This is a genomic window from Caulobacter sp. FG121 (genome assembly GCF_057809815.1).
In genome coordinates this window covers 487,963-542,524 of sequence record NZ_JBMDKR010000001.1, presented here as the reverse complement: position 1 = coordinate 542,524, position 54,562 = coordinate 487,963, and the positions used below count along the sequence as shown (strand labels likewise).

Sequence of the window (54,562 nt, the reverse complement as noted above, 5' to 3'; positions counted from 1 at the left end):
GATGGCGACGGCGCGAAGATCGAGGTCGATCTGGTGCTCGGCAAGACCTTCAGCCTGGGCAGCTGGGACTGGGACGCGGCGGTCATGTACTACGGCTACCCGGACGGATCGAACGTCGACTATCTCGAGATCCCGGTCTCGGCCTCCCGCACGACCGGCGCCTTTACCACCACGCTTGGCGTGTCCTACGCCCCCGCCCAGGACAATCTCGGCGGGGACGACAACCTCTATCTGTCCATCGCCGGCGACTACGCGCCCGAGGCGTGGCCGTTCAGCCTCAACGGCGCGATCGGGCGCGAGGACGGCGCTTTCGCCGACGGCAAGATCGACTGGGCTTTCGGGGTGGCGAAGGATGTCGGACCGGTCAGCCTGACGCTGCAATACACGGACAGCGACGGCCCGGGCGCGGACTCCGCCGTGGTCGGCGGTCTGTCCTTCGGCTTCTGACCCCAATGAAAACGGGCCGGCCTCCGTCAGGAGACCGGCCCGTCAAGCTTTGATGCTGTAAGCCCTTAGGAGGCTTGCAGCTGGCCCGCCGAGGTCTTGCCCGAGCGCTGGTCGCGCTCGAGTTCGTAGCTCAGCTTCTGGCCTTCGTTCAGCGAGCGCATGCCGGCGCGTTCAACGGCCGAGATGTGGACGAAGACGTCAGCGCCGCCGTCGTCCGGCTGGATGAAGCCGTAGCCCTTGGTGGCGTTGAACCACTTCACGGTTCCGGTAGCCATGGATGTAACCTCTTTCAACAGTCTGATTGCGCCCCGAAGAGCGCGGTAGCATCGGTATTTCGGAAGGATCGAGGACAGGTCCGGCGCAAGACTTCAAGACGTGCGGTGGATGGCGACCGAACCAGGCGAAATTTCGACGGCGATTTCGTCGCACTTTTTCGCTGATCAGGCAAGTCGGCGTGAGTCGGCCTAGCCGCGGACGGCGATGGAAACCCGTCCCGCGGCGACCGGGGGCGACCGCAGAAGGTCGACGATCTGCAGCAGGAATTCCTTGCGCCGGGCGAGGGCCCCGGGGACGTCCTGACCGGCGCGGACGAAGCGGACGTCCTCGCGCTCGGCCTCATGGGCCACACGATCGGCGACGGCGGGCAGGTGGCCGTCACCCTTGCGGGCGTCCATCAGCGCCGCGTGCGAGCGGGCCTCGTCAATGCGTTTGCGCACCAGAGCATCTACGTCCGAGCCGCCTTCGGCGCGAGCCGCCAGAGCCGCGAAGTCGTGCGCGTACATCCGCACGAAGCCTTCCTCGATCATGGAGTCTCCAATCTGCCGCCAGAATCGCCGGCGGCCGGCGCGCCATCCGCGCGCGGGTTGACCCTGTATAACACGGATTGGGCGAAAACGGGGACGGAATGTCGCGGGGGCTAGGGCCGCCGTCCTCACACGGTCTGACGTCGCGTCCCGACTTTGCTAGAGTCCCGTCGTCATGGCGCGCATCGTTCCCCTTTGGCGGTCCCCGGAGATCAGCGTTCACCGCTTTGATCATCCCGTGGAGCATGAAGACCAGCCCTACGAGGAAGTGGCCGGCGCCTTCATGGCGAGCTTCGTCGAGGACGGGACGTTCGACCTCCATGTCGGCGACGGCGCCTGGCGGGTGACGCCCGGAGCGGTGATGCTCAGCCATCCGGGCATGCGCTTCCGCGCCGCCTTTCAGGGCAAGGGGTTCAGCGACACCTGTCTGTCGCTGACCTATCTCTCGGCCAACGACGACGGTTTCGATCCCGCCCGCAGCTGGGCGAGGGCGGGCCGGCCCGTCCTGCCCGCGAGCAACCGGCTTCGCTACTTGCGCTGGGGCTTGCGCCGAGCGATCGACGATGGCGCGCCGATGTTCGCCGAATACTGCGCTACCGAGATCTTCCGCGACATGTTGGGCGAGACGCCGGCCCCCCTCTACAGCGATCGGACCTTCGCCTGGTACGCCGAGCGCGTCCACGCGGTCCGGGAGCGTCTGGAGGCCGGGTTCGCGGAGGCCTTCACGGTGTCGGACCTGGCCAGTTCGGTCGGCATGAGCCTGTTCCATTTTTCGCGGGTCTTCACCGCACTGACCGGCGCGCCGCCGCATCGCTACCTGCTGCGCGTCCGGCTCGCGGCGGCCAGGGCCATGTTGCGGGAAGGCCGCGCCGTGACCGAGACCTGCTACGCCTGCGGCTTCGAAAACCTCAGCCATTTCAGCCGCAGCTACGCCCGGCGATATGGCGAACCCCCGTCGCGCACCGCCGCCTGAAAATTGGCAGGAAAGTGCAAGCAGGCCCCTCGGCCGCTGGACTATCCCGGGCCTGTCACCACTGGACAGGACCCGACCCATGGATCTCCGCACGACCCTTCCGCAGCTGTTCGCCGTGGCCCTGGCCGCGTTCGCCGGACCGGCCTCCGCGAGCCCGGACGACGATCGCCGGGCCATCGCCGCGATCGACACCGCCTATCAGGCCGCCGTCGAACGCAACGACGCCGAGGCCATGGCCGCGATCCTTCATGACGACATGATCCTCGTCCTCGGCTCGGGCGCGGTCATGACTGGCGAGGAGATCCTCGACTGGGCGCGGACGGAGGAGTTCATCTACGAGCATCAGGTCGAGGACGAAGGCACCCAGACGGTCCGCCTCTACGGACGCGACACGGCCATCGTCACGGCCCGTCTCTGGCTCAAGGGAACCCGACGCGGCCAGCCGTTCGAACGCCGGCTGTGGTTCAGCGACACCTATGTGCGCACCCCCCAGGGCTGGCGCTACGTCTTCGGCCAGGCCTCGCTGCCCCTGCCGGCGTCCTGATCGCCGCGATGACGGGGAATTGGGGCGGACCGATGCGCGACGCATGCTATGGGGCTGGCCGCAGCCGCACCGGGCGTCCGCGCGCCGGAGCCCTCCCATGGCCGTTCAGACCGTTCACCTCGTCCAGGCCTTCATCGCCGGCCGCGGCAAGGCCCTGAAGTCGGAGCAGGCGGTGGTCTGCAAGACAGCCGACGAGGCCATCCGCCGCGCCGAACGCCTGGCCCCCCTCCGCCTCGGCGTGGTCGCTTTCAGCGCCACCGGCGACATGGAAATGGGCGACTTCGACGAGACCCCGACGATCCTCTTCAAGGCCGGAAGGCTCCCGCCGCCGTTCGAGGATGCGTAAGGGCGACAACCCTTCGATTGGGGATGAGGGTTGCTCCAACAGGAATCTTAGGAAAACCTCAATCGGGCCATAGGCAAGAGATGGTCAACGGAGGGCCTGCTGCCATGCTCGCGACTATTGGATACGAGGGCGCAAAGCTCGAGGATTTTGTTGGTACGCTCCAAGTTGCTGGAGTGCAGATGATTGTGGATATCCGTGATCGTGCTCAGTCGCGCCGTCCCGGGTTTTCGAAAACCGCGTTGAAGGAACGGCTAGAACGCGGCGGAATGGCTTACGTCCATTTCAAGGAGTTGGGCGACCCAAAGGAAGGGCGAGAAGCCGCTCGTTCAGGCGACTATTCTAAGTTCCAACGCATCTATGCTCAAGTTCTGAAAAGCCAATCTGCACGCGATGCGTTGGATGCGATTGTTACCTTAGTTGGTCACCAGAGCATTTGCCTGCTCTGTTATGAACGGGATCATCGGCAGTGCCATCGCAAGATGGTTGCCGACGAAATCGAATCGGTTGTTGGGTTCAAGTCTCGCCACCTAGGAGTGCAGAGCATTGAGCCGACTTGTGAGCGCGCCGGACGAGTGCGTGATCTTGGTGAAGGCGCTGCCGCATAGGAGCAGCAATTACTTCGAGACGGTATGTTGCGCGGGCGTCGGCCACGACATGCGATGGCGGCGTCTATATCCGGTCGCTTTCCGCATCTTGAACGAGGATCAACAATTCAAGCGCTGGCATTGGGTGAGCTATCGTTTCACTCGACCCTCCAATGATCCCCGTGCTGAGAGCCAGAAAGTCGATCACGATACGATCTCGGTCTCGAAGCAACTTCGAGATTCTGAGCGGTCGAGAATTGCACGCCAACTTACACGCGAAAGCACGACTGAAGCCGAATCCCGAGGGGAGAGTCTGACGCTCCTGAGGCCGGATGGGGTGCGTTTCAGCTGGAAAAAGAAGTCACTTACCGAACTGGAAGCGGAAGCGAGAAAGCACGCTGATTTGGCCAATCAGCTCTCGATGTTCAACAAACCCGTCGAACCCCTGAATCCTTGCCCATACGAATTTTCATTCGAGTGGCGGGACAGTGCGGGAGCGAAGAGAAATCACACGTGCGATGACTGGGAGACTTCCACGGCGTTCTTTCGTCGGAGAGAGGCAGACGGTGAGGAGAAAGCACTGCTCTCGCTGAGAAAGACATACGAAGAGGAGTATCCCCAGCGCGGTATGCGCTTCGCGCTGGGAACACATTCTCGCCGGAGCAATCAATGACTACTGGTTGGCGTGCTGCGAGTTGACGAGCATCCCCAAGCTGAACTGCAGTTTTAGTGCACCCGCGCCTTCCCGATCACCAGCCCATCAGCGTCTGCTGACACCTCGATAACACTCCCATCCGCCATCTCGCCGGCCAGCAGTTTGCGCGCGATCGGGTCCATCAGTTCCTTCTGGATGACCCGCTTCAGCGGCCGGGCCCCGTAGACGGGGTTGTAGCCGCGCTCGGCCAGCCAGTGCAGGGCGCCGGCGTCGAGCGCGATGCTCATGCGGCGGTCCGCCAGCAGCTTTTCGACCCGCTGCAGCTGGATGCGGACGATGTTGCCCATCTCGCCCCGGCCCAGCCGCTTGAACAGGATGATCTCGTCCAGGCGGTTGATGAACTCGGGCCGGAACTTCTGACGCACGACGTCCATCACCTGCGGCCGCACGGCCTCGACGTCGTCGCCCTCGTCAAGGTTGGCGAGAAACTCGCTGCCCAGGTTGCTCGTCAGGATGATCACGGTGTTGCGGAAGTCGACCGTGCGGCCCTGGCCGTCGGTCAGGCGGCCGTCGTCGAGCACCTGAAGCAGCACGTTGAACACGTCCGGGTGGGCTTTCTCGACCTCGTCGAACAGCACGACCTGATAGGGGCGGCGGCGCACGGCCTCGGTCAGCGAGCCGCCCTCGTCATAGCCGACATAGCCGGGAGGGGCCCCGATCATCCGGCTGACGCTGTGCTTCTCCATGTATTCGCTCATGTCCATCCGGGTGATGGCGCTCTCGTCGTCGAACATGAAATCGGCCAGGGCCTTGGTCAGCTCGGTCTTCCCCACACCCGTCGGGCCGAGGAACAGGAAGCTGCCGATCGGCTTGCCGGGGTCCTGCAGGCCGGCGCGGGCGCGGCGGACGGCGTCGGAGACGGCCAGCAGGGCCTCCTCCTGGCCAACCACGCGCTCGCGCAGGGCGTCCTCCATCTTGAGCAGCTTCTCGCGCTCGCCCTCGAGCATCTTGTCGACGGGCACGCCAGTCCAGCGGCTGACGACGGCGGCGATCTGCTCGGCGTCGACGACCTCGGGGCTCAGCGGGTTCTCGGCCGCCTTGCCGTCTTCCTCGGCGAGGCGCTTCTCGATCTGCGGGATTTCACCATAGGCGATCTCGGAGGCGCGTTGCAGGTCGCCGCGACGCTGGGCGGCGGCCAGTTCGGCGCGCAGCCGCTCAAGGGCCTCGCGGACCTGGGCGGCGCTGCCGACCTTGTCCTTTTCAGCCTTCCAGCGGGCGGTCATCTCGTCGGACTCGACCTGCAGTTCGTCGATCTCGTCCTCGATGGCCTCCAGGCGCTGCTTGCTGGCGGCGTCGGTTTCCTTCTTCAGGGCCTCGCGCTCGATCTTGAGCATGACCAGGCGCCGGTCGATCTCGTCCAGTTCTTCTGGCTTGGAGTCGACGGCCATCCGCACGCGGCTGGCCGCCTCATCCATCAGGTCGATGGCCTTGTCGGGCAGGAAGCGGTCGGCGATGTAGCGGTTGCTCAGGGTGGCGGCGGCGACGATGGCGCTGTCGCTGATGCGCACCCCGTGGTGCAGCTCGTACTTCTCCTTCAGGCCGCGCAGGATCGAGACGGTGTCCTCGACGGTCGGCTCGCCGACGAACACGGGCTGGAAGCGACGGGCCAGGGCCGCGTCCTTCTCCACATGCTTGCGGTACTCATCCAGCGTGGTGGCGCCGACGCAGTGCAGTTCGCCCCGCGCCAGGGCGGGCTTGAGCAGGTTGGAGGCGTCCATCGCCCCGTCGCTCTTTCCGGCCCCGACCAGGGTGTGCATCTCGTCGATGAACAGGATGATGCTGCCTTCGGCGGCGGTGACCTCGCCGAGCACGGCCTTCAGCCGCTCCTCGAACTCGCCGCGATATTTCGCGCCGGCGATGAGGCTGCCCATGTCCAGCGACAGCAGCTTCTTGTCCTTCAGGCTCTCGGGCACGTCGCCGTTGACGATGCGCAGGGCCAGGCCCTCGACGATGGCGGTCTTGCCGACGCCCGGTTCGCCGATCAGCACGGGGTTGTTCTTGGTCCGGCGAGACAGGACCTGGATGGTGCGACGGATCTCTTCGTCGCGGCCGATCACGGGGTCCAGCTTGTCGTCGCGCGCGGCCTGGGTCAGGTCGCGGGCGTAGCGCTTGAGCGCGTCATAGCCTTCCTCGGCGCTGGCGCTGTCGGCGGTGCGGCCCTTGCGGACATCGGCGGCGGCGGTTTCCAGCGACTTCTCGGTCGCGCCCGCGTCCTTCAACGCCTTGGCGGCGTCGCCACCGTCGGCGGCCAGCGCGATCAGCAAGCGTTCGGTGGTGACGAAGGCGTCGCCGGCCTTCTTGGCGTCCTCCTCGGCCCGGGCGAACACGCGGGCGGACTCGGGCTTCAGATAGAGCTGGCCGGAGCCGCCCTCGACCTTGGGCATCTTGCCCAGCAAGGCCTCCACGGCGGTGTCGACCGTGTCGGGACGGCCGCCGCCGCTCTGGATCAGGGCGCGGCTCAGGCCGTCCTTTTCTTCCAGCAGCACCTTGAGAATGTGCTCGGGCGTCAGGTTCTGGTGGCGGCGCGCGAGCGCCAGCGACTGCGCGGACTGGATCGCCTGTTTGGCGCGGTCGGAATAGAGGTCGATGTTCATGCTGTCCCCGTTACGGCGGAATGCGACCGGTCGCCTTGATCAAGCACAACCGGACCGCCCGGATGTAGGTGTGGCCGTGGGGCCACACAAGGGGGAGGCGGACACTCATCCTCTCCCTGAGGGAGAGGTGGCCCGGCGCAGCCGGGTCGGAGAGGGATGAGCCGCTGATCAGGAGCCATCCCCCGCAACCTGCGCCTCCCTCTCCACCATGCTCCGCATGGTCCCCCTCTCCCTCCGGGAGAGGAGTGGCCGCTTATTTCTTCAGCTCCAGGATCTCCAGCTTCGACTCCTGCTTCGGCCACGGCAGCACCAGCCGCCAGCGGTCGGCGCCGATCCGTTCGAACACCCCGACCTGATCGCGCTCGGCGTTCTGGCCGTAGGCGGGATACGTCGTCTCATCGACGCCCCAGGCCTGGGCGCCGACGAACACCAGCCGCTTGTCGGTGTCGGGATACAGCAGGCCGCGCGTGCGCTGGCTGCCGCCGGTCTTGGTCAGGATCAGGTCGCCGCCCGGGGTCAGCTCGACCGTGCAGGTGAAGTACGGGTAGGCGACATAGGTCAGCCCGCCCTCGATCAGCGACCCGATCTTGATCGTGCGGCAGCGGTACTTGCCGGGCCCCGGCTGCAGGTTGCCGGCCAGCGCGCCGTCCGGCACGGCCAGCAGGCCGAGGGCGTCGAGCTCCGCCCCGTGCATGTGGCCCTTGTTGGCCTCGGCCAGCGCCGTCTTCCAGGCCTCGGCCAGGCGATCGACGCGGCTCTGGTCCTCGGCGTTGGCGACCGTGCGCCACAGGTCGGTCCCGCCCTGTTCCCCGGCGGCCGGCGTCGGCGTCGGGGCAGGGCCGGGGGCCGACACCGGCGGCGGGCTGGCGGCCGGGCCGGAGGTTTCCTTCGCCGGTTCCTGCGAACAGGCGGCGAGCGACAGGGCGACGGTGGCGAGGAGCAGGGCGCGTTTCATAATGGGGTGAGCCTATCTCCCTTCTCCCAGCGGGAGAAGGAGGGGCCCGTCCTGCGAAGCCTTGGCGAAGCAGGATGGGAGGTTGAGGGGTTACAGCGTTCGTCGGTCCCCCCGTAACCCCTCACCCTCCCGTCGCGTTGCGCCGGGCCCCTCCCTCTCCCGTCCGGGAGAGGGAAATCCCCTACTGCCGCGCCATCTCCGCATCGCCGATGCCCTGCCCATCAAGGTCCTGGTCGTCATCCATGGTTACCGTCACCTTCTTCAGCAGGCCGGTGAAGCTGAACGGCGCGGGGTAGTCGGCCACCGGGCTGCCCCGGTCCAGGCCGATGTCGAGCCCCGACCAGCTGATGAAGTTGTAGAAGCCCAGCGGCGTGGTCAGCTCGCCGGCCGGCGCGCCGTCGATCAGCAGCACCACCCGTCGCCCGCCGGGACCCGGCCGCACCGCCACCCCCAGCCGCCGGTGGCCTGGCTCGACCGTCCGGTCTGACGTCAGCGTCACATGCTTGCCGCCGATGTTCATGTCGTGCACCAGCCGCCCGTCGCGGACGAACAGGCTGTAGCCGCAGGTCATGTCGCCGTGGGCGATCAGCACGCCCTCATCACCGGCAGCCAGCCGCGCATCGGCCTCGATGAAGTAGCTGCGGCTGCGGATGTCGGGCGCCACATCGGTCGGCACGTGACCCATGCCGCGGTGGAACACGAACTTCTTGCGCGCGCCGTGGAAGCGCTGGGCGTTGACCGCGAACCGCTCGGCGAAGCGGTCGTCGAGCGGCAGCACCTGGTGCTTCTCCGCCTGGGTCCACCACAGGGCGACCATCTGTTCCAGCTTGTCCGGCTGGCTCGCGGCCAGGTCGTCGGTCTCCGAGAAGTCCCGGTCGAGGTGGTAGAGCTCCCACTGGTCGGCGTCGAACGGCCGGCCCGGCGGGTGGAACGCCACCGCCTTCCAGCCGTCCTTCCAGATCCCCCGGTGGCCGAACATCTCGAAATGCTGCGGCCCGGCCTTGGCCGGCGCGGCGCTGTCGAACAGGGAAGCCCTGAAGCTGGTCCCCTCGAGCGGCGTCTGCGCCACGCCCGCGATCACCGCCGGCGGCGTCAGGCCCAGCAGCTCCAGCAGCGTCGGCGTCACGTCGCTGGCGTGGGTGAACTGCCCGCGCAGCTCGCCCCGCGCCGGCAGCCCGGCCGGCCAGCTGATCACCAGCGGATCGCGGATGCCGCCGCCGTGGGTGTTCTGCTTGTAGCGCCGCAGCGGCGTGTTCGAGGCCATCGCCCAGCCGAGCGGGAAGTTCGAATGGGTGTCCGGCCCGCCGATGTCGTCGATGCGGGCGATCTTCTCGTCCATCGGCTCGGGTTTGCCGTTGTAGGGCCCCATGGCGTTGACCATGCCCAGCGGCCCGCCCTCCTGGCTGGCCCCGTTGTCGGACAGCACCAGGATCAGGGTGTCCTCGCGCAGCCCGGCGTCCTCGAGGAACCCCACCAGCCGCGCCAGATGCTGGTCGGCGTGGTCAAGCATCCCGGCGAACGCCGCCTGCAGCCGGGTGAACAGCCGCTGCTCGTCGGGCGTATGCTCGTCCCAGGGCTTCACCCAGTCGTTGCGCGGCGGCATGTGCGTGTCGGCCGGCACGATTCCCAGCGCCTTCTGCTTCGCCAGCCGCCGCTCGCGCTCGACGTCCCAGCCGCCGGAGAACACGGCGTCATACTTCGCGATGATGTCCTTCGGAACCTGGTGCGGCGCGTGACAGGCGCCCAGCGCCAGCCAGGTCAGCCACGGTGTCTCCGGATCATCGGCCGTGTGGTCGGCGATATAGCGGATCGTCTGGTCAACCAGATCCTCCGTCAGATGATAGCCGGTCTCGAACGTCCGCGGCGCGGCCACCGGCGTGTTGTCGCGCACCAGTTCGGGCGAATACTGGTCGGTCTCGGCGTCGAGGAAGCCGTAGAACCGGTCGAACCCGCGCCCCAGCGGCCAGCCGTCGAACGGCCCGGTCGCCCCGCTCTCGGTCAGCGGCGTCACATGCCATTTGCCGACCATGTAGTTCCGATACCCGCCCGACTTGAGCATCTCGGGCAGCATCCCCGCCTCGCGCGAGATCTTGCCGCGATAGCCGGGAAAGCCGCTGTCGAAGTTGGCCAGGCAGCCCATCCCCACGCTGTGGTGGTTGCGCCCGGTCATCAGCGCCGCCCGCGTGGTCGAGCACATCGCCGTGGTGTGAAACCCCGTATAGCGCAGCCCCTCGGCCGCCAGCCGGTCGATGGTCGGCGTCTCGATCGGCGAGCCGTAACAGCCGAAGTCCGAGAACCCGACATCGTCGAACAGCACCACCAGGATGTTCGGCGTCCCCTTCGGCGGCTTGACCTTCGCCGGCCAGAACGGCGTGGAGTCAGCGATCGTCCGCCCGATCACGGGTCCGGTGGTCATGGCGCGTTTCCTCGTCTGCTTTGTCGGCGAGAATAGGCGGGGGTGGAGAGGCGTACCAGTGGGTAACGGCCGTTACCGCCGCCCTTGCGCGCTCAATAATTCCGTCATCGTCGGACTTGTTCCGACGACCCAAGGCCTTGCTGGAGGCAGGAGATGCGGCGCTTTCGCCGCGATAGCCCCATCGGCGGTGTGCTTGGGTCGTCGGAACAAGTCCGACGATGACGGAGGAGAAGGGGATTGGGTGCGTGCGCAACCAAAGGTATAGTGGTGCGCACCCGGAGCCCCCTCATGCGCTACTGGTGGGTCAATCATCGCCGCACGGCGCGGGCGGAGATCGCCGGCGCCTTCCTCTGGGCGCCGCGCCGCGAGACCGGTCCGCGCAACCTGACCCAGGACAACGTCCGCGCCGCCGCGCCGGGCGACCTGATCCTGTCCTACGCCGGCGGCCAGATCGGCGCGGTCGGCCGCGTCGCGGACCATGCCTTTCCCGCGCCCCGGCCCGCCGGCTTCGGCCATGCCGACGCCCCGCACGGCGAGGATGGCTGGCGCCTGCCCGTCCACTGGGTCCCGGTCGACCCGCCGGTCCGGCCGGCGCCGCTCTACGCCACCGACCTCGCCCCACTGATGCCCGCCCGCCACGCGCCGCTCAACGCGCTCGGCCGCGGCGAGCAGAAGGCCTACCTCAGCGAGATCAGCGCCGCCCTGTTCGCGCGCGTGCTGCAGGGCGCCCGTGTGGACCTCGCCGCCCTCGACGCCGCCGACACGGCCCCGCTGGCCTACGCCGTCCAGCGCGAGGCGGTCGACGACGCCATCGCCGGCGCCATCCTCGCCGACCCGGACCTGACCGCCACGCAGAAGCAGCAGCTGGTCACCGCGCGAAAGGGCCAGGGGATCTTCCGCGAGCGCGTCCTGGCCCAGGGGCCCCGCTGCCGCGTCACCGGCGTGTCCAACCCCTGGCTGCTCATCGCCAGCCACATCAAGCCCTGGCGCAGCTGCGCCACCGCCACTGAGCGCCTCGACGGCGCCAACGGCCTGATGCTCACCCCCGACGTCGACCGCCTGTTCGACCGCGGCCTGATCAGCTTCGGCAACACGGGCGACGTGCGGGTCTCGCCCGCCCTGCCGCAAGCGGACCTCACGGCGATGGGACTGGAAGGGCTGGCCGAGCGGAGCGTGGGCCCGTTCACGCCGGCGCAGGCGGAGTACCTCGACTGGCACCGGCGGTGGGTGTTCGTGGGCGAGCGGTGACTACTCGCCGCGAGCCTCCTCGAAGCCCTTGTAGCCGGGAGGAGCCGGGACCTGCGGGTGGCGAAGGTTCGGCGAATCCCATCCGGGCAGGATGTTGCCGTGCTCGTCATAGACACGGTCGGTCCACCCGCCGGCCAGCATTTCGGCATAGTCGTTGGCCGCGCATTCGGGACCAAAGGTCTCCGCGCGCCAGCGCATGACGGCGCGGGAGAAGATCGCCGGACCATGATACCGGTCGCCCAGCAGCCTCAGCGCGACCTTCTCGATGTACGGAAAGACCCATTCGGCGAAGACGTCGACCTTGGCCGCCATATCGATCGGCGGCCGCTGTGTCGGAACGCCGTCCCGGTCACACCCGTTCGCCGCGCGACCGGAGTCCGGGGCGCCCATCTTGCCGAGCGTCAGGGCCAGCCTGCCCAGCCGCTCCGCCTCCGCCACCCGTCCGGCCGACATCGCCCGGGCCATGTCCTGAAGCGCGCGCTGCTTGAGCGCCTCGGGGTGGATGTCTCCAGGGGGGACCGGCAGGATGTCTCGCGCGCGGAGATCGGCCGCCGCCTCCTCATCTGCCATCGCCTGCGCGTGCGCCCGCGCGACGGCGTCGCTGTTTGCCTTCTTGGTGAAACCACGCTCGCGCACGTAGCGATAGATGGTCCCCGGCGCGACCTTCCACCGGGCCGCCAGTTCCTTGGCCGTCGCGCCGTTCTGATAGGCCTCGAGGATCTCGACCCAGCTCTCCGGCGACAGGCGGAAATGGGTCGCGTGGCTGTTTGGCCGGTTCTTGATCATGCCGAACAGTGTGCGCCCGCTGCGAGCCCTGCAGCGCAAATGGCCGATCTCCGGACGCAAGCCTCTGAAATCCAGCGTTGTTTTCCGCCGGGTTCTGCAGTGCAGACGCGGAATACACCCTGAAGCCCTTGATGGAATGATCCGCTCCGGTCCGCCGGCCGGAGCAAACTGGCCTTCAAGGCGTCAGGGGGGCTCTCTTCAGTGCACTAGGTGGGGCTGGCGACTAGGGTTCCAAAAGCGCCCCATTGGTCTGCCATCGCATTAGCGATACCGGGAAAGAACCGAGACCGCTCCTTCCAACGATCTGGCGAGGGCGACATGTGATGCACTCTCGGATCACGACCGCCGACAATCTCCGTTGGAACGAGGGGCGGGAGGTTCTTCAACCAAAGGCAAGTGCGCTTGGTTTCGCCGTGACCGAACTGCCAAGGTTGGACGCTTTGGGCGAAATCCCGAAAATTCAGAATTCGGCTCTTGGCGTGCTTGTGCATCACCGGGTTCTCAATGGCGATCCGCTCAATGGGCGCATTCCAGAAGTCCGAGAATAGAGCAGCCCCTTCATCCAGTTCCTCCCACATCTGCTCGACCGTCCTTCCCGGCGGCGGCACGGTCAGCCAGCGCACCCCCGAATTGCAGAGCCGCGTGCATGGCGGATGGGCGACCATCAGCAGGTCCCATCCGTCGTTCAGAAGGTCGCGCGCATCGCCGATGATGTGGCGGTTCGATCCGTCCTCGCTGGGCAGCAGGTCACAAGACCAAGCGTCGTGGCCCCTATCCAGAAAGGCGTTACGGACTGTCCCGCTAAATTCGCATGCGACGAGCACCCTCAAGCCAAGGCCCCGCAACTCTTCGGTGAATTCACAGTGTCGCGCCCACATCCCAACTCGCGGCGGTTCCGCTGAGACGATTTATACCTCAGGAAGAATTGTCACAAGATACCAGGATAGATTGTTTCTTTGTGCGGACTCCGCCCTGAAGCCCTTGATGGAATTATCTGCTCTGGTGGGAGGCTTGCTCAAGGACCGCTTCGCGGCCGCGCAGCGGCGGGCCCGCAGGGCCCGTCCTTGACCAAGCCTCCCACCAGAGCAAGCTGGCCTTCATGGCATCAGGAAAGCTGTGCTGGGGGTCTGGCCGGCGAAGCGCTTCTAGGTCATCGTCCGCATCGGTGGCGGACTCAACGACATTCGGAACCCCGTGGACGGACGCGGAACTCGACCTGATTGTCGAGGACTACTTCGTCATGCGCGCCGCCGAGCAGGCGGGCGTTCCCTATGTTAAGTCCCACCATGCCGCCGCGCTGATGAACCGCATCGGCCGCTCGCACCGCTCGGTTGAGTTTAAGCACATGAACATCTCGGCGGTGCTGGCCGAGCTGGGCATGGACACCATTCGCGGCTACCGCCCCGCGCCCAACTACCAGCAGGCTATCTTCCCGGCGATCGACCGCTACCTGATGGCGCATCCCGAAGCTTGGGATCAGACGCCAGCGCCTGCACCCTTTGTGGCTGGGTTAGATGTGACCGACCCCCCGCATCTGCTGTTCGTCGAGCCCCCGCCACTGCAACATCGGGAAAGGCCGCCTCGGCCCGCCGGTCTGGAGCGGCTGATCCGCAAATTCGACCCGGTTGGCCGCGATCATCGCAACCGCAAGCTCGGCCGTGAGGGCGAGGCCTTCGTGGTCGATTTCGAGAAGGCCTGGCTAGCCCGTGAGGGCCGCAAGGATCTGGCCGACAATGTGCGCTGGGTCGCCGATCTGGAGGGCGACGGCCACGGCTACGACATCCTGTCGTTCACCCCGGCGGGCGAGCAGCGGCTTATCGAGGTCAAGACCACCTGCGGCGGCCAAACCACGCCTTTCTTCCTGTCGCGCAACGAAAAGCGCGTGTCTGACGAGCGCAAGGACGAGTTCCGCCTCTACCGCCTCTACGACTTTGCCCGCACACCCCGCCTGTTCAAGCTCAAGCCCCCGCTCAGCGAGAGCGTGGTGCTGGAGACGGAGGTCTGGCGGGCCGGGTTTGGCTGAGGGTCAGCTAGGCAGGCCTTTCAGGCCTCTGAATCAACTCCACCAGATACCCGTCCGGGTCCTTGCCGAAGGCGATCAACGCGCCGTCCATGCCGGGCGAGGTCGTCGGCTCGCGCACGATCTCCAGCCCCTCGGCCCGGATCGCATCGACCGCCGCCGCCGCGTCGGGGACGTAGAGGACGATCTTGATCGGATTGTCGCGGTAGTTGCGCGCCGAGCCGTCGGTCCAGTGCATCAGCACCAGCGACGCCCCCTTGCCCTCATACCCGACCATGATCTCGTCCATGTGGTCGAGCTGGAAGGTCTGCTGGACCTTCATCCCGAGGACGCGGGTGTAGAAGTCGGCCGAGCGGTCGAGGTCCGCCACGCCGATGCCGGTGGCGACGAAGTGCGCGCCGGGAGTGTTGGCCATGGTGTGCCTTCCCTCTTTGCGGAGAGGGTAGGGCGGGAGGGCCGGGAATTGAACCCTTCGCCGGGGCGGGGGCTACTCGGCCGCCTGAATGTCCTGACCTGCATCCGGCGGCGCGGCCTTCGACCAGGCGCCGGGCGCGAGGGTCTTGCTGGCGTTGAGGATCTCGATCCCCATGACCTGACCGTCCTTGGTGAAATCGAGGATCACGTCGGGCGAGACTTCCTCGCTCTCGTCGTAGGCGCCGTCCGCCAGCTTGATGTAGACGGCGTCGGCCTCGGGGTCGTAGCGCAGGGTCATGGTCGCGCCTTTCGTCGGAGCGCTCGTCGGGCGCCACGGTCCAACACTACCGTAAGCGCCCGGGCGCGGGCCAGCCTTCTGACGCCCTCTCCCAGCGGGAGAGGGAGGGGCCCGTCCTGCGCAGCCTTTGGCGAAGCAGGATGGGAGGGTGAGGGGTTGCGGCGTTGGAGGGTTTGCCGAGGCCGTTCCTAATCCCTCATCCGACCTGCTCCGCAGGCCACCTTCTCCCGCCGGGAGAAGGAAGACGCGTCAATTGTCATCCATCTTCAGCGCGGCGATGAACGCCTCCTGCGGGATCTCGACCTTGCCGAACTGGCGCATGCGCTTCTTGCCGGCCTTCTGCTTGTCGAGCAGCTTGCGCTTCCGGCTCGCGTCGCCGCCGTAGCATTTGGCCGTCACGTCCTTGCGCAGGGCGCGCACGGTCTCCCGGGCGATGATCCGGCCGCCGATCGCCGCCTGGATCGGGATGACGAACATGTGCTGCGGGATCAGGTCCTTCATCTTCTCGACCATGCCCCGGCCGCGGCTCTCGGCGCGGTCGCGGTGGACCAGCATGGAGAGGGCGTCGACGGGCTCGGCGTTGACCAGGATGCTCATCTTGACGAGGTCGCCGGCGCGGTAGTCCTCGACCTGGTAGTCGAACGACGCGTAGCCCTTCGAGATGGACTTCAGCCGGTCGTAGAAGTCGAACACGACCTCGTTCAGCGGCAGGTCGTAGATCAGCATGGCGCGGTTGCCGACGTAGCTGAGCTCGCGCTGCTGGCCGCGGCGGTCCTGGCACAGCTTGATCACGCCGCCGAGGTATTCGTCGGGGGTGAAGATGGTCGCCTTGATCCACGGCTCCTCGATGCTCTCGATCTGCATCGGGTCGGGCATGTCGGCGGGGTTGTGCAGGTCGAGGTGATCGCCGTTGCGCAGGTTGATCTTGTAGACCACCGACGGCGCGGTCGCGATCAGGTCGAGGTCGAACTCTCTGGAGAGGCGCTCCTGGATGATCTCCAGATGCAGCAGGCCGAGGAAGCCGCAGCGGAAGCCGAAGCCGAGCGCTGCGCTCGATTCCATCTCGTAGGTGAAGCTGCCGTCGTTGAGGCGCAGGCGGCCGACGGCGGCGCGCAGGTCCTCGAAGTCGGCGGCGTCCACCGGGAACAGGCCGCAAAAGACGACCGGCTGCACGTCCTTGAACCCGGGCAGGGCGGCGGCGGTCGGCTTCTTTTCGTCGGTCAGGGTGTCGCCGACGGCGGCGTCGGCCACTTCCTTGATCTGGGCGGTGATGAAGCCGATCTCGCCGGGGCCGAGGCTCTCGACCGGGGTGTTCTTGGGCTTGAACACGCCGACGCGGTCGACGAGGTGGGTCGAGCCGTGCTGCATCATCTTGATGCGCTGGCCGGCCCGCAGGCTGCCGTCGATGACCCGCACGAGCACGACGACGCCGAGGTAGGCGTCGTACCAGGCGTCGACCAGCAGCGCCTTCAGCGGCGCGTCGGGGTCGCCCTTGGGCGGGGGCAGGCGGGTGACGATGGCTTCCAGCACGTCGTGGATGCCGAGGCCCGACTTGGCGCTGCAGAGGACGGCGTCGCTGGCGTCCAGGCCGATCAGGTCCTCGATCTGGGCGCGCACCCGCTCGGGCTCGGCGGCCGGCAGGTCGATCTTGTTGAGGACCGGCACGATCTCGTGGTCGTTCTCGATCGCCGAATAGACGTTGGCCAGGGTCTGGGCCTCGACGCCCTGGCTGGCGTCGACCACGAGGATCGAGCCCTCGCAGGCGGCGAGGCTGCGGCTGACCTCATAGGCGAAGTCGACGTGGCCGGGCGTGTCCATCAGGTTCAGGACATAGGTCTCGCCGTCGTCGGCCTTGTACTCGAGGCGCACGGTCTGCGCCTTGATGGTGATGCCGCGTTCCTTCTCGATGTCCATGTTGTCGAGGACCTGGGCGGTCATCTCGCGCGCGGTCAGCCCGCCCGTCTCCTGGATGAGCCGGTCGGACAGCGTGGACTTGCCGTGGTCAATGTGGGCCACGATCGAGAAGTTGCGGATGCGGGAAAGCGGGGTCGTCATGTGCGCCCGTCTAGCATAGTCGGCGCGCGGAGACAGGCTTTCTGATCCGTGGTTATTTTGCACTTGCGAAGAGGCGACCGGACCCTAGATAGCAGGCGGGGGAACGAACGCTGTCTGCTGAACGCTCCTCTTGCCGATACGTCCGCCAGAGAGCCCGCCATGCCGCCTCGTCCGTCCACTCTTCCGCGGCTCGCCGTATCCTTGCTGCTCGTGGCCGCGCTGGCCGGGCCGGGCCTCGCCGCCTGTTCGAAGAAGAAGGACGCCGCGCCTGACAAGCCGCGCGCCAGCCTGACCGTCACTGCCGTCGCGGCGCATACGGGCACGCTGGACCGCACGGTCGAGGCCAGCGGCACCATCGCCGCCTGGCAGGACGTCTCGGTCGGCGCCGAGACCGGCGGTCTGACCGTCGTGCGGCTGCTGGTCGATGAAGGCGACTACGTGCGCCAGGGCCAGCTGCTGCTGCAGATGAACGACAGCCTGCTGGCCGCCCAAATGCGTCAGCGGCAGGCCAGCGTGACCAGCGCCAGAGCGGTGCTAGCCCAGGCGACGGCCGACCTTGCCCGCGCCCAGGATCTCAAGGCCCAGGGCTATCTGGCCCAGGCCGCGCTCGACGCCCGGATCGCCGCCCAGCAGACGGCCGCCGCCAACGTCGACCTCGCCCAGGCCTCGCTCTCCGAAACCACCGCCCGGCTGGCCCAGGCCAGCGTCCGCGCGCCGGTGTCGGGCTTCATCGCCCAGCGTACGGTGGTCCCGGGCCAGATCGTCGCGGCCGGCGCGCCGCTGTTCCGCCTCGTGCGCGATGGCCGGCTGGAGCTGAACGCCCAGGTTCCGGAGTCGGAACTGTCGGCGATCCGCGCCGGGCAGTCCGCGATTGTCAGCACCTCCGAGGTCGGCCAGACCGCCGCCACGGTGCGTATCGTCACGCCGCAGATCGATCCGCAGACCCGCGTCGGCCTGGCCCGGGTCGCCCTCGCAAGTCGCGGCGCCTTCCGACCCGGCATGTTCGCCAAGGCGATCATCAACGTCGGCGCCCAGCCGGCGGTGCTGGTCCCGCAGTCGACCATCCTCTACCGCGACAACAAGTCCGGCCTGTATGTGATCGACAGCAACGGCGTCGCTCACTTCCGCCCGGTGACCACCGGCGCGCGCAGCGGCGGCGACATCGAGATCCGCTCCGGCCTGCAGTCGGGCGAGCGGGTGGCGGTGCAGGGCGCCGGCTTCCTCGCCGAGGGTGACCGGGTGAACGTCGTCGCCACGCCGGGCGCCGGAGCCCGCTGATGTTCAGGAACATCAGCGCCTGGTCGATCCGCAACCCGGTACCGACCCTTCTGTTGTTCGCGGTGCTGGTGGTGGCCGGCATCGCCGGCTTCAGCAAGATGCGGGTCAACAACTTCCCCGACATCGACTTCCCGGTCGTGGTGGTCACGGCGGCCCAGCCGGGCGCCGCGCCGTCGGAGATGGAACACCAGATCACGCGCATCCTCGAGGATGCGATGACCGGGCTCAACGGCGCCCAGCACGTCACCTCGACGATCGGCGACGGGGTCTCCTCGACGGTCATCGAGTTCAAGCTCGGCACGGACCTGGAAAAGGCCACCAACGACGTGCGCAACGCGGTCTCCCGCGTGCGCTCCAACCTGCCCGGCGACATCACCGACCCGGTGGTCCAGCGGGTCGAGGCCAGCGGCAGTCCGCTGGTCTACTACGTGGTCCGCGCGCCGAACCTGACGCCGGAACAGAAGAGCTGGTTCGTCGACAATGACGTGGCCAAGGCGCTGCTGGCGCTCCCGGGCGTGGCCCAGGTCAACCGCGACGGCGGCGTGACGCGCGAGATCCGCGTCGATCTGGATCCGGACCGTCTTGCGGCGCTCGGCGTCACCGCCGGTGCGGTCAGCTCGGCGCTCAGGAGCGTCAACGCCGACCTGCCCGGCGGTCGCGCGACGATCGGCGGCGAGGAGCGGGCGATCCGCACCCTCGGCGGCGCCGACAGCCTGCAGCAGCTGCGCGACACCCGTATCAACCTCCCCGACGGCCGCAGCGTGCGTCTGGCCGATCTGGGCAATGTCACCGACTCCTGGAGCGAGCCCCGCAATCTGGCGCGCTTTGAGGGCGAGGAAGTCGTCGGCTTCAACATGGTCCGCACCCGCGACGGCAGCGAAGTGGGCGTGGCCAAGGCGGTCAAGACGGCGGTCGAGGCGCTGGACGCCGCTCACCCCGAACTGACCATCGAGGAGGTCAGCTCCAACGTCCGCGGCGTGCAGGAGAGCTACTTCGCCTCGATTGAGGCCCTCGGCCTGGGCGCCCTGCTTGCCGTCATCGTCGTTTGGCTGTTCCTGCGCGACTGGCGGGCGACCTTCATCACCGCCGTGGCCATGCCGATGGCGCTGATTCCGACCTTCGCCGTGCTGGGTCCGATGAACCAGTCGTTCAACGTGGTGACCCTGCTGGCGCTGTCGCTGACCATCGGCATCCTCGTCGATGACGCGATCGTCGAGATCGAGAACATCGTGCGCCACATGCGCATGGGGAAGGCGCCCTATCCGGCGTCGATCGAGGCGGCCGACGAGATCGGCCTGGCCGTGGTCGCCACGACCTTCACCATCGTCGCCGTGTTCGCCCCCGTCGGCTTCATGGGCAGCGTGCCGGGCCAGTTCTTCAAGTCGTTCGCGCTGGCGGCCTGTGTCTCGGTGCTGTTCTCGCTGCTCGTCGCCCGCATGCTGACGCCGCTGATGTGCGCCTATCTGCTCAAGGCAGATTCCAGGGAGCATCCGGATCCCTTCTGGATGGCCGGCTACATGCGTGCGGTGAAGTGGTCGATCGCCCACCGCTGGGTCGCGTTCGGCCTGGCCACCGTGGCCTTCTTCATCTCCATGGGCCTGGCCATGTCGCTGCCCAGTGAGTTCATTCCCGCAGGCGACGAGGGCGTCACGACCATCGCCGTCGAGCTGCCGCCGGGCGCCAAGCTCACCGACACCGACTCCGTGGTCAAACAGGTGACCGCCATTCTGAGGGCGCGTCCCGAGGTGAAGAGTGTCTACGCCTCGATCGGATCCGGCACCCAGGGCAGCGGTCCCGGCGGCGGCGGTTCGCTGGCCGACGTGCGACGCGCCCACATCTACGCCAACCTCGTCGACAAGCGTGACCGGGCGCTGGGCCAGCAGGCCTTTGAGCGGGAGATGGCCAAGGCCACGGCCGACATCCCCGGCGCCCGCCTCAGCTTCGGCAGCAATGACGGCGGTCAGTCGAGCGGCATCTCCGTGACCCTCGTCAGCGATGACGGCGAAGCCCTTTCCCGCGCGGCCCGGGCGGTCGAAACCCAGATGCGCGGCATCCCCGGCTTCGAGAACGTGATCAACACGGCCGACATCGCCCGGCCGGAAATCCTCGTGACCCCCAAGCCTGATCAGGCCGCCCGCATGGGCGTCTCGGCGGCGGCCATTTCACAGGCCGTCCGCGTCGCGACCATCGGCGACGTCGATCAGGCGCTGCCCAAGTACAACATCGGTGACCGTCAGATCCCGATCCGCCTGCGGTTGTCGGACGGAGCGCGTGAAGATCTCGCCGTGCTGTCGAATCTCCAGGTGCCGACCTCCGCCGGCGTGCCCGTCCCGCTATCCGCCGTCGCGGATATCACCCTCGGCGCAGGCCCCTCGCAGATCAGCCGCCTCGACCGCAGCCGCAACGCCACGATCAAGGCCGAACTGAACGGTCTGGCCCTCGGCGCGGCCAATGGGAAGCTGCACCAGCTGCCGGCGGTCAAGAACCTGCCGGCCGGGGTAAAGGAGCAGGTGTCCGGCATCGTCGAGCGGCTGCAGGAGCTGGTCACCGGCTTCGGCATCGCCCTGCTGACCGGCATCCTGCTGATGTACGTGGTGTTGGTGCTGCTGTTCAAAAGCTTCATCCACCCGATCACCATCCAGGCGGCCCTGCCGCTGGCCATCGGCGGCGCTTTCGGTCTGCTGCTTCTGACCGGCCGCAACCTGTCGATGCCCGCCCTGATCGGCATCCTGATGCTGATGGGTATCGCGGCGAAGAACTCGATCCTGCTCGTCGAGTACGCGCTTGAGGCCATCAAACTGCGCGGCATGGGGCCGGCCGAGGCGATCATCGACGCCTGCCACAAGCGGGCCCGGCCGATCCTGATGACCACCGTGGCCATGGGCGCGGGCATGCTGCCCGTGGCCATGGGCTTCGGCGAGGACACCGAGTTCCGCTCGCCGATGGCCATCGCCGTGATCGGCGGCCTGATCACCTCGACACTGCTCAGCCTGCTGTTCGTGCCGGTGATCTTCACCATCGTCGACGGCGTAACGGGCTGGCTCCGCGGCCGTATGGCGCGGATGTTCGCCAATCAGAAGGCCGATCCCGCGTCCCTGACAGCGCGGCATTAACCCGCCGTTAGGAAACGCGCCGCAAACCGGTCGTATTGGAATGGGACCCTTCGCGGGCTTCCAATCGACTCGGAGTCACGCTCATGGATCGCCGCACCCTCATCCTTTCCGGTATCGCAGCCGGCGTCGGAGGGGCCGCCTCGTCCAGCCTGGCCTTCGCCCAGACGCCTGCCCAGACGCCGTCCCGCGATCCGGCTGAAGGTCCGCGCACCTACAGCACCGAAGAGATCGTCAACGCCACCTCCGACTTCCTCGGGGTGACGGCGGAGACCGCCGGCGCGGCCATCGAACACGTCTTCCGCGAGAACGGCCGTCCGACCGCCTACATCGCCGGACAGGAAGGCTCCGCGGCCCTCACGATCGGCGCCCGTTACGGGCGCGGCCTGATGTACATGAAGGAACAGCCGACCCAGGAAGTGTTCTGGCAGGGGCCTTCGATTGGGTTCGACGCGGGGGGCAACGCCAGCCGGGTCTTCACCCTCTGCTACAATCTGCACTACCCGGACATGATCTACCGCCGGTTCCCCGGCGTGGAAGGCTCGGCCTATTTCATCGGCGGCCTCGGCGTGAACTATCAGCGCGCTGACGACATCACCCTGGCGCCCATCCGCGCCGGCGTCGGCCTGCGTCTCGGCGCGAGCGTCGGCTACCTGTCCTACAGCCGCAAGCGCCACTACATCCCGTTCTGATGATCCACCCCTTCGGGGGAGGTGGCTCGCCGAAGGCGAGGCGGAGGGGGGCCGCTCAGGTCTCGGACGACCCCCACAGTCCCCGCTGCGCGGTGACAGCTCCCCCGATGGGGAGCATCCCCTCAGTGCTTGTCGGTCAGGCTCGCGACCCAGTCCATCAGGGCCAGCAGCACACCGCTGACCACGAACGTCAGGTGGATCACCACCAGCCAGAGCATTTTGGTCGTGTCGATGGCGTCGGCGCTCTCGCTGGCCTCGAGGAAGGCCTTCAGCAGGGCGATGGCCGAGATGGCGACGATCGAGGCCACCAGCTTCATCTTGAGCCCGGAGAAGTCGACCGTTCCCATCCAGCTGGGCCGGTCCGTGTGTTCGCCGATGTCCAGCTTGGACACGAAGTTCTCGTAGCCGGAAAAGATCACGATCAGCACGAGGTTGCCGGCCAGTGACAGGTCGATCAGCGACAGGGCCAGCAGGATAGCGTCCTCGGCGTGGGCCGAGCCGGACAGGATCACCGGCGTGACGTGCACAAGTTCCTGGAAGAAGATCGCCACCAGGGCCAGCAAGGCGATCACCAGACCGACGTACATCGGCGCCATCAGCCAGCGTGAGGCGAACAGCCCGCGTTCGAGCCAGCGTTCGATGGTCGGTTTGGTCATGCGATTCCCCTTGAAGCCCCCTAGGTAATCACGCCGTCGCCGGGGACAAGACTGCCCTGCCAGCCAAAGGCCAGTCGCAGGACCGCCGGGCAGGCTTCCAGGCGCCGCGCCAGCGCTTCGGCCTTGTGATCGCCCGGATCATCGATCTCCAGCCGGATCGACAGACCGTCATCCGCCGGCTCGGCTTCGAGCCGTCGCAGACGCGCCTGCAACAGGGTCACGACGTTCAGGACGCGGACCAGCGCGTCGGGTTCGTCCGCGGCGCCGACGAGGAACAGCCGCCGTTTGCCATCCGGTTTCACGATCGCCCCCAGACATGCTCGACGCGCGACGACCGCACGCCGGGGCGTTCGGCCAGCCGGTCGGCCAGGCAGACGGCGCCGGCCTCGTCGAGGCGGCGGACGCGCAACACGCCTTCCACGAGGCGCCCGACGCTGCTGATCGACAGGGTGCAGACCTCGGCCGTGCTGGCGGCGAGGCCGGCGCGCGCGGCGTCCAGCGCCTGGACCACGTCGTCGGCGGTGAAGCGCAGCTCATGGCGGGCGTCGGGATGGGCGGAGAGGTCAGGGGCGTTGGAGAGGGGCATGGTGTTGGTCCTTGGCTGGATGGGGACCGGCCGACCGCACAACAAAAAACCCCGCTGCCGTTTCCGGAGCGGGGCTTTTTGATCTCGCGATCTGCCGGCGATGTCAGGTCGCGCGGTAAAGCTCCGGTCCGGAAGGATCGGTCATAATTTTGCTGGTCATCGACATGAGCGCGCAGGCCGTCATCGCCCGGGTCGGGGCGGTGCTGCGGCCAGCGATGGTGAAGCGCGAGGTCATGTCGGGGGGAGGGATAGGGCCGAAAGGGCGGGGAGGCAAGAGCGCCTCCCTCCCCTTCATGGGGAGGGTGGACGGGCGAAGCCCGGACGGGTGGGGAAGTCGGTCGCTACCCGGACCCATCCGGCACGACCCCGCAAGCCCCACCCTGACCGCTTCGCGGTCGTCCCTCCCCATGAAGGGGAGGGAGAAAGCAGACTGAACTTACCCCCGCAACCGCCCGCCGGCCTTCTCCGCCGCGGCGATGATCTTCGCAGAGACGGCCTCGATCTCGGCCTCGGTCAACGTCTTCTCACGGGGCTGCAGGACGACCTCAAGCGCGATGGACTTGTGACCCTCCGGTACCCCGGCGCCCTGGTAGACATCGAACACGCGCGCCGAGGCGATCAGCGCCTTGTCGGCGCCGGCCACGGCCTTGACCAGATCACCCGAGGCCTTGCCGGCCTCGACGAGGAAGGCGAAGTCGCGGCTGAGCGGCATCAGGCTGGGCAGGTCGAGCGCGGGGCGGCTCTTGCCCTTCTTCTTCGGCTCGGGGATCGCCTCGACCCAGATCTCGAAGCCATAGACCGGCCCGTCGACGTCGAGCGCCTTGAGCACCGTCGGGTGCAGCTCGCCGAACTCGGCCAGCACGGCCTTGGGACCCAGCTGCAGCCGGGCCGAACGGCCGGGGTGCCACCAGGACGAGGCCGAGCCCTGGGCGGTCTGCAGCGACGCCACCGGCGCGCCGAGCTCCTCCAGCAAGGCCAGCAGGTCGGCCTTGATCGTGAACAGGTCGTCGCGCGGCCGCTTGTCCCAGCCGCGCGGGGCGTGCGGCGCCAGGATGGCGGCGATGACCAGGCGCTGGTCCTGCGGCTGGTCGCCGCCGAACACGGGCCCAACCTCGAACAGCGCCGCGTCGGGGAAGCCCCGGCGGGCGTTGCGACCGGCGGCCTCGATCAGGCCGGGCAGCACGGATGGCCGCATGGTGTCGATGTCGGCCGACATCGGATTGGCCAGCACCAGCTCATCGGCGCCGCCGCCGAACAGTTTCGCCACGGCGTTGCGGGTGAACGACCAGGTGAGCAGCTCGCTGTAGCCGGCCGCCGCCAGTGCGCGTCGGGCCGTCCGGGCGCGGCCCTGGCGGGTCGTCAGCACGCCGCTGGCGTCGCGGACGACCTCGGGTAGCGGCGTGGCGGGCAGTGCGTCGTAGCCGGCGATGCGGGCCACTTCCTCGACCAGGTCAGCCTTGCCTTCGACATCGCGTCGCCAGGTCGGCGGTGTGATGCTCCAGGCGCCGGCCGAGGGCTCCACCGTGAAGCCCAACCGCGTCAGGATATCGCGCGACCGGCCATGCTCGATCGTCAGGCCCGACAACTGTTGCACATAGGCCGGGTCAAAGGTCATCGGCGCCGGCGGCGGCAGGGTCTCGCCCGCGACAACGATCTCCGACGGCTCGCCGCCGCAGAGCTCGAGGATCAGTTTCGTCGCCAGCTCCAGCCCGTCCACCACGAAGCCGGTGTCGACCCCGCGGGCGAAGCGGTACTGGGCGTCGGAGGTGATGCCGGTGTCGCGGCCGGTCTGGGCCGTGCGGATCGGGTCGAACCAGGCGCTCTCGACGAACACGTCGGTGGTCTCGTCGCTGCAGCCCGTCGACTCGCCGCCCATGACGCCGCCGAGGCCGATCGGGCGTTCGCCGCCGGCGTCGGCGATGACGCACATCTCGGGACCGAGGTCGTAGGTCTTGCCGTCGAGGGCGATCAGATGCTCGTCGCCGTGGTCGCTGTGATGGCCGAGGCGCGCGGTGATCGCGGTCCCGGACAGCTTGGCGGCGTCATAGACGTGCAGCGGCCGGGCGCGGTCGTAGGCGATCAGGTTGGTGATATCGACCAGGGCGCTGATCGGGCGCAGGCCGATGGCCGTCAGCCGCGCCTGCAGCCAGGCTGGGGAGGGGCCGTTCTTCACGCCGCGGATCAGCCGGCCGGCGAACATGTGGCAGCCGTCGCCGTCGACGGACACCGAGATCGGGCAGGGGAACCGGCCAGGAACGGCCGCCACCGACAGGTCTCGCAGGGTCCCGAGGCCCGCAGCGGACAGGTCGCGGGCGATGCCGGCGACGCCGAGCCAGTCGGGCCGGTTGGGCGTGACCTCGAAGTCGATCACCGCCTCCAGGCCCAGCGCCGTCGCGGCGGGCGTGCCGACGGTCAGGTCGTCGGACAGTTCCAGGATGCCATCGGACTCCTCGGCGGTCTCCAGCTCGGCGGCCGAGCAGAGCATGCCGTTGGACACCACGCCGCGCACGGGCTTCTCGACCAGCGTCACGTCCAGGCCGGGCACGTAAGCGCCGATCGGGGCGTAGATGGTCGTCAGGCCGACGCGGGCGTTGGGCGCGCCGCAGACGATCTCCTTGCGCCCGTCGACGGTGTCGACCTGGCAGACCCGCAGGCGGTCGGCGTTGGGATGCTGCACGGCCTCGACGATCTTCGCCACCGTGAAGGCGGCCAGCTTCGTCGCCGGATCGATGACGTGCTCGACCTCCAGCCCGGCCATGGTCATGGCCTTGACGACGTCGGGCGTGGTGGCGGTGGTGTCGAGGTGATCCTTCAGCCAGGACAGGGTGAACTTCATACCGTCTTCACCTGCAGCATCATGTCCAGGAATGTGTCGGTCCCGGTGAAGCCGACCGCGAAGAACGTGCAGTTGATGAAGCTGCAGCGGCCGATCGGGATCGTGCCGATGACCTTCTGCGGCGACATCGGCTTGAGCAGGATGTTGCGGATGTCGCCGGAGGCGTAGCCGAAGTCCGTACGGTCAAAGCTGTTTCCGCCGAGGATCAGGGCCACCGCCGGGCCGTCGAGGCCGCAGTTGGTGAAGGTACGGTCGAGGATGACGGACTGCCCCTGTTCCAGCACCGAGCGGTACAGGTCGAACAGGGCGATGGCTTCACCGTCGAACGTGGCCTTGGTCAGGTCGGTGGCGCGGCGGTAGGGCGATTTGGGGTCTTCGATGCGCATCAGCTCAGTCCCGTGGCAGGGTTGGGGGCGGCGAAGGCCGAGAAGCCGTAGTGGCTCAGCCAGCGGGTATCGCCTTCGAACATGTCTCTCAGGTCGGGCATGCCGTATTTCAGCATGCCCAGGCGGTCGATCCCGAGGCCGAAGGCGAAGCCCTGGTAGACGTCGGGATCAATGCCGCAGAAGCGCAGCACGTTGGGATGGACCATCCCGCAGCCGAGGATTTCCAGCCAGTCGCTGCCCGTGCCGATCCTGACCTCGCCGCCGGACCGGTCGCAGCCGATGTCCATCTCGGCGCTGGGCTCGGTGAACGGGAAGTGGTGCGGCCGGAACCGGCTGACCACGCCCTCGACCTCGAAGAAGCGGGCGATGAAGGTCTCCAGGGTCCACTTCAGGTGGCCCATGTGGATGCCCTTGTCGATCACCAGGCCTTCCATCTGGTGGAACATCGGCGTGTGGGTCGCGTCGCTGTCGCAGCGATAGGTGCGGCCCGGGACGATGATCCGGATCGGCGGTTCGATCGCGGTGGCGATCCACGGCGCGGCGGGCTTTTCGTTGGTCCGCTGCATGGCCCGCACCTGCACCGGGCTTGTGTGGGTGCGCAGCAGCTTGCGGACACCGTCCGGGCCCGGATTGAAGAAGAAGGTGTCGTGCATCTCCCGCGCCGGATGCTTCTCGGGGAAGTTCAGGGCGGTGAAGTTGTGGAAGTCGTCCTCGATGTCCGGACCTTCGGCGACGGCGAAGCCCATCTCGGCGAAGATGGTCGTCATCTCCTCCATCACCTGCATGGTCGGATGCACCGAACCCTTGCGGCGGGCTGGCGCGGGCAGGGTCAGGTCGAGCGTCTCCGCGGCCAGGCGGGCGTCGAGTTCGGCGGCTTCCAGCGCGGCCTTGCGGTCGGCCAGCAGGGCGGCGACCCGGTCGCGCAGGCCGTTGATGGCCGGTCCGGCCTCGCGGCGCTCGTCGGGGCTCATCGAGCCCAGGGTCTTGAGCAGGCCCGAGATCGAGCCCGACTTTCCCAGGGCGGCGACACGGATCGCTTCGATCGCGGCGGCGTCTGCAGCCCCGGCGATGCTGGCCGAAAGCTCGGCTTCGAGTGTGGTGAGATCGGTCATGAGGCGTTTGCTCTAGAGCATTCGGTGAATTGGTGGAACCAGCGGCTGAGAGGCATTGCGTCCTTCGAGCCCCGGACTGGATCCGGGGTCGCTTGAAGCTCGCTCCTCAGGATGACGAAGAGGGATGACCTTCCACTCTGCTCGTCATGGTGAGGAGCGGACCCTCAGGTCCGCGTCTCGAACCACGCACGCCAAGCAAAAGGCCCCCCGGCTCACACCGGAGGGCCTTTCAAGTTCCAGGGACTAACGTCCCACGACTTTAAGCCAGCGCGGCGCGAACCTTGTCAGCGATGGCCTTGAACGCGACGGGGTCCTGACCGGCGATGTCGGAGAGAACCTTGCGGTCGATTTCGACCCCGGCCTGATCAAGGCCGTGGATAAACTGCGAGTAGGTGAAGCCTTCCAGACGCGCGGCGGCGTTGATGCGCTGGATCCACAGGCTGCGGAAGCTGCGCTTGCGGACCTTGCGGTCGCGGTAGGCGTACTGGCCGGCCTTGTCGACAGCGGCCTTGGCCGTGCGGATGGTGTTCTTGCGGCGGCCGTAGAAACCCTTGGCCTGTTCAAGAACCTTCTTGTGTTTGGCGTGGGCGGTGACGCCCCGTTTGACGCGAGCCATATCTCAGCGCTCCTCTTACAGGCCGTAGGGCAGGTAGGACTTGATCGTCTTCGAATCCGAAGCGCTCATGACCTTCGTGCCGCGCTGCTGGCGGATGTACTTGCCGTTGTGGCTGATGAGCCGGTGGCGCTTGCCGGCGACGCCGGCCTTCAGCTTGCCGGTAGCCGTCAGTTTGAAGCGCTTTTTGGCGCCTGACTTGGTCTTCAGTTTGGGCATTTTGCTCAGGGCCGAAACCCTGTCCTCTGGAGAGACGCAATAGAACCGCCAAGGCATGCCGTTGGCCTGGCGGTTCAGGAAGGCGGGGCTAATACGTGAAAGGCGTCGGGAAGGCAAGAAGGATGCTCCCCATCGGGGGAGCTGTCCGCGAAGCGGACTGAGGGGGTCACCCGAGATCTGGGCGGACCCCCTCCGTCGCTACTGCGCAGCGCCACCTCCCCCGACGGGGAGGACCTAGGCGCTCCGCCTCACGGCCTTGCTCACCTGCCAGGCCATGAACAGCGCCGGCACACAGAGCCCCGCCGCGACGGCGAACGGCGCGCTGGGGCCGAAGTTCATGAACAGCGGCGCGGCCATCAGCGGGCCGATGATCCGCGCCAGCGCGCCGGCGGCGGTGTTCAGGCCCATCATCTCGCCCTGCCGCTCGGGCGAGGACGACTTGGAGATGATCGCTCCGATGTTGGGGAAGGCCAGCGACTGGCCCAGCGCGACGGTGACCATGCCGACCACGGCCAGCGGCCAGGTGTCGACGAACGGCTGCAGGCCGAAGCCAAGGAAGATCAGCGACAGCCCGATCATCATGGTCACGGTCTCGCCGATCCGCCGCGCCAGGAACCCGGTCAGCAGCCCCTGGGCGAAGGTGGCGGTGATGGCGATGGCGAAGAAGCAGAAGCCGATCTGCTTAGGCCCCCAGTTGAACTTCGCGTGCGCCCAAAGGCCAAAGGTCGCCTCCATCCCGGCGAACCCGGCCATCGAGATCAGCGTCACCAGCAGGGTGCGCCAGATCACCGGATGGGCCATGGCGTCGCCCAGCCCCTCCAGCCGCCCGCGCTGCGGCGCGTCGCGGTGGCCGTGGCGCGTCTCGCGCACGAACAGGGTGATGCCGATCCCCGCGGCCAGCGCCAGGCAGGCGGCGAAGAACAGCGGCGGGCGGAAGCCGACGGTGCCCAGGTCCGCCCGCGCCAGCAGGCCGCCGATCGACGGTCCGGTCATGAAGCCGAGGCTGAAGGCGGCGCCCATCAGACCCAGCCGCCCGGCGCGCCGGTCCGGCGGCGTCACGTCGGCCATATAGCCCTGGATGGTCGAGATGTTGCCGGTCAGCACCCCGCCGGTCAGCCGGATCAGGCAGGCGACCCACAGGTTCGGCGCGAAGGCCAGCATCACATAGGTCAGGGCATTGCCGAAGATGGTGATCATCAGCACCGGCCGTCGCCCGATCCGGTCCGACAGCCGGCCCCACAGCGGCTCGGCGAAAAAGTTGCCCACCGAATAGGCCGCGAACAGCACGAACACCTGCCAGTCCGGCGCGCCGAACGACTTGGCGTAGAACGGCAGCAGAGGAATGATCACACCGAACCCGGCGATGTTGACGAACACCACCGCCAACAGGACGTAGAGCGCCTTGCTGTCGCTGCGGGCCGTGTCGGCGGGCGTGGGAGGGGCGGCGTCGGTCATCAGGGGCGCGGGTCTACGCCGGATAAGCGCCCCCGCAAAGCAAAACGCCCCGGCGTTGAGGCCGGGGCGCTGCGATTTTCGATCCGGTCGCGCCTACCGGGGCGCGAGGATCATGATCATCTGGCGGCCTTCCATGCGGGGTTCGTACTCGCACTTGGCCACGATCTCGAAGTCGGCGCGGACCTTCTGCAGCAGCTTCATGCCGAGCTCGGGGTGCGCCATTTCGCGGCCGCGGAAGCGGAGCGTGACCTTCACCTTGTCGCCCTCTTCGAAGAAGCGGGTCATCGAGCGCGCCTTCACCTCGTAGTCGTGCACGTCGATGTTGGGGCGGAGCTTGATCTCCTTGATTTCCACAACCTTCTGACGCTTGCGCGCTTCGTTCTTCTTCTTCTGCTCCTGGAACTTGAACTTGCCGTAGTCCAGGATCTTGCAGACGGGCGGGTCTGCGTTCGGAACGATCTCGACGAGGTCCAGACCGGCTTCCTCGGCGGCCTCGAGGGCGGCGGAGGTCGGCATCTCTCCCTGCTTCTCGCCGTTCTGGTCGATCAGCAGGACGCGTGGGACGCGGATCTCGTCGTTGATGCGCGGCCCGTCCTTGACGGGCGGCGTATTGTTGGGACGGCGAATAGGCGGTGCTCCGGTGGCTGTTTACATGAGAAGGCCGCGGGACGCCGAAGCGTTCCGGGACTCTTGCGCGATATATGACCTTCCACCCCGCCCCGATCAAGCGCGGCGAGGCCACAGGGTGGCGGGGAAGTGGAATGAGTGGGGATTGGGGCCCAGGGAGTAGGGAGTAGGGAGTAGGGAGGACCAAAGTGTTGGGCGCAGCGCTGTCGGCGTGAACCGCTCGAACTACTCCCTACTCCCTACTCCCTAACCCCTACGCCTTACCGCGGCAGCAGCGACCAGGCCGCCTGGGCCACGGTTTCGACCGAGAGTTCCGCCAGCGTCGGCGCCTGGATCACCGCCACATGACCGCGCGGGGCGTTGCGCAGGGTGTCGGGCGCGCCGTCGAACAGGGCGATGGTCGGGGCCCCGGCGGCGGCGATCAGATGCATCGGTCCGGTGTTGTTGCCGATGGCCAGCGCGGCCCGGGCGCCCAACACGGCGATCTGGGCGAAATCGGTGCGGCCGGTCAGGTCGCGCGCCTGGCCGACAGTCTTCTGGATCGCGCGGGCCATGGCGCTCTCCTGCGGTCCGCCGATGATGACGATGTCAAAGCCGCGCGCCTTCAGACGGCTGGCCAGCTCGGCATAGTTGGCGATCGGCCAGCGCTTCTCCGGCTTGTTCTCGCCGCCGCCGGGCACCATCAGCACGAAGGGCTTCGGCGCGGCCGCGCCGGCCACGGGCCGGGGTTCCTGGGCGCGACGCAGGATCCAGCTCAGATCCGGCGGCGGGGCCTCGCCCGGCCCCGTCGGCGCGTCCGGCCAGGCCCCGGCGACCATCAGCTGCTCGGCGTGGCGCTCCAGCGTGTGCATCTGCTCGCGCGAGGGATTGCGATGCCGCAGCCGCGCGCCCGGCGCCGCGCCGGACCAGGCCGGCGGGAACGGGCGCAGCATCTGAAACAGGAAGCGGCTCGTCGGCGTGCTTTCGAGATCATAGACGCGGTCGTAGCGGGCGGCCTTGATCTGTCCGCGCAGGGCCAGCCATTCGCCGGGCGATCCCGGACGCGCGGTCGTCTCGATGCTGTTGAAATAGGGGCTGGCCTTGGCCAGCGCCTCGAACTGGGGAACCGTGAGCAGGGTGATGCGGGCATGCGGGTGCGCCAGCCGGATCCGCTTCATCGCGGCCAGCGACAGGACGAACTCGCCGATAGAGCCCGCCTGGATCACCAGGACCTTCTTGATCTCGCGCGTCACGCTCTCGCCTCCAGCACGCGTGCATAGACTGCAAGCGTGGCGCCGCACATGGCGTCGACTGAATAAAGACGGCGCGCACGTTCGGCTGCAACCTCGCCCATGGCCTTGCGACGAGCCGCGCCTACGTCGATCGCGGTGGTCATGGCCGTGGCCCAGGCCTCGACATCGCCGGGCGCGACCTTCCAGCCGGTCTCGCCCTCGACCACCGTCTCCACCGCCCCGCCGTGGGCGGAGACGATCACCGGCCGTTCCATGACCTGGGGTTCGACAGCGGCGCGTCCGAACGACTCGGGCTTCAGTGTCGGCAGCAGCGCCACGTCCGCCAGCCGGAACGCGGCCGGCATGTCGTCGCAATGGCCGACGACCTTGACCACATCGGTCAGGCCGGCGTCGGCGATCGCGGTCAGGATCTCCTGGCGGAATTCGGTGCGGCCCTGGTCGTCGCCGGCGAAGACGATGACGAAGTCCTCACGGCCCGCGGCCTTCATCATCGCGGCGGCGGCGATGATCGACAGATGCCCCTTGATCCGCGTCAGCCGCCCGCCGAGCACGAACACGACCTTCGCGCCGGCCTTGGGCAGGCTCCAGGCCTTGCGCAGGGCGGAGACGCGCGTCGCCGGAACCTTGCGCGGATCGAACCGGGTCAGGTCGACGCCGCGCGGGATGGTGACGATTTTCGCCGGGTCCAGATGGTGCTGCGCCAGCACATGGTCGCGGGTGTAGTCGGAGTTGGCGATGACCAGATCACCGCGCGTCATCACCGCGTTGTACCAGCGCTTCAGGCCGTTATGGGCGTTGTAGACCCCGTGATAGGTGGCGATGAACGGCACGCCCGTGGCGTGGGCCGCCCACAGGGCGCTGAAGGCGGGAGCCCGCGAGCGGGCATGGACCAGGCTGACCTTTTCGCTGCGGATCACGTCGATCAGCCGGGCGGCGTTGCCCAGGATGACCAGCGGGTTTTTCGACTGCACCGGCATCTCGATCAGGCGTCCGCCGTCCGCCTGCAGCCGCGAGGTCATGCGGCCACCGCGCGAGGCGACCAGCGCCTTGCCGCCGGCGGTGATCACGGCCTGGGCGATATCGATCGTCGTCTGTTCAGCCCCGCCCGTCTCGAGTTCGGGCGTGACCTGTAACAACGTGAAGTCTGGCGGCAAGTTGGACACAACGCCTTGCATAGCGGGTGTTGTCCGAAGGTAAAATGGCGCTTTCATCGACGCGCCCCGGAGCCGGCATGACCGAGACCAGCGGATACCTTGATCGGGGCGACGGAGAGCGTGTCGCCTGGCGGCGCGTGGCGGGGCGCGGGCCGACGGTGGTCTGGCTGGGCGGCTTCATGTCCGACATGACCGGAACCAAGGCCCAGGCCCTGGCGGACTGGGCGCTGGCCAACGGCCGGGCCTTCCTGCGCTTCGATTACCTGGGTCATGGGCAGTCCAGCGGCGCTTTCCGGGCGGGAACGATCACCCGCTGGCGGGCGGATGCGCTGGCGGCCATCGCCAGTCTGACAGAAGGCCCGTTGGTGCTGGTCGGTTCCTCGATGGGCGGCTGGATCAGCTGTCTGGTGGCGGCGGAAATCCCCGACAGGCTTCACGCGATGGTGCTGATCGCCCCGGCGGCGGACTTTACCGAGGCCCTGATGAAGCCCGGCCTGCCGCCCGAGGCGCACGCCGCGATCGCCCGCGACGGCGAATGGATCCGTCCCTCGCTCTACGAGCCGACCGGCTACCCGATCACGAAAGGCCTGCTGGAAGACGGCGCTCGCTGGACGATTCTCGGCGGCCCCGTGCCGGTTGATGTCCCGGTCCGGATCCTCCAGGGCCGGGAGGACCCCGACGTCCCCTGGACCCACGCCCTCGAACTGGCCAACGCCATCCGCGGCGAAGACGTGGTTTTCACCCTGATCAAGGACGGCGACCATCGGCTGAGTCGCGACCAGGACATCGCCCGGCTCGTGGCGGCTGTGGCGGAAGTTGCCTAGGTCCCTTCAAATTCTCGGCGGAGCCAGTCGATGTCCGCCGGTGCAAACTGTTGCGGCAGGATGCGGCCAAGCCATTTGCCCGTTCGGCTATCGCCGAATGACAAGATCGGAACGAAACCGCGAAGCACCCCGTCGGCCAGGATGATCGAGCCTCGGGGAATGCTCCAGCGCAACCTCCCGTACTGGCGATATTCTACATCGTCAGCGGTGACTGTGAGACTAAGCGTGCAGACTTCCGCGACGAGCCAGACGCCAACGCCGATTCCTCCGACGAGCGATGCCATGGCGTAGGCCCAATCTTCGGTCATGGGCGGTGGCGCATCTTTCATCGTCAGAAGCCATAGTCCCAAAAGGGCAAGCCCGAATGGGATCAGCGAGAAGCTTCCGATCAGTATCAACGTGGATCGGACTGGTCTGAGCATACGCATGAACCCGTCAGGCTGGCTCATCACCCCCAGAACGCCCCGACTCTTGCCGCTTCCGCCTGGCCCTGCGCATACCCCGCCCGGGCCACCGCCTCACGGTTCGAACTGTCCATCAGGTTGCTGCCGAACGCCTCGCCACAGGCGGCGTCCGGAACCAGCAGTAGCGCCTCGCCGCCGTGGTTGCGGATGACCGCCATCTCGGCCTCGAGCCGGGGCAGCACCATCGGCGAGAAGGCCGGCGGCACGACGGCGACGACGATGACCTTGTCGTGGTTCTTCGCGAGATCGGCGTTGGTGCCCGAACGCATCCCGCCGTCCATGTACCGCCGGCCGTCGATGGTGATGGCCGGGAAGATCGCCGGCACCGAGCAGGACGAGGCGACGCCCCGGCCGAGCGGTGCTGCGGTCTCGCTCGACCAGACCTGGAATTCACCGGTCGCCGTGTCGATGGCCGTGCAGGCGTAGCGCTCCGGCCAGGGCTGTTCTTCGGCGATCGGTCCGAAACCCTTGATGAACACCTCTTCGCTGGCGGTCTGGCTGTTCAGCGACAGCTGTCCCAGCTCCAGCATCAGCGCGTGCGGCATGTCGCCCTGCGGCGGCCGGCGGCCCATGATGCTCATCAGCGGCATCAGGTCGGGCGCCTTGCCGGGCCCCTTCGCCTGGGCCTCCTTCGCCCGCTCGGCGTTGGCGAATTCGGCGTGCAGCATGGCCTGCGGCGTATGGCCGGTGGCCAGCAGCGCGCCGCAGACCGAACCGGCCGAGGTGCCGAGGATCCAGTCGGCGTGGCTGACATCGGCGCCGGCGTCGGCAAGGCCCGCGATCAGCCCGGTCTCCCAGGCGATGCCCACCGGCCCGCCGCCGCCAAGAACCAGAGCGCGTGTCGTCATGTCAGTGTCCCCCAAGGCTCGGCGGCGAGCACCGCCGTCAGTCCCTCACGATAGGTCGCCCAGGCCGGGCGCCAACCCAGTTCGGCCTTGGCCAGCGCATTGGAGACCCGCTTGTTCTCGCCCCAGAACCGCCGGGCGGCCGGCGTCAGGTCGGCGTCGTCGAAGGCGACCAGCGGCGGCGCCGGCTGTCCCAGCAGGCGGGCGGCGAAGGCGTTGACCTCGTGGGAGGGCGCCGGCTCGTCATCACAGAGATTGTAGCTGGCCCCGGCGCGCGGCCGGGCGATCGACGCGGCGAGGCCGGCGGCGATATCGTCGACATGGATGCGGCTGAACATCTGGCCCGGCTTGACGATGCCGTGGGCCGTCCCGTCGCGGACGCGGTCCAGCGCCGACCGGCCGGGGCCGTAGATGCCGGGCAAGCGGAAGGCGGTGACGGTCAGGCCCATGCCCCGGCCGACCTGGCGCCAGTCGCGCTCGGCCGAGACCCGGCGGGCGCTCTCCACCGACCGGGCGTTCAGCGGCCCGGCCTCGAACACCCAGCGCCCCTCGCGGTCGCCATAGACGCCGGTGGTCGAGAGGTAGCCGACCCAGTCAGGGAACGCGTTCGCCTCGGCCAGCGCGGGAATCAGTGTGTTGAGCCCCGGACAGCCTGCCTCGGTCGGCGGGGCGGTGATCAGGATGGCGGCGGCGGTGTTCAGGGCCTCCACGAGGCCGGGTCGGTCGTCGGTCGCGACCGGCGATACGCCCTGCGCCAGCGCCTTGGCGGCCGTGGCTTCGGAGCGGACCACGGCGGTGACGCGCCAGCCGTCGGCCTTCATCCGTCGCGCGAGCGCCTGACCGGTGAAGCCGTAACCGAAGATCAGGAGGTGTTTCATGGCTGCGGTGCGCCCGTGCGTCCTTCGTGACGCGGACCTGAGGGTCCGCTCCTCAGGATGACGCCCATATGTGATCCGCACCAATAGTCGTCATGGTGAGGAGCGAGCTTCAGGCGAGCGTCTCGAACCACGCAGGGACGCTACAGCAGCGCCGTGATCGCCGCCCGCGCCGCGTCCTGCAGGTCGGGACGCTTCAGCGCGAAGGCCACGTTGGCGCGCAGCAGGCCGATCTTGTCGCCGCAATCATAGGTCACGCCGTCGTATTCCAGGGCGTGGAAGCTCTCGACGGCCATCAGCCGGGCCATCGCATCGGTCAGCTGGATCTCGCCGCCAGCGCCCTTCTGCTGGGCGGCCAGCAGCTTGAAGATTTCCGGCTGCAGGATGTAGCGGCCCGAGATGAACAGGTTCGAGGGCTCGGTGCCCGGCGCGGGTTTTTCCACCATGCCGGTCATGCGGTTGAGCCGGCCCTCGTGGCCGTCCAGCGCCACGATGCCGTACTTGTGCGCCTCGCCGGGGGGGCAGGGTTCGACAGCGATGATGTTGCCGCCGACCTGCTGATAGGCGTCAACCGCCTGCTTCAGCGCCGGAACCTTGGCATCCATCAGCATGTCCGGCAGCATGACTGCGAACGGCTCGTCGCCGATCACGTCACGGGCGCACCAGACGGCGTGGCCCAGGCCCAGCGGGGCCATCTGGCGCACGAAGCTCATCTCGCCCGGGCGCGGCAGCTCGGCGCGGATTTCCTCGAGCATCTCCAGCTTGCCCTTGGCTTCCAGCTGGGATTCGAGTTCGGGATGGTGATCGAAATAGTCCTCGATCGCCTCCTTGCCGCGGCCGGTGACGAACACGAAGTGCTCGATCCCGGCGGCCCGGCCCTCAGCCACGATGTAGCTGAGGATCGGCCGATCCACGACGTTGAGCATCTCCTTGGGCGTATTCTTGGCGCCGGGGAGAACACGGGTGCCCAGACCGGCGACGGGCAGGACGGCTTTGCGGACAGGTCTCATGGGTGGGGTGTCTACTCGACCGTCACGGACTTGGCGAGATTGCGCGGCTGGTCGACGTCGGCGCCCTTCAGGACGGCCACGTGGTAGGCGAGAAGCTGGATCGGCGCGGACATCACCAGGGTGGAGATCAGCGGGTCGCAGGCCGGGGCGGTCATGACCACCTTTGCGCCGGCCGGGGCGTGTTTGGCCCCCTCCGGATCGGTGATGAACACCACCTGGCCGCCGCGCGCCATCACCTCGCTCATGTTGCTGGCCGACTTCTCGAAATAGCTGTCGAAGGGGGCCAGGATGATGATCGGGGTCATCTCGTCGACCAGCGCGATCGGGCCGTGCTTCAGTTCACCCGCCGCATAACCTTCCGCGTGGATATAACTGATTTCCTTGAGCTTTAGCGCCCCCTCCAGAGCCAGAGCCGACATCGGGCCGCGGCCGAGATAGAGCACGTCGCGGGCCTTGGCGATGTCGACGGCGACCGCGCGCACCGCTTCCTCCAGGCCGATCGACTCGGCGATCAGGCGCGGCGCCTCGAGCAGCACCCGCACCAGCCGCTGTTCCTCGGCCTCGTCGATCTTGCCGCGCGCCCGGGCGGCGGCCACGGCGAGAGCGGTCAGAACGCTGACCTGGGCGGTGAAGGCCTTGGTCGAGGCGACGCCGATTTCCGGACCACAGTGGATCGGCCAGACGACATCGACCTCGCGCGCCATGGTCGATTCCTGGGCGTTGACCACGGCGGCGGTCTTGAGACCCTTCTGCTGACACAGCCGCAGGGCGGCGAGCGTGTCGGCCGTCTCGCCCGACTGCGACATGGCGATGGCCAGCGATCCGGCGCGCAGGGCCGGCTCGCGATAGCGGAACTCCGAGGCGATCTCGATATCCACCGGCAGGTCGGCGAGGCGCTCGATGAGGTACTTGCCGACCATCCCGGCGATGAATGATGTGCCGCAGGCGACGATCTGGATGCGTTCCAGCGCGCCGAAGTCGATGTCGCCGGGCATCGCTGACCGTGCGCTGACGGCGTCGACATAGGCGGAGATCGTCCGCTGGCAGCCCTCCGGCTGATCATGGATCTCCTTTTCCATGAAGTGCCGGTAGTTGCCCTTTTCGACCAGCGCGGCCGATGTCGGCACGGTCTTCATGGGGCGTTCGACGGGCGTGCCCGACTGGTCGAAGATCTCGGCACGGTCATGGTCGATGGCGACGTAATCGCCCTCTTCCAGATAGGTGACCTTGTTGGTGAAAGGGCCGACAGCCAGGGCGTCGCTGCCCAGGAACATCTCGCCTTCGCCCGTGCCGACCACCAGCGGACTGCCCTTTCGGGCGCCCATGATGAAGTTGTCGTGGCCCTCGACCAGCACGGCCAGGGCATAGGCGCCGGTCAGCCGGTCGAGCGCCGCCTTGAACGCCGCCAGCGGAGCCTGTCCGGCGTCGATATGGGAGTCGATCAGCTGGGCGATGACCTCGGTGTCGGTCTCGCTCTCGAAGGTCCGTCCGGCCGCCTGCAGTTCAGCCTTCAGTTCAGCGAAATTCTCGATGATGCCGTTGTGGACCAGCGTCACACGTCCGCCGCGCTGCGGGTGCGCATTGCGCTCGGAGGGAACGCCGTGGGTAGCCCAACGGGTATGGCCGATGCCGACGGTGGCGGTCAGCGGGCTTTCGGTCAGCACCGACTCCAGGGCGCGGATCTTGCCCTGGGCCCTGCGACGGTCGATCCGGCCACCGGCCTCGACAGCAACGCCGGCGGAGTCATACCCCCGGTATTCGAGGCGCTTTAGGCTCTCGATGAGGCGGTCGGTAACGGGCGACTTGCCCACAATGCCAATAATGCCGCACATGCCGGTTTCGTCGTCTCCAACGTTGAGGAGAATGGTCTTCGCCACCCCCCGGAGGGGCGTTTATCATTGGCGTGTGATGTTTCGGCATAAAAGTGCGTTGCAGACTGTTGCGAGCGAGAGGGCGAAGGGGGCTTCATGACCAAGCGGACCTATTTCGGCACCGACGGCATTCGGGGTCAGGCCAACAGCCACCCGATGACGGCCGAGGTCGCGCTGCGCGTCGGTCTGGCGGCCGGAAAGCTGTTTCGCCGTGACCACGGACGACGCCATCTGGTGGTGATCGGCAAGGACACCCGCCTGTCCGGTTACATGATCGAGCCCGCCCTCGTAGCGGGTTTCACCAGCATGGGAATGGATGTGCGCCTGTTCGGCCCTCTGCCGACGCCGGCCGTGGCCATGATGACCCGCTCGATGCGGGCGGACCTCGGCGTGATGATCAGCGCCTCGCACAACGCCTACACCGACAACGGTATCAAGCTGTTCGGTCCCGACGGCTACAAGCTCAGCGACGCCCGCGAGCTCGAGATCGAGGCCCATATGGACGAGGGTCTGCAGGAGGGCCTCGTTGTGCCGGCGGACCTCGGCCGGGTGCGGCGCATCGATGACTCCCAGGCCCGTTATATCGAGATCGCCAAGGCCAGCTTCCCGCGCCAGCTGAACCTGAACGGCCTTCGCGTGGTGATCGATTGCGCCAACGGCGCCGCCTACAAGGTCGCGCCGGAGGTGCTCTACGAACTGGGCGCGGAGGTTATCAAGGTCGGCGTCGACCCCAACGGCTGCAACATCAACGCCGATTGCGGCTCGACCCATCCCGCCACGATGGTCGAGGCGGTGCGCGAGTTCCGCGCCGATATCGGTATCGCCGTCGATGGCGACGCCGATCGGGTCGCGATCTGCGACGAGACCGGTCAGGTGGTCGACGGCGACCAGATCATGGCCATTGTGGCGGGGGCCTGGGCCGCCGCGGACCGGCTGAGCGGCGGCGGCATCGTCGCCACGGTGATGTCCAACCTGGGTCTGGAACGGTTCATGACCGGCAAGGGCCTGAAACTCGAGCGGACGCCCGTCGGCGACCGCTATGTCATGGAGCGCATGCGTTCGGGCGGCTTCAACCTCGGCGGCGAGCAGTCCGGCCACGTGATCCTGTCCGACTATTCCACGACCGGCGACGGCCTGATGGCCGCCCTGCAGGTGCTGGCGGTTCTGGTCCAGTCCGGAAAGCCGATGAGCGCTCTGGCCCGTCAGTTCGAGCCGGTGCCCCAGCGCATGGAGAACGTCCGCTTCGCCAAGGGCGGCAAGCCGCTGGAGAGCGACAAGGTCAAGGCCGCGATCGCCGACGCGGAGACCAGGCTCAACGGCTCAGGCCGTGTGCTGGTCCGTGCATCAGGCACGGAGCCCCTGATCCGCGTGATGGCCGAGGGCGACGACGAGGTCCTGGTCGCGAAGCTGGTCAAGGAGATCGCCGGCGCGGTGAAGGCGGCGGCCTGACCGCCCGCCAAAACCTGCTCATCCCGGCTTTCGAGGGGATGAGCGGCGTGCTTGGCCCCTACTGCCCCGGGATGGGCAGACGCTCCATCACTTCCACCGAGTCACCGGGGAAGATCGAGAAGTGCGGGTGGCCGTCGAACATCGCCGTCGCCGCTTCGTGCGACTCTGCCTGAACGATGACATAGCCGGCGACCGCGTTGCGCGTGTCGGTGATGCCGGCCTTCGAAGCCTTCATCGTCTTGCCGAGCGGGCCGCCGGTGTCGACGATGGCCGCGGCGTGCTGGCCCATCCATGCGCCCCAGGCCGCCATGCCCGCGTTGCGCGTCTCTTCGCTGAGGTCGGCGGGGGAGGGCGCGTCGGCGGATAGGTTGCCCATGAACAGGGCGAGAAACGTCTTCATGTGATGTCCTTTCGAGGGAGAATCAGGCTGGAGCGTGCTCTTCGAACGTCCGCAGCTGGTCGCCCAGCGCCTTGACGAAAGCGGGACGGGCGATGCCGCGGGCGTGGTAGGCGTCGAGGTTGGGGAAGTCCTTCAGGATGCCGCAGGCCACCAACTCGCGCAGTACGGTGACCATCATGATGTCCCCGGCGGTGAAGCGGTTCTCGAGCCAGTCCCGGTCTCCCAGCCAGCGGCTCAGCGACGTCAGCCGGCGCTCCAGATTGGCGCGCGCCACGGGCCGATAGCCCTCGACCCAGGGTTTGCCGGCGTGGAAGGAATCGAGGGTCGCCAGGTTCTGCGCGAACGGCTCGACCGAATTGAGCGCCGCGATGACCCAGCTGGTCACCCGCGCCCGACCGGCGGGATCCCTCGGCGCCAGGACTTCGGACTGTTCGACGATGTGCAGCACGATCGCCCCGGACTCGAACATGTCGACCGCGTCGTCGCGCCAGGCTGGGACCTGGCCGAAGGGCTGGCGTTGGCGATAGGCCTCGCTGTCGGTCTCGCCGGGCGCCAGGAGGGCCACCTCATAAGGGAGTCCGGCCTCTTCCAGCGCCCAGCGGATACGCAGGTCGCGGACGAAGCCCTGGGCGAAGGGCGGGACCCACGGAAAGGCGGTCACGGTGGCGGTCATGGGTCTACTCCGGAGTGATGTCTTGGATGGGGGCAGACGCGTCGTCCAGACGTCCGGACAGGGCTCGCAGGTCGACGCGCAGCTGTTCGGGATCGGTCCCGCCCAACGCGGCGTCGATCGCGGCGTGGGTCCGGGTCCAGATCGGCAGCGCCGCCAGCAACCGGGCGTGGCCGGCCGGCGTCAGGGCCACGCGTCGCACGCGGCTGTCGTCGGGGTCGGCGCTGGTTACGGCCAGGCCATCCCGCACCAGCGGCTTGAGCGCGGCGGTCAGTGTCGTCCGGTCGGCGCCGAGCAGGGCGGCGACCCGGCTCATCGGCGCGGGTTCCGGACTGTTCAGCGACATCAGCAGGGAAAACTGGCCGTTGGTCAGCCCGACCGGCCGCAACGCCTCGTCGAACCGCCGGGCCAGCATCCGCGCCGCCCGCTGCGCATGCAGGCACAGACAGGTGTCCCGGACGTGCAGGGTGGTCTCGATCGGAACGGTCGGGGATGCGGCCATACACTGTTATGTTGATATCAACTTATCGAGTCAAGCCCACACCGCTTGCCATCCCGGCGGCGCTCCGCAAATCTCACGGCGCCGGACAACGCGGGGAGGCGAGCATGGCCCAGGAGACGATCTTTCTGCCCTTTCTGGCGCTCGGCGCCATGACCTTCACGGTGTTGTCCCTGATTCCCATAGTGCGGTTCAGGGCCGTCAGCGCCGGCCACGTCCGGGGCGAGGACTTCGCGCTCGGCGAGTCGGCCCGCGTACCCGGCCGGGTGTCGCTGCCGAACCGGAACTACATGAACCTGCTTGAGCTGCCGGTGCTGTTCTACGCCGTCTGCCTGGCCTTCTACGTGACCGGCACGGTCGCGCCGACTCCGCTGGCCCTGGCTTGGACCTATGTCGGCCTGCGGGCGGCGCCCAGCCTGGTGCATCTGACGACCAACACGGTCCTGGTCCGCCTCGCCGTCTTCGCGCTGAGCAATGTCGTGCTCATCGCCCTGTGGGTCGTGTTCGCCGCGGCGATCTGGTCGAGGGCGACGTAGCGCAAGGCAGCGCTTCCCAAATTCCCCCGGTCATGGCCCGGACTAGCCGGGCCTTGGTGTCAGCCGGCCTCCAACGCCAGCAGGGCGAAGCTCGCCAGCCAGTGCTCGCCCATGTAGTCGCCAGCCACGTGGGGCAGGGCGCTGGCCAAGTGACCCTCCGCCGATTCCAGCGCCACGACTCGCACCGCATCGTCCCGCGCCACCCTCGAGGCGATGCCGCGCCAGCACCACGCTCGGCTCAGGTTCAGGCCGTCGAGATGCGCGATCTTTCCGTCGCTGCGGTCGCTGACCGTCGCCGGCGTAAACAGGGTCGCGGGCTGGCGGCCGCCGGCGCGCGGCAGGAAGGTCCCGAACCAGGCGCGGAACTGGTCCGGCGCCAGCACCCGCCGCATGCACTCCGCCTCCATCAGCGCCGAGGACAGGAACTCGTCGCCGCTCGGCTCCCACGCCTGGCAGTCGGCGTCGCCGGCGTACCAGTCGATGGCCGTGGTCCGCGCCAGATCGGCCAGGGCCCTGTCGCCGCAGGCCTCGGCGTAGTCCATCGCCAGCCGCAGGGCGAAGGCGGTGTTGGAATGCACCCCGGCCCGCAGCGGATAGGTCGCCTTGGGCAGGAAGGCCTTGAACCGGTCAGCGAAGGCCGTGGCCAGCGGCGTGAGGGCGTTGAACGCGGCCGGGTCGTCGTGGCTGCGGAGCTCGGCAGCCAGCTTGAGCAGCCAAGCCCAGCCATACGGTCGCTCGAACCCGGCGGTCATCGGCCGCGACAGGTAGTCCAGTTCCACCGCGACCTTGGAGGGCGTCAGGCTGGAGGCCAGCAGCGCCCGCACGGCCGGCGCGCTCGGCATGTCGGGGAACAGCCGGAGCAGCGTCGCGAGCGTCCAGTAGCCATGCACGCAGCTGTGCCAGTCAAAGCTGCCATAGAAGATCGGATGATGCGTCCGGTGCGGACCGATGTCCTGCAGGCCGGTGAAAACATGGTCGGCCTTGTGCGGGAACTCGCGGGTGACATGGCCGAGCGCGATCGCGGCGAACCGCTCGGCCAGGTCCGCCGTCAGCCGGGCGTCAGAAGCGGTAGACGAGCGCATACATCAGCACCGTGTTGGCGAGCAGCAGCAGGAGCGCTGTGGGCAGTTGCGCCTTGATAACCCCGTAACGGTCAGTCAGGTCCAGCAGCGCCGCCGGTACGATGTTGAAATTCGCCGCCATCGGCGTGGTCAGGGTGCCGCAGAAGCCCGACAGCATGCCGATCGCGCCCATGATCGCCGGGTCGCCGCCGAACTTGCCCACCACGATCGGCAGGCCGATAGCCGCGGTCATCACGGGGAAGGCGGCGAAGGCGTTACCCATGATGGCGGTGAACAGCGCCATGCCGAGGGTGTAGGCGATCACGGCCGCGAGCGGCGTGCCCAGCGGCAGCCAGGTCGTCGCCAGCTGCCCGATCACGTCGCCCACATGCCCGGCCGCGAACACCGCGCCCAGCGCCGCCAGCGCCTGGGGCAGCAAGCCCGCCCAGCCGACCGACTCCATCAACCGCCGACCTTCGCGGGTGGCGGTCATGGGGCTGGCGCGGAACATGACGAGGGCCACGGTCGTCGCCAGGACGATGCCGGCGCCCAGCGAGATCAGCGTGACCTGCTTGGGGTCGACCAACGGCTGACCGCCGACCATCACGCCCTTCAGCGTCAGGGTCCCCAGCAGCGTCACCACCGGCGGGATCAGGGCCGGAATGAACAGCCGGTTGCCCCAGCGCGCGGCCCGCGCCGGCTTGTCGACCGGCGCGGGGTGCTCGCCCCGACCCAGCAGGTTGAACCCGGCCAGCAACGCCATGGCGACGAGGATCCCCCCGTTGACGACGTCCGGCAGTTCGCTGCCGATCAGGAAGGTGGTCGCGAACAGGCCCCAGAAGGCGGCGCTGGTGAACCGCTTCGGATTGCTGACGTCGAGGACCGTGGCGACTGCGTAGACCGCGAACAGCAGGCCGGCGAGGACGTAGAGGATGTCGAGCGTGATCACCGGCCCGCCTCCAGCGCCAGCCGCCGGTCGAGCAGCAGCAGTCGCGTTCCGTGAATGACCAGCGCCAGAACCGCCGTCGGGATCGCCCACATCGAAAGGTGCAGCGGCTCGACGACGATGCCGTTCTCCTCGAGGAAACCCTTGATCAGCAGGATCGAGGCGATGGCGATGAATATGTCCTCGCCGAAGAACAGCCCGATGTTGTCGGTGGCGGCGGCGAAGGCCTTCACCCGGTCGCGGCTGGCGGGGCTCAGGTCAGGGTTGCCGGTCTCGGCGGCGGCCTCGGCCATCGGCGCGATCAGCGGCCGGACCATCTGGGCATGCCCGCCCAGCGAGGTCAGGCCGATCGCGGCGGTGGCCTGGCGGATGACCAGATAGATGAGCAGCAGCCGCCCGGCCGTGGCCAACGTCAGCCGGCCGATCAGCGCCTTCGCCCGCTCCTGCAGCCCCTCGCGCTCAAGCAGCCCGATCAGTGGCAGGATCAGCCAGACCACGCTGATGTAGCGGTTGTCCCTGAACGCCTTGCCCAGGATCGCCAGCGTGGCGACCACGTCCAGCCCGGCCGCGATCCCGGTGACGATCGCCGCCGCCGCCACAATCAGCAGCGGATTGAGCCGCGCCGCGAACCCCGCGACCACGACGGCCACCCCCAGCAACACCCACATGTCCGGCGACTCCCCTGTGTCGGCGGGCAGAGTGGACCCGGAATCGGGGGGAAGGCCACGGGGTGCATCGCGCGGGGACATGCACTTCAGTGCGTGTCCCCTGCTCACAGGAGAGGTGATTGAATGAAATACAATCCAGGATTATAATTCCGCTCAACTGCCTCCGGAGTATTCATGCCTAGACCAGCCCGGATCGTGGCGCCCGGGGTGCCTCACCATGTCACCCAGCGGGGTAACCGCCGCCAACCGACCTTCTTCCGCGATGAAGACTACGCCGCTTGGCTCAGGCTGGCAGCGGAGGCGTTTCAGGCGGCCGACGTGGAAGTCTGGGCCTACTGCCTTATGCCAAACCACGTGCATGTCATCGGCACGCCGGCCGAGCCGCAAGGCTTGGCCCGCGCCATGGGAGCGACTCATGTTCGCTACACCCGGCTCATCAACGCCCGCGAAGGCTGGACGGGTTACCTCTGGCAAGGCCGGTTCGCGTCGTTCCCCATGGATGACGACCATCTGCGGCGCTGTGTCCGATATATCGGACTCAATCCCGTCCGAGCAGGTTTGGTCAGGCGAGCGATCGACTGGCGTTGGTCAAGTGTGCGGGCTCATGTGGACGGTGGAGCTGAGCCGTTGCTAACGCCGATGCCGGTGAACCAGTTGCTCGGCGACGAGCGTGCGACCTTCTTTGATACCGATACCGACGAGTTGGACCGCCAGCGGTTGAGACGAGCCAGTGTTACGGGTGGCCCACTCGGGTCGAAGGAGTGGGTCGAGAGTTTGCGTCAGTGCGTGGCCCTAGCTGCTCCGATACTGGACCCCCACAGGACCGCCGTCGATAACGCGAACTCGTCGGATGGAGCGAGGGTCAACGAGAGCAGCAGACTTCCGCTGCCGGGTCAGCGCGGTCGCGTGTCGTTCCCCGGCGCGTCGTCGATGACCACCGACACCCGGTCCACCGGTCCCACACAGGCCGTGCCGTGCGCCGCGCCGGCGATCCAGCGATAGGCGCCGGCGGCCAGGCCACAGCGAGGCCCCCATTCCCGTTCCACGCGTGCGCCGCTCAGGCCCTCTGCGTGCAGCGAGGCCCCCAGCACCCCGCGCCGCCCCGCGTCCGTACGCATCTCGATGCTTACGCCGATGACAGCGATGACCAGGACGGCCAGGCCGCCGAAGATCGCCTTCCACCGCAGGCCGCGGTCACGAACCCGGGTGTCGATGACGCCCGGCTGCCAGCTCCGCCGGCGTGTCATCCGGCCAGCGCCGGGAATGAGGTCAGCAAAATCCCCATATGTGGAGCCTCCAGGGCCGTCGACAGCCTACTCCCGCCCGACGCTCGAGTAGCGGAACCCGCGCGAACGCATGTCGTCCGGCCGGTAGATGTTGCGCAGATCCACGACATTCGGGGCCTTCATCAGCAGCTTGACCCGGTCGAGATCGAGCGCCCGGAACTGGTCCCATTCGGTGATGATCACCACCGCGTCGGCGCCCTCGACGGCCTCGTAGGGGCCGGCCTTGAAGTCGACGCCCTTGAGCATCTGCCGGGCCTCGTGGCCCTCCGGATCATAGGCCTGCACCGTCGCGCCCATGGCCTGCAGCGCCGGCACGATGTCCAGGCTCGGCGCGTCACGCATGTCGTCGGTGTTGGGCTTGAAGGTCAGGCCAAGCACGCCGATGACCTTTCCGGTCAGGTCGCCCTCCAGCACATCGGCGACGCGGCCGGCCATGGCCTTCTTGCGGGCGTCGTTGATCGACACGGTGGTCTCGATCAGCCGCACAGGGCTCTTGGCGTCCTGCGCGGTGCGCACCAGCGCGATGGTGTCCTTCGGGAAGCAGCTGCCGCCATAGCCGGGGCCGGCGTTGAGGAACTTGTTCCCGATCCGCTTGTCGAGGCCGATACCGCGGGCCACCTGCTGCACGTCGGCGCCGACGGCCTCGCACAGGTCGGCGATCTCGTTGATGAAGGTGATCTTCAGCGCCAGGAAGGCGTTGGCCGCGTACTTGATCAGCTCGCTGGTGCGCCGGCCGGTGAAGACGATCGGCGTCTCGTTGAGGAACAGCGGGCGGTAGAGCTCGTTCATCACCGCCCTGGCGCGCTCGTCCTCGGCGCCGACGACGATGCGGTCGGGATGTTTGAAGTCCTCGATCGCCGCGCCCTCGCGCAGGAATTCGGGGTTGGACACCACGGCGAATTCCGCGTCGGGCCGGGCCTTGCGGATGATGGCCTCGATCTCGTCGCCGGTGCCGACGGGGACGGTCGACTTGGTCACCACCACGGTGAAGCCGTCCATGAGACCGGCGATCTCTTCGGCCGCGGCATGGACGTAGCTGAGGTCGGCATAGCCGTCGCCGCGCCGCGAGGGCGTGCCCACGGCGATGAATACGGCGTCGGCGGCGCGCACCGCGTCGGCGGCGTCGACCGAGAAACTCAGCCGCCCCTCGCGCACGTTGCGTTCGACCAGGGCCTCGAGGCCGGGCTCGAAGATCGGGATCTCGCCCTGCTTCAGCCGCTCGATCTTGCCGGCATCCTTGTCGATGCAGACGACGTCGTGACCGAAGTCAGCAAAGCAGGCTCCGGACACCAGGCCGACATAGCCGGTGCCGATCATCGCGACGCGCATCGTTCAGGATCCCTCAGACTTCCTGGTTGTATGCCCCGACTTCGGGGTGCTTCGCCAGACGCGGCTTCACCTCGTCCCGGAACAGCGCGCGCATATCAGCGTCCGATTGTGTGCTTTCCACGACAACGACGATCTCGGGCTTGTTCGAGGAGGCGCGGACCAGCACCCAGCTGCCGTCCTCGAGCGCGACGCGGACGCCGTTGACGGTGATCACCTCGGTGATGCCGCGGCCCAGGATCTTGCCGCCGCCGGCCGCCAGGGCCTGGTATTCGGCGACGATCTTGTCGACCACGCCGTACTTCACCTCGTCGCCGCAGTGGGGGCTCATCGTCAGGGAGGTGTAGGCCACCGGCAGCGCCTTGCGCATGTCCGACAGCTTCTGGTCCGGGTTGCGGTCGAGCATGCCGAGGATCGCGGCCGCCGCGGTCAGGCCGCAGTCGTAGCCCCGGCCCAGCGGCTCGTTGAGGAAGAAGTGGCCGCTCTTCTCGAACCCGGCCAGGGCGCCCAGCTCGGCGGTCTTGCGCTTGATGTAGCTGTGGCCCGTCTTCCAGTAGACGGTGGTGCAGCCGTTGGCTGCCAGCACCGGGTCGGTAGCGTAGAGGCCGGTCGACTTCACATCGACGATAAAGGTCGCGCCGGGGTTCAGCGGGGCGAGGTCGCGGGCCAGCATCAGGCCGATCTTGTCGGCGTAGATTTCCTCGCCGGTGTCATCGACCACGCCGCAGCGGTCGCCGTCGCCGTCGAAGCCCAGCGCCAGGTCGGCGCCGAAGTCGCGCACGGCCTTGGCCATGGCGTGCAGCATTTCCTGGTCTTCCGGATTGGGATTGTACTTCGGGAAGGTCCAGTCGAGGTCGCAGTCCATCTCATAGACGACGGCAACGCCCATATCGCGCAAGGCCTGGGGCACAAACGCGCCCGCCGTGCCGTTGCCGCAGGCGGCGACGACCTTGAGCGGACGGGTAATCTGCACCCGGCGGGCGACGTCGGCGATGAAGCGCTCGGCCACGCCGTCTTCGCGGACCAGCTTGCCCCCGTCGCGCGGAACGAACTTGCCGCCCAGCACGATTTCCTTAAGCCGGCCCATCTCCTCGGGGCCAAAGGTCAGGGGCCGCTGCGCGCCCATCTTCACCCCGGTCCAGCCGTTCTCGTTGTGGCTGGCGGTGACCATCGCCACGCACGGCGCATCAAGGTCGAACTGGGCGTAATAGGCCGTCGGCGACAGGGCCAGACCGATGTCATGCACCTGACAGCCAGCTTCCAGCAGGCCGATGATCAGCGCGTGCTTGATCGAGGCCGAGTAGGACCGGAAGTCGTGGCCGACGACGATCTTCGACTGGCCCAGCTCGTGGATGTAGGTCCCCAGCCCCAGGCCCAGCGCCTGGACGCCCAGCAGGTTGATGTCCGGCCCGAACAGCCAGCGGGCGTCGTATTCCCGGAAGCCGGTCGCCTTGACGAGCGGCTCGTTCTCGTAGGCGGCGGTGTTGGGGACGAGATCGGAGCGGGGCATGAAGGGCATGAGCAGGGGTCCGTCGAAAGCTGGCGCGGGTTTAGGCGCTGGCGAAGATCAGGGCAATGCGCGCGCCGGGGCGAGGTTCCGGGGTCAGGCCACGCCTGCGCTCAGCACGTCGTGGACATGCAGCACGCCGACCGGCTTGCCGTCGCGAACCACGAACAGCACGTTGATGCGGTTGTCGTTCATCAGGCGCGCCGCGTCGCCGGCGAGGGTCTCGGCGGTGACGGCCTTGGGATTGCGGGTCATCAGCTGGCCGGCGGTTTTGTCGGCCAGGCTGTCGAAATTGCGCCGCAGGTCGCCGTCGGTGACGATGCCGATCAGCGCGCCGTCGGCGGCGGTGACCCCGACCACGCCCAGGCGGCGTTCGGTCATCACGCGGATGGCCTCGGGCATCGGGGTCGACTCGGCCACCAGCGGGGCCTCCTCCAGCCGGTGCATCAGGTCGCCGACGGTGCGCAGCATGGCGCCCAGCTTGCCGCCCGGATGGAAGACGTGGAAGTCGCGGGCGGTGAACCCGCGCCGCTCCAGCAGCGCCACGGCCAGGGCGTCGCCCAGCGCGATCTGCAGGGTGGTCGAGGTGGTCGGCGCCCGCACCTCGCCGGTGGCTTCCGGCGCGTCTGGCAGCAGCAGAACGATCGTCGCGGCCTTGCCCAGCTGGCTGTCGGCGTTGGCCGTGATGGCGATCAACGGGATGGCGAAACGGTGGGCGTAGCCGATCACGTCGGCCAGTTCGCGCACGTCGCCGGACTTGCTCAGCGCCAGCACCACATCGTCCTGTCCGATCATGCCCAGGTCGCCATGGCTGGCCTCGGCCGGGTGGACGAACATCGCCGGCGTGCCGGTGGAGGCGAGGGTGGCGGTGATCTTGCGGGCCACATGACCGCTCTTGCCCATGCCGGTCAGCACGATCCGGCCCTTGCAGGCGAACAGGATCTCGACGGCCTGGGTAAAGGCTTCGCCCAGACCGTCGGACAGGGCGACCAGCGCCTCGGCCTCGATGGCCAGCACGCGGCGGCCGACGGCGACAGAGTCGAAGCCGCTCACTGCGCTGCGTCCTTCGCCGGCGCGGCCTTCGCCGCCTTCGGGGCGGGCGGCGGCACGATGACCGGCGCCGGCACGGTCAGCGGATGACGAAAGGACGGGAACGCCGCCCCCATCCCGCGCGGCCAGATCACCGCCAGGGCGATCATCGCCAGGGCGGCCAGGGCGGCGAGGGGAAAGAAGACGCGGTCACGCATGAAGCGGATATAGCAGGGCGCGCGCGCGGTTGAACCCCGCTTGACGCCCCCGCGCGTGGGCCTTAGCCCCCTCTGCCATGTCCAAACTCATTCTCCTCCGCCACGGCCAGAGCCAGTGGAACCTCGAAAACCGCTTCACCGGCTGGGTGGACGTCGACCTGACCGCCGAAGGCGAGGCCCAGGCGACGCAGGGCGGGGCGCTGATCAAGGCGGCCGGCGTGCGCATCGACAAGGTCTATTCGTCGGTGCTCAAGCGGGCCAACCGCACGGCGCAGCTGGCGCTGGCCGCGGCCGGGCAGGGCGACCTGCCGATGGTCCGCGACTGGCGGCTGAACGAGCGCCACTACGGCGGGCTGACCGGGCTGAACAAGGCCGAGACGGCGAAGCTGCACGGCGACGACCAGGTCAAGGTCTGGCGCCGGTCCTACGACATCCCGCCGCCGCGGCTGGCCCCGGGCGGCGAGTACGACTTCACCACCGATCCGCTCTACGCCGGCAGCGCCATCCCCGACACCGAGAGCCTGAAGACCACGCTCGACCGGGTGCAGCCCTACTGGGACGCCGAGATCGCGCCGCATCTCAAGGCCGGCGAAACGGTGCTCGTCGCCGCCCACGGCAACAGTCTGCGGGCCATCGTCAAGCTGCTGTTCCAGGTGGCGGACGACGCCATCGTCGACGTTGAGATCCCTACGGGCAATCCGCTCCTGATCGACCTGGACGGCGCATTGCAGCCGACGAGCGCGCGGTATCTGGATGCGAGCCGGGCAACGCCCCTGCCTGCCCTCTGAACTCCGCTCATCCTCGCGAAAGCGAGGACCCAGGCTTTTTCAGAGCTTCGGCGCACGGTTCAGGCAAAGTCTGCGGCCAATCGGAGAGGTGAGCCGCTGCTTCAAGAACACCTGGGTCCTCGCTTTCGCGAGGATGAGCGGTGAAAAAGGGGCATGAGCTCCGATTCAGATTTCATGCGCAGGGCCATCGCGGCGGCCCTTCCCAACCTCGGCCTCACCGCGCCGAACCCCGTGGTCGGCTGTGTCATCGTCCGTGACGGCCAGATCCTCGCCGAGGCCGCCACGGCTCCCGGCGGCCGCCCCCACGCCGAGGAACAGGCGCTCGAACACATCGACGCCCGCGGCGCCACCGCCTACGTCACGCTGGAACCCTGCGGCGCCCGCTCGTCGGGGACTGCGTCCTGCTCGCAGCGCCTGGTCGCCGCCGGCGTGACCCGCGTCGTCTATGCCTGCGAGGATCCCTCGCCGCTCGCGTCAGGGCAGGGCAGCGAACGGCTGGTCGCGGCCGGTGTGACCGTCGAGCGTGGCCTGCTGTCGCACGAGGCGTTTGTTACTCTTGGGTACGGTTCTTGGAAGGGCGACGTTAACCCTGCTCAGGCATAGGTTTTCTCTAACGGAGACAAACCCATGAGCGCCGCCCCGGCGTCGAAGAACAGCCCTCGACGCCTGACCCAACAGGACGTTGATCTGATCTGCGCCAGGCACGACCGCCTGTTTTCGGCGCGGATGGGCGGGGCGCGGGCGGTGTTCGCCTTCCACGATCTCTCGGGGCTGACCTTGTCGGGCCGGAACCTGTCGGACGCCGACTTCACCGGCGCCATCCTCAACGAGGCGAATCTGGTCGGGACCAAACTCGACAACGCCAGCTTCTTCGGCGCCGACATGCAGGGCGCGAACCTCAGCGACGCCTCGATGCGCCGGGCCGACCTGCGCGGGTCCTGTCTGCGCGGGGCCAACCTGACCGGCGCCGATCTGTTCGAGGCCGACCTGCGCGAGGGAACCATTGCTTCGCCCGATCGCGACAAGGGCCTGCGGTTTCACGAGCATACGGCCCGGTCCGGCGACGCCTGCGGCGCGATCCTCGCCGGCGCCAATCTGGAGCGCTCGCGCCTGTCGGGCGTCATGGCCACCAAGGCCGACTTCAGCGATGCGATCATGAAGGACTGCAAGCTGGTCAGGGCCAACCTCAAACAGGCCAACCTCAGCGGCGCCAACCTGGCCGGGGCCGACCTGTCCGGCGCGGACATCTCGGGCGCGGATATGCGCGACGCGGTGCTGATCGGCGCCAAGACCCATGGCTGGACCAAGGGCGACGCCGACATGACCGGCGCCCTGACCGATGCGCCGTCAGGCAAGTCGGTCAGCGACCTGCCCTATGAGGACATGCTGCGCGATCACGCCCGCTGGTGCGAGACCGGCGGCGCCGAGGGCAAGCCGTCGGTGTTCGACCGCGCCGACCTGCGCAATCTCAAATCCATCCGCGGCTATAACCTGACCGCCCTGTCGGCCCGGTCTGCCGTGTTCTACGCCCTCGACATGGAAGGCGTTCAGCTCCAGGGCGCGCATCTCGAAGGCGCGGACCTTCGCGGCTGCAACCTTCGCCGGGCCGACCTGCGCGGCGCGCGGCTGACCGGGGCCAAGCTGTCGGGCGCGGACCTGCGCGACGCCCACCTCGGCCCGCTGCTGATCGCGGCGGACCGGCTGCTGGCCTGTGATCTGACGGGCGCCCAGCTTAAGGGGACCGATTTCGCGCGCGCGGACCTGAGGCAGGCCCTGCTTGTCGGCGCGGACCTGACCCGGGCCAACTTTTCCGGCGCGCAGACGCGCGGCGCGGACCTCGCCAACGCGAAACGCACGGGCGCGCGGGGTCTCGATGTCTGAGGTCGTGCGCGGGCTTAACCATTCTGCTCGCGGAACCGCGTTATGTTGCGCGGCCCGATGATTCGCGCGGTGGAGGATCTGTCTTGAGCGTCACGCAACCCAGGCTCGCGGGACGTCGCCGTCTGACCCAGGCAGAGCTCGACATGATGGTCACCGCCCATGAGCGCTTCCTGAGCGGGAAGCCCGGCGGCAAGCGGGCCTCGCTGCGATTCCTCGACCTGACGGGCTTGGATCTGGCCGGCCGCAACCTGACGGACGCGGACCTCTCGGCCTCGATCCTCGACAGCGCCCGCATGATCCGCACCAACCTGGAGCGGGCCAACCTGTTCGGCAGCGACCTGCGGAAGGCCGACCTGCGCGGGGCCAATCTCAAGCGCGCGGACGTGCGGGGCTGCTGCCTGCGCGGGGCCAACATGATGATGGCGGACCTGACCCAGGCCGACTTCCGGGAAGGCCAGATCGCCATGCCTCACCCCACCAAGGGGCTCAGCATGGTCTCGCATCAGGCGCGGGCGGGCGACGCGGACGGCGCGATCTTCGTCGGCGCGACGCTGGACGGCTCGAAGTTCAACGGCTCCTCGGCCTTCGCGGCCGACTTCACCGACTGCTCCCTGAAGGGCGCGAAGCTGGCCGGCTGCAATCTCAAGGACGCCAACCTGACGGGGGCGATGCTTGAGGGCGCCGACGTGGCGGGCGCGAATTTCGAGAACGCCAACCTCAGCGGCGCGATCCTGACCGGCGTCGACACGGCCACCGCGAAGATGGGCGGCGCCAATGTGTCCGGCTGCCTGCGGGCGCCGACGCCCGAAGCGCTCAAGCGCGCCGAGGCGCTCCGCGATCTCGCCCAGGGTAACGCGGCCTGGTGCGAAAGCGGCGGCCAGCGCGGCTCGCCCGCGAAGTTCGACGGCGAAGACCTGCGCCCGCTCGGCGCGCTGCTGAAAGGCGCCCGTCTGACGGCCATGTCGGCCAAGGGCGCCTGCCTGGTCGGGCTCGATCTCAGCGGCGCCCAGCTGCAGGGCGCCAACCTCGAGGGCGCCGACCTGCGCGGCGCCTGCCTGATCAAGGCCGACCTGCGCGGCGCCAAGCTGGCCGGCGCCAACCTTACCAAGGCCGACCTGCGCGGCGCCTGCATCGGCGTGCTGCCCCTGACCGCTGAACGCTCGACCCCGGCGACGCTCAACCAGGCCCGCATGCGCTACACCTACGCCCAGTCCGCCGACCTGACCGCCGCCATCCTCGACGGCGCCGACCTGCG

Annotated in this window: 56 protein-coding genes and 1 pseudogene (2 of these 57 running past the window's edge); 19 read left to right on the top strand and 38 right to left on the bottom strand. The window is 68.0% G+C overall.

Going from position 1 to position 54,562, the window contains the following annotated elements; translation table 11 throughout:
- A protein-coding gene (locus tag ACODSL_RS02920; RefSeq protein ID WP_488899128.1) for a TorF family putative porin crosses the window boundary here: on the top strand, positions 1–447 show its 3' portion. Its footprint begins 252 nt before the window's first position; the window shows 447 of its 699 coding nt (coding positions 253–699); the start codon falls outside the window, past its left edge; its stop codon occupies positions 445–447.
- A 65-nt stretch (positions 448–512) separates the two neighbouring features.
- Here the strand turns inward: ACODSL_RS02920 and ACODSL_RS02915 are convergent, their stop codons facing one another.
- Both ACODSL_RS02915 and ACODSL_RS02910 read right to left on the bottom strand, forming a co-directional pair.
- Positions 513–722: a cold-shock protein gene (locus tag ACODSL_RS02915; protein ID WP_488899127.1), complete on the bottom strand. Its 210-nt coding sequence runs from the start codon at positions 720–722 to the stop codon at positions 513–515.
- A 189-nt stretch (positions 723–911) separates the two neighbouring features.
- Positions 912–1,253 carry a hypothetical protein gene (locus ACODSL_RS02910; protein ID WP_488899126.1) on the bottom strand — a complete coding sequence of 114 codons (342 nt, stop codon included), beginning with the start codon at positions 1,251–1,253 and terminating at the stop codon, positions 912–914.
- Positions 1,254–1,425: 172 nt separating this feature from the next.
- Between ACODSL_RS02910 and ACODSL_RS02905 the strand changes: the two genes are divergently transcribed.
- From ACODSL_RS02905 to ACODSL_RS02885, 5 genes are all read left to right on the top strand, one after another.
- A complete protein-coding gene (locus ACODSL_RS02905) occupies positions 1,426–2,223 on the top strand; it encodes a helix-turn-helix domain-containing protein (protein WP_488899125.1) in 798 nt (265 codons plus the stop codon).
- Positions 2,224–2,302: 79 nt separating this feature from the next.
- Positions 2,303–2,767 carry a nuclear transport factor 2 family protein gene (locus tag ACODSL_RS02900; RefSeq protein WP_488899124.1) on the top strand — a complete coding sequence of 155 codons (465 nt, stop codon included), beginning with the start codon at positions 2,303–2,305 and terminating at the stop codon, positions 2,765–2,767.
- Between the two features lie 97 nt (positions 2,768–2,864).
- The gene (locus ACODSL_RS02895; RefSeq protein ID WP_488899123.1) at positions 2,865–3,113 is read left to right on the top strand and encodes a hypothetical protein; all 249 of its coding nucleotides are present in this window, start codon (positions 2,865–2,867) and stop codon (positions 3,111–3,113) included.
- Between the two features lie 104 nt (positions 3,114–3,217).
- Positions 3,218–3,718, top strand: coding sequence for a DUF488 domain-containing protein (locus ACODSL_RS02890; protein ID WP_488899122.1), 501 nt, complete (start codon positions 3,218–3,220; stop codon positions 3,716–3,718).
- Positions 3,690–4,370, top strand: coding sequence for a DUF8758 domain-containing protein (locus ACODSL_RS02885; protein WP_488899121.1), 681 nt, complete (start codon positions 3,690–3,692; stop codon positions 4,368–4,370). Before ACODSL_RS02890 ends, ACODSL_RS02885 begins: the two co-directional genes overlap by 29 nt.
- A gap of 53 nt (positions 4,371–4,423) precedes the next feature.
- Here ACODSL_RS02885 and clpB read toward each other — a convergent pair whose 3' ends face one another.
- The 3 genes from clpB to ACODSL_RS02870 form a co-directional block, all read right to left on the bottom strand.
- A complete protein-coding gene (clpB, locus tag ACODSL_RS02880; RefSeq protein ID WP_488899120.1) occupies positions 4,424–7,006 on the bottom strand; it encodes an ATP-dependent chaperone ClpB in 2,583 nt (860 codons plus the stop codon).
- Positions 7,007–7,259: 253 nt separating this feature from the next.
- Complete coding sequence (locus tag ACODSL_RS02875) at positions 7,260–7,961, bottom strand: DUF4893 domain-containing protein (protein WP_488899119.1); 702 nt, start codon at positions 7,959–7,961, stop codon at positions 7,260–7,262.
- A 181-nt stretch (positions 7,962–8,142) separates the two neighbouring features.
- Entirely contained in the window at positions 8,143–10,377 is a 2,235-nt protein-coding gene (locus ACODSL_RS02870) for an arylsulfatase (protein WP_488899118.1), read from the bottom strand.
- A 288-nt stretch (positions 10,378–10,665) separates the two neighbouring features.
- Between ACODSL_RS02870 and ACODSL_RS02865 the strand changes: the two genes are divergently transcribed.
- A complete protein-coding gene (locus ACODSL_RS02865) occupies positions 10,666–11,625 on the top strand; it encodes an HNH endonuclease (RefSeq protein ID WP_488899117.1) in 960 nt (319 codons plus the stop codon).
- On the opposite strand, the gene ACODSL_RS02860 is transcribed toward ACODSL_RS02865, so the two are convergent.
- Together ACODSL_RS02860 and ACODSL_RS02855 are read right to left on the bottom strand one after the other, a co-directional pair.
- On the bottom strand, positions 11,626–12,471 hold the full coding sequence (locus ACODSL_RS02860) for a helix-turn-helix domain-containing protein (protein WP_488899116.1): 846 nt from the start codon (positions 12,469–12,471) through the stop codon (positions 11,626–11,628). It abuts the gene before it with no gap.
- Positions 12,472–12,617: 146 nt separating this feature from the next.
- Complete coding sequence (locus ACODSL_RS02855; RefSeq protein ID WP_488899115.1) at positions 12,618–13,289, bottom strand: hypothetical protein; 672 nt, start codon at positions 13,287–13,289, stop codon at positions 12,618–12,620.
- 362 nt (positions 13,290–13,651) lie between these two features.
- On the opposite strand from ACODSL_RS02855, the gene ACODSL_RS02850 reads away from it, so the two are divergent.
- Positions 13,652–14,434: a protein NO VEIN domain-containing protein gene (locus tag ACODSL_RS02850; protein ID WP_488899114.1), complete on the top strand. Its 783-nt coding sequence runs from the start codon at positions 13,652–13,654 to the stop codon at positions 14,432–14,434.
- Between the two features lie 7 nt (positions 14,435–14,441).
- Here the strand turns inward: ACODSL_RS02850 and ACODSL_RS02845 are convergent, their stop codons facing one another.
- The 3 genes from ACODSL_RS02845 to lepA all read right to left on the bottom strand — a co-directional run bounded on the left by ACODSL_RS02845 (position 14,442) and on the right by lepA (position 17,198).
- Positions 14,442–14,846, bottom strand: a complete 405-nt coding sequence (locus ACODSL_RS02845; protein ID WP_488899113.1) for a VOC family protein — start codon at positions 14,844–14,846, stop codon at positions 14,442–14,444.
- A gap of 72 nt (positions 14,847–14,918) precedes the next feature.
- Complete coding sequence (locus ACODSL_RS02840; protein ID WP_488899112.1) at positions 14,919–15,143, bottom strand: DUF2283 domain-containing protein; 225 nt, start codon at positions 15,141–15,143, stop codon at positions 14,919–14,921.
- Positions 15,144–15,392: 249 nt separating this feature from the next.
- A complete protein-coding gene (gene lepA, locus ACODSL_RS02835; protein WP_488899111.1) occupies positions 15,393–17,198 on the bottom strand; it encodes a translation elongation factor 4 in 1,806 nt (601 codons plus the stop codon).
- A 159-nt stretch (positions 17,199–17,357) separates the two neighbouring features.
- Between lepA and ACODSL_RS02830 the strand changes: the two genes are divergently transcribed.
- From ACODSL_RS02830 to ACODSL_RS02820, 3 genes are all read left to right on the top strand, one after another.
- Positions 17,358–18,476 carry an efflux RND transporter periplasmic adaptor subunit gene (locus ACODSL_RS02830; RefSeq protein ID WP_488899110.1) on the top strand — a complete coding sequence of 373 codons (1,119 nt, stop codon included), beginning with the start codon at positions 17,358–17,360 and terminating at the stop codon, positions 18,474–18,476.
- Positions 18,476–21,589: an efflux RND transporter permease subunit gene (locus ACODSL_RS02825; RefSeq protein WP_488899109.1), complete on the top strand. Its 3,114-nt coding sequence runs from the start codon at positions 18,476–18,478 to the stop codon at positions 21,587–21,589. The genes ACODSL_RS02830 and ACODSL_RS02825 overlap by 1 nt, the downstream gene beginning before the upstream one ends.
- Before the next feature lie 83 nt (positions 21,590–21,672).
- The gene (locus ACODSL_RS02820) at positions 21,673–22,278 is read left to right on the top strand and encodes a DUF1134 domain-containing protein (RefSeq protein WP_488899108.1); all 606 of its coding nucleotides are present in this window, start codon (positions 21,673–21,675) and stop codon (positions 22,276–22,278) included.
- 122 nt (positions 22,279–22,400) lie between these two features.
- Here the strand turns inward: ACODSL_RS02820 and ACODSL_RS02815 are convergent, their stop codons facing one another.
- The 12 genes and pseudogenes from ACODSL_RS02815 to ACODSL_RS02760 all read right to left on the bottom strand — a co-directional run bounded on the left by ACODSL_RS02815 (position 22,401) and on the right by ACODSL_RS02760 (position 33,163).
- Positions 22,401–22,934 carry a TIGR00645 family protein gene (locus ACODSL_RS02815; RefSeq protein WP_488899107.1) on the bottom strand — a complete coding sequence of 178 codons (534 nt, stop codon included), beginning with the start codon at positions 22,932–22,934 and terminating at the stop codon, positions 22,401–22,403.
- Positions 22,935–22,954: 20 nt separating this feature from the next.
- A complete protein-coding gene (locus tag ACODSL_RS02810) occupies positions 22,955–23,236 on the bottom strand; it encodes a hypothetical protein (RefSeq protein WP_488899106.1) in 282 nt (93 codons plus the stop codon).
- Positions 23,233–23,520: a hypothetical protein gene (locus ACODSL_RS02805; RefSeq protein ID WP_488899105.1), complete on the bottom strand. Its 288-nt coding sequence runs from the start codon at positions 23,518–23,520 to the stop codon at positions 23,233–23,235. The genes ACODSL_RS02810 and ACODSL_RS02805 overlap by 4 nt, the downstream gene beginning before the upstream one ends.
- Positions 23,521–23,956: 436 nt before the next feature.
- Positions 23,957–26,356, bottom strand: a complete 2,400-nt coding sequence (gene pheT, locus ACODSL_RS02800) for a phenylalanine--tRNA ligase subunit beta (RefSeq protein ID WP_488899104.1) — start codon at positions 26,354–26,356, stop codon at positions 23,957–23,959.
- Positions 26,353–26,742: a hypothetical protein gene (locus tag ACODSL_RS02795; RefSeq protein WP_488899103.1), complete on the bottom strand. Its 390-nt coding sequence runs from the start codon at positions 26,740–26,742 to the stop codon at positions 26,353–26,355. Before ACODSL_RS02795 ends, pheT begins: the two co-directional genes overlap by 4 nt.
- Entirely contained in the window at positions 26,742–27,854 is a 1,113-nt protein-coding gene (gene pheS, locus ACODSL_RS02790; protein ID WP_488899102.1) for a phenylalanine--tRNA ligase subunit alpha, read from the bottom strand. Before pheS ends, ACODSL_RS02795 begins: the two co-directional genes overlap by 1 nt.
- A gap of 259 nt (positions 27,855–28,113) precedes the next feature.
- On the bottom strand, positions 28,114–28,470 hold the full coding sequence (gene rplT / locus ACODSL_RS02785) for a 50S ribosomal protein L20 (RefSeq protein WP_488899101.1): 357 nt from the start codon (positions 28,468–28,470) through the stop codon (positions 28,114–28,116).
- A gap of 15 nt (positions 28,471–28,485) precedes the next feature.
- Positions 28,486–28,686 (bottom strand): 50S ribosomal protein L35, encoded by a 201-nt coding sequence (rpmI, locus tag ACODSL_RS02780; protein ID WP_488899100.1) that lies wholly within the window; start codon positions 28,684–28,686, stop codon positions 28,486–28,488.
- Positions 28,687–28,920: 234 nt separating this feature from the next.
- Positions 28,921–30,180, bottom strand: a pseudogene (locus ACODSL_RS02775) (MFS transporter); the annotation flags it as partial.
- 54 nt (positions 30,181–30,234) lie between these two features.
- Complete coding sequence (gene infC, locus ACODSL_RS02770; RefSeq protein WP_488899725.1) at positions 30,235–30,768, bottom strand: translation initiation factor IF-3; 534 nt, start codon at positions 30,766–30,768, stop codon at positions 30,235–30,237.
- Between the two features lie 260 nt (positions 30,769–31,028).
- Positions 31,029–32,000, bottom strand: a complete 972-nt coding sequence (locus ACODSL_RS02765) for a glycosyltransferase family 9 protein (RefSeq protein ID WP_488899099.1) — start codon at positions 31,998–32,000, stop codon at positions 31,029–31,031.
- The gene (locus tag ACODSL_RS02760; RefSeq protein ID WP_488899098.1) at positions 31,997–33,163 is read right to left on the bottom strand and encodes a glycosyltransferase family 4 protein; all 1,167 of its coding nucleotides are present in this window, start codon (positions 33,161–33,163) and stop codon (positions 31,997–31,999) included. Before ACODSL_RS02760 ends, ACODSL_RS02765 begins: the two co-directional genes overlap by 4 nt.
- Before the next feature lie 68 nt (positions 33,164–33,231).
- Here ACODSL_RS02760 and ACODSL_RS02755 point away from each other — a divergent pair, with 68 nt between their 5' ends.
- A complete protein-coding gene (locus tag ACODSL_RS02755) occupies positions 33,232–33,978 on the top strand; it encodes an alpha/beta fold hydrolase (protein WP_488899097.1) in 747 nt (248 codons plus the stop codon).
- On the opposite strand, the gene ACODSL_RS02750 is transcribed toward ACODSL_RS02755, so the two are convergent.
- From ACODSL_RS02750 to glmS, 5 genes are all read right to left on the bottom strand, one after another.
- On the bottom strand, positions 33,975–34,406 hold the full coding sequence (locus tag ACODSL_RS02750) for a hypothetical protein (RefSeq protein ID WP_488899096.1): 432 nt from the start codon (positions 34,404–34,406) through the stop codon (positions 33,975–33,977). The two genes, ACODSL_RS02755 and ACODSL_RS02750, sit on opposite strands and share 4 nt — an antisense overlap.
- A gap of 20 nt (positions 34,407–34,426) precedes the next feature.
- Positions 34,427–35,290, bottom strand: coding sequence for a patatin-like phospholipase family protein (locus ACODSL_RS02745; protein WP_488899095.1), 864 nt, complete (start codon positions 35,288–35,290; stop codon positions 34,427–34,429).
- Positions 35,287–36,165: an SDR family oxidoreductase gene (locus tag ACODSL_RS02740; RefSeq protein WP_488899094.1), complete on the bottom strand. Its 879-nt coding sequence runs from the start codon at positions 36,163–36,165 to the stop codon at positions 35,287–35,289. The genes ACODSL_RS02745 and ACODSL_RS02740 overlap by 4 nt, the downstream gene beginning before the upstream one ends.
- A gap of 140 nt (positions 36,166–36,305) precedes the next feature.
- Entirely contained in the window at positions 36,306–37,172 is an 867-nt protein-coding gene (locus tag ACODSL_RS02735; RefSeq protein ID WP_488899093.1) for a UTP--glucose-1-phosphate uridylyltransferase, read from the bottom strand.
- 11 nt (positions 37,173–37,183) lie between these two features.
- Positions 37,184–39,004 (bottom strand): glutamine--fructose-6-phosphate transaminase (isomerizing), encoded by a 1,821-nt coding sequence (gene glmS / locus ACODSL_RS02730; protein ID WP_488899092.1) that lies wholly within the window; start codon positions 39,002–39,004, stop codon positions 37,184–37,186.
- 135 nt (positions 39,005–39,139) lie between these two features.
- On the opposite strand from glmS, the gene glmM reads away from it, so the two are divergent.
- The gene (gene glmM / locus ACODSL_RS02725) at positions 39,140–40,492 is read left to right on the top strand and encodes a phosphoglucosamine mutase (RefSeq protein WP_488899091.1); all 1,353 of its coding nucleotides are present in this window, start codon (positions 39,140–39,142) and stop codon (positions 40,490–40,492) included.
- 58 nt (positions 40,493–40,550) lie between these two features.
- Here glmM and ACODSL_RS02720 read toward each other — a convergent pair whose 3' ends face one another.
- Genes ACODSL_RS02720 through ACODSL_RS02710 form a run of 3 tightly spaced genes read right to left on the bottom strand, consistent with a single transcriptional unit; the run spans position 40,551 to position 42,064 of the window.
- Positions 40,551–40,892, bottom strand: a complete 342-nt coding sequence (locus tag ACODSL_RS02720; protein WP_488899090.1) for a YciI family protein — start codon at positions 40,890–40,892, stop codon at positions 40,551–40,553.
- 22 nt (positions 40,893–40,914) lie between these two features.
- The gene (locus tag ACODSL_RS02715) at positions 40,915–41,565 is read right to left on the bottom strand and encodes a glutathione S-transferase family protein (protein ID WP_488899089.1); all 651 of its coding nucleotides are present in this window, start codon (positions 41,563–41,565) and stop codon (positions 40,915–40,917) included.
- A gap of 4 nt (positions 41,566–41,569) precedes the next feature.
- Positions 41,570–42,064, bottom strand: a complete 495-nt coding sequence (locus ACODSL_RS02710) for a MarR family winged helix-turn-helix transcriptional regulator (protein WP_488899088.1) — start codon at positions 42,062–42,064, stop codon at positions 41,570–41,572.
- A gap of 104 nt (positions 42,065–42,168) precedes the next feature.
- Between ACODSL_RS02710 and ACODSL_RS02705 the strand changes: the two genes are divergently transcribed.
- Positions 42,169–42,597 carry an MAPEG family protein gene (locus ACODSL_RS02705; RefSeq protein WP_488899087.1) on the top strand — a complete coding sequence of 143 codons (429 nt, stop codon included), beginning with the start codon at positions 42,169–42,171 and terminating at the stop codon, positions 42,595–42,597.
- 59 nt (positions 42,598–42,656) lie between these two features.
- Here ACODSL_RS02705 and ACODSL_RS02700 read toward each other — a convergent pair whose 3' ends face one another.
- Genes ACODSL_RS02700 through ACODSL_RS02690 form a run of 3 tightly spaced genes read right to left on the bottom strand, consistent with a single transcriptional unit; the run spans position 42,657 to position 45,272 of the window.
- Complete coding sequence (locus ACODSL_RS02700) at positions 42,657–43,679, bottom strand: DUF2891 domain-containing protein (protein WP_488899086.1); 1,023 nt, start codon at positions 43,677–43,679, stop codon at positions 42,657–42,659.
- On the bottom strand, positions 43,657–44,607 hold the full coding sequence (locus ACODSL_RS02695) for a DUF979 domain-containing protein (RefSeq protein WP_488899085.1): 951 nt from the start codon (positions 44,605–44,607) through the stop codon (positions 43,657–43,659). Before ACODSL_RS02695 ends, ACODSL_RS02700 begins: the two co-directional genes overlap by 23 nt.
- Positions 44,604–45,272, bottom strand: a complete 669-nt coding sequence (locus ACODSL_RS02690) for a DUF969 domain-containing protein (RefSeq protein WP_488899084.1) — start codon at positions 45,270–45,272, stop codon at positions 44,604–44,606. The genes ACODSL_RS02695 and ACODSL_RS02690 overlap by 4 nt, the downstream gene beginning before the upstream one ends.
- 174 nt (positions 45,273–45,446) lie before the next feature.
- Between ACODSL_RS02690 and ACODSL_RS02685 the strand changes: the two genes are divergently transcribed.
- Positions 45,447–46,274 carry a transposase gene (locus ACODSL_RS02685; protein ID WP_488899083.1) on the top strand — a complete coding sequence of 276 codons (828 nt, stop codon included), beginning with the start codon at positions 45,447–45,449 and terminating at the stop codon, positions 46,272–46,274.
- Here the strand turns inward: ACODSL_RS02685 and ACODSL_RS02680 are convergent.
- From ACODSL_RS02680 to ACODSL_RS02660, 5 genes are all read right to left on the bottom strand, one after another.
- Positions 46,166–46,519: a hypothetical protein gene (locus tag ACODSL_RS02680; RefSeq protein WP_488899082.1), complete on the bottom strand. Its 354-nt coding sequence runs from the start codon at positions 46,517–46,519 to the stop codon at positions 46,166–46,168. The genes ACODSL_RS02685 and ACODSL_RS02680 overlap by 109 nt on opposite strands.
- A 66-nt stretch (positions 46,520–46,585) precedes the next feature.
- Entirely contained in the window at positions 46,586–47,887 is a 1,302-nt protein-coding gene (locus tag ACODSL_RS02675; RefSeq protein ID WP_488899081.1) for a UDP-glucose dehydrogenase family protein, read from the bottom strand.
- Between the two features lie 13 nt (positions 47,888–47,900).
- Positions 47,901–49,403, bottom strand: coding sequence for a phosphomannomutase/phosphoglucomutase (locus tag ACODSL_RS02670; protein WP_488899080.1), 1,503 nt, complete (start codon positions 49,401–49,403; stop codon positions 47,901–47,903).
- 84 nt (positions 49,404–49,487) lie between these two features.
- Positions 49,488–50,444: a KpsF/GutQ family sugar-phosphate isomerase gene (locus tag ACODSL_RS02665; RefSeq protein WP_488899079.1), complete on the bottom strand. Its 957-nt coding sequence runs from the start codon at positions 50,442–50,444 to the stop codon at positions 49,488–49,490.
- On the bottom strand, positions 50,441–50,638 hold the full coding sequence (locus tag ACODSL_RS02660) for a hypothetical protein (RefSeq protein WP_488899078.1): 198 nt from the start codon (positions 50,636–50,638) through the stop codon (positions 50,441–50,443). The genes ACODSL_RS02665 and ACODSL_RS02660 overlap by 4 nt, the downstream gene beginning before the upstream one ends.
- Before the next feature lie 77 nt (positions 50,639–50,715).
- On the opposite strand from ACODSL_RS02660, the gene gpmA reads away from it, so the two are divergent.
- The 4 genes from gpmA to ACODSL_RS02640 all read left to right on the top strand — a co-directional run.
- On the top strand, positions 50,716–51,426 hold the full coding sequence (gene gpmA / locus ACODSL_RS02655; protein WP_488899077.1) for a 2,3-diphosphoglycerate-dependent phosphoglycerate mutase: 711 nt from the start codon (positions 50,716–50,718) through the stop codon (positions 51,424–51,426).
- A 153-nt stretch (positions 51,427–51,579) separates the two neighbouring features.
- The gene (locus tag ACODSL_RS02650; protein WP_488899076.1) at positions 51,580–52,029 is read left to right on the top strand and encodes a bifunctional diaminohydroxyphosphoribosylaminopyrimidine deaminase/5-amino-6-(5-phosphoribosylamino)uracil reductase RibD; all 450 of its coding nucleotides are present in this window, start codon (positions 51,580–51,582) and stop codon (positions 52,027–52,029) included.
- Positions 52,030–52,053: 24 nt separating this feature from the next.
- On the top strand, positions 52,054–53,307 hold the full coding sequence (locus ACODSL_RS02645; protein ID WP_488899075.1) for a pentapeptide repeat-containing protein: 1,254 nt from the start codon (positions 52,054–52,056) through the stop codon (positions 53,305–53,307).
- Positions 53,308–53,390: 83 nt separating this feature from the next.
- On the top strand, positions 53,391–54,562 hold the 5' portion of the coding sequence (locus tag ACODSL_RS02640; protein WP_488899074.1) for a pentapeptide repeat-containing protein. Its footprint extends 88 nt past the window's final position; the window shows 1,172 of its 1,260 coding nt (coding positions 1–1,172); its start codon is at positions 53,391–53,393; its stop codon lies off the right edge, out of view.

Bases quoted from the DNA above. Each gene is read 5' to 3' on its own strand.
- ACODSL_RS02915 (WP_488899127.1), bottom strand. From the start codon at position 722: ATGGCTACCGGAACCGTGAAGTGGTTCAACGCCACCAAGGGCTACGGC.
- ACODSL_RS02910 (WP_488899126.1), bottom strand. From the start codon at position 1,253: ATGATCGAGGAAGGCTTCGTGCGGATGTACGCGCACGACTTCGCGGCT.
- ACODSL_RS02905 (WP_488899125.1), top strand. From the start codon at position 1,426: ATGGCGCGCATCGTTCCCCTTTGGCGGTCCCCGGAGATCAGCGTTCAC.
- ACODSL_RS02900 (WP_488899124.1), top strand. From the start codon at position 2,303: ATGGATCTCCGCACGACCCTTCCGCAGCTGTTCGCCGTGGCCCTGGCC.
- ACODSL_RS02895 (WP_488899123.1), top strand. From the start codon at position 2,865: ATGGCCGTTCAGACCGTTCACCTCGTCCAGGCCTTCATCGCCGGCCGC.
- ACODSL_RS02890 (WP_488899122.1), top strand. From the start codon at position 3,218: ATGCTCGCGACTATTGGATACGAGGGCGCAAAGCTCGAGGATTTTGTT.
- clpB (WP_488899120.1), bottom strand. From the start codon at position 7,006: ATGAACATCGACCTCTATTCCGACCGCGCCAAACAGGCGATCCAGTCC.
- ACODSL_RS02875 (WP_488899119.1), bottom strand. From the start codon at position 7,961: ATGAAACGCGCCCTGCTCCTCGCCACCGTCGCCCTGTCGCTCGCCGCC.
- ACODSL_RS02870 (WP_488899118.1), bottom strand. From the start codon at position 10,377: ATGACCACCGGACCCGTGATCGGGCGGACGATCGCTGACTCCACGCCG.
- ACODSL_RS02865 (WP_488899117.1), top strand. From the start codon at position 10,666: ATGCGCTACTGGTGGGTCAATCATCGCCGCACGGCGCGGGCGGAGATC.
- ACODSL_RS02855 (WP_488899115.1), bottom strand. From the start codon at position 13,289: ATGTGGGCGCGACACTGTGAATTCACCGAAGAGTTGCGGGGCCTTGGC.
- ACODSL_RS02850 (WP_488899114.1), top strand. From the start codon at position 13,652: ATGCGCGCCGCCGAGCAGGCGGGCGTTCCCTATGTTAAGTCCCACCAT.
- ACODSL_RS02845 (WP_488899113.1), bottom strand. From the start codon at position 14,846: ATGGCCAACACTCCCGGCGCGCACTTCGTCGCCACCGGCATCGGCGTG.
- ACODSL_RS02840 (WP_488899112.1), bottom strand. From the start codon at position 15,143: ATGACCCTGCGCTACGACCCCGAGGCCGACGCCGTCTACATCAAGCTG.
- lepA (WP_488899111.1), bottom strand. From the start codon at position 17,198: ATGACGACCCCGCTTTCCCGCATCCGCAACTTCTCGATCGTGGCCCAC.
- ACODSL_RS02830 (WP_488899110.1), top strand. From the start codon at position 17,358: ATGCCGCCTCGTCCGTCCACTCTTCCGCGGCTCGCCGTATCCTTGCTG.
- ACODSL_RS02825 (WP_488899109.1), top strand. From the start codon at position 18,476: ATGTTCAGGAACATCAGCGCCTGGTCGATCCGCAACCCGGTACCGACC.
- ACODSL_RS02820 (WP_488899108.1), top strand. From the start codon at position 21,673: ATGGATCGCCGCACCCTCATCCTTTCCGGTATCGCAGCCGGCGTCGGA.
- ACODSL_RS02815 (WP_488899107.1), bottom strand. From the start codon at position 22,934: ATGACCAAACCGACCATCGAACGCTGGCTCGAACGCGGGCTGTTCGCC.
- ACODSL_RS02805 (WP_488899105.1), bottom strand. From the start codon at position 23,520: ATGCCCCTCTCCAACGCCCCTGACCTCTCCGCCCATCCCGACGCCCGC.
- pheT (WP_488899104.1), bottom strand. From the start codon at position 26,356: ATGAAGTTCACCCTGTCCTGGCTGAAGGATCACCTCGACACCACCGCC.
- ACODSL_RS02795 (WP_488899103.1), bottom strand. From the start codon at position 26,742: ATGCGCATCGAAGACCCCAAATCGCCCTACCGCCGCGCCACCGACCTG.
- pheS (WP_488899102.1), bottom strand. From the start codon at position 27,854: ATGACCGATCTCACCACACTCGAAGCCGAGCTTTCGGCCAGCATCGCC.
- rplT (WP_488899101.1), bottom strand. From the start codon at position 28,470: ATGGCTCGCGTCAAACGGGGCGTCACCGCCCACGCCAAACACAAGAAG.
- rpmI (WP_488899100.1), bottom strand. From the start codon at position 28,686: ATGCCCAAACTGAAGACCAAGTCAGGCGCCAAAAAGCGCTTCAAACTG.
- ACODSL_RS02755 (WP_488899097.1), top strand. From the start codon at position 33,232: ATGACCGAGACCAGCGGATACCTTGATCGGGGCGACGGAGAGCGTGTC.
- ACODSL_RS02750 (WP_488899096.1), bottom strand. From the start codon at position 34,406: ATGCGTATGCTCAGACCAGTCCGATCCACGTTGATACTGATCGGAAGC.
- ACODSL_RS02745 (WP_488899095.1), bottom strand. From the start codon at position 35,290: ATGACGACACGCGCTCTGGTTCTTGGCGGCGGCGGGCCGGTGGGCATC.
- ACODSL_RS02740 (WP_488899094.1), bottom strand. From the start codon at position 36,165: ATGAAACACCTCCTGATCTTCGGTTACGGCTTCACCGGTCAGGCGCTC.
- ACODSL_RS02735 (WP_488899093.1), bottom strand. From the start codon at position 37,172: ATGAGACCTGTCCGCAAAGCCGTCCTGCCCGTCGCCGGTCTGGGCACC.
- glmS (WP_488899092.1), bottom strand. From the start codon at position 39,004: ATGTGCGGCATTATTGGCATTGTGGGCAAGTCGCCCGTTACCGACCGC.
- glmM (WP_488899091.1), top strand. From the start codon at position 39,140: ATGACCAAGCGGACCTATTTCGGCACCGACGGCATTCGGGGTCAGGCC.
- ACODSL_RS02720 (WP_488899090.1), bottom strand. From the start codon at position 40,892: ATGAAGACGTTTCTCGCCCTGTTCATGGGCAACCTATCCGCCGACGCG.
- ACODSL_RS02715 (WP_488899089.1), bottom strand. From the start codon at position 41,565: ATGACCGCCACCGTGACCGCCTTTCCGTGGGTCCCGCCCTTCGCCCAG.
- ACODSL_RS02710 (WP_488899088.1), bottom strand. From the start codon at position 42,064: ATGGCCGCATCCCCGACCGTTCCGATCGAGACCACCCTGCACGTCCGG.
- ACODSL_RS02705 (WP_488899087.1), top strand. From the start codon at position 42,169: ATGGCCCAGGAGACGATCTTTCTGCCCTTTCTGGCGCTCGGCGCCATG.
- ACODSL_RS02700 (WP_488899086.1), bottom strand. From the start codon at position 43,679: ATGCGCTCGTCTACCGCTTCTGACGCCCGGCTGACGGCGGACCTGGCC.
- ACODSL_RS02690 (WP_488899084.1), bottom strand. From the start codon at position 45,272: ATGTGGGTGTTGCTGGGGGTGGCCGTCGTGGTCGCGGGGTTCGCGGCG.
- ACODSL_RS02685 (WP_488899083.1), top strand. From the start codon at position 45,447: ATGCCTAGACCAGCCCGGATCGTGGCGCCCGGGGTGCCTCACCATGTC.
- ACODSL_RS02680 (WP_488899082.1), bottom strand. From the start codon at position 46,519: ATGACACGCCGGCGGAGCTGGCAGCCGGGCGTCATCGACACCCGGGTT.
- ACODSL_RS02675 (WP_488899081.1), bottom strand. From the start codon at position 47,887: ATGCGCGTCGCGATGATCGGCACCGGCTATGTCGGCCTGGTGTCCGGA.
- ACODSL_RS02670 (WP_488899080.1), bottom strand. From the start codon at position 49,403: ATGCCCTTCATGCCCCGCTCCGATCTCGTCCCCAACACCGCCGCCTAC.
- ACODSL_RS02660 (WP_488899078.1), bottom strand. From the start codon at position 50,638: ATGCGTGACCGCGTCTTCTTTCCCCTCGCCGCCCTGGCCGCCCTGGCG.
- gpmA (WP_488899077.1), top strand. From the start codon at position 50,716: ATGTCCAAACTCATTCTCCTCCGCCACGGCCAGAGCCAGTGGAACCTC.
- ACODSL_RS02650 (WP_488899076.1), top strand. From the start codon at position 51,580: ATGAGCTCCGATTCAGATTTCATGCGCAGGGCCATCGCGGCGGCCCTT.
- ACODSL_RS02645 (WP_488899075.1), top strand. From the start codon at position 52,054: ATGAGCGCCGCCCCGGCGTCGAAGAACAGCCCTCGACGCCTGACCCAA.